The following is a 57,671-nucleotide window of genomic DNA, read 5'->3' on the forward strand; positions in this document are numbered from 1 at the left end:
GTTAGGTTTTCGTTGAAAGAAAGCCACCTCGTTGGATCCCCGACAGGATGCCAAGGAGGTGAAGGACTGGAAAACCCAAACGCTTCCTGATTTACAAGTGGAGGCTCGTACAGAAAATCGGACTATTTTCTATGCGGATGAGTCTAGTTTTTTGCTTAATCCTCATTTCCAAGGGACTTATTGGCCTAAGAATGAAAGTTTTCAGCTCCATAATTGGGATAAGCAGTTTCAGACCTATGGGGTCTGTGGTGCCATCAGTGAACAGGGAGATTGGATATACCAACACCAGGAAAAAAGTTTCAAGGGAGAAGATATGGTTCGTTTTTTAAAACAATTAACCGACAAAATTCCAGAGAAAATCACCTTGATTTGGGATGGAGCCAGCATCCATCATTGTAAGAAAGTCAAAGCATTTTTAGAGACTTTGCCCAAAGGAAGGCTCAAGGTAGTAAGGCAGCCAGCCTATTCCCCGGCTCTCAATGCGTCGGAACAAGTTTGGAATTACCTCAAAAATGTAAGTTTAAGGAACAGAGTATTCAAGAATATAGAAGCATTGAAGAAAGAACTGAGCAAGGCGTTAGAAAAGTTTGAGCAACAATCCAAACTCATTACTCAGTTCTTTAAACATCCAGAAGTAGCTTTTTATTAATCTTTAAAAGACTGCACTATGAGAGTTTGTCGCTTTTTTTTACCAATAGTCTGCAGTTATTTATATTGCTATACCTCTGGTCATTTCTCGTTTAAAATGAGGACCAGGCAACGACTCTAATTCAAAGCCTGCCGCTTTCAAATCTCGTTTAAATTGCCCTTTGGCACAGTAAGTTACCAGCATTGCACCTAAAGCAAGATGTTGTCTTATTCCCTGGAGCACTTCTAAAGTCCATATTTCGGGGTGTTTGGAAGGGGCAAAAGCATCGAAATAGACCAAGTCAAAAGTGGGGATATTTTCAAGGGTATGTTGGGTAAATAAAACCTCTATAGTAGTCTGTGCCTTATACAATTGAAAGTTGTCTGTTACTGTTTGCCACTCGTTCCAAGGGCATTCATGCAATCCTTTGTACAAGTCTGCTGCGCTGGGTTGGTCAATTAACTGTTGATAGTTGAGTTGCTCTACCACTGTAGCTGGCACAGGAAAAGGCTCCACCCCAAAGTAATTGATTTTGTGTGAGCTGTTGTGTACCTCCAGTGCAGTAAGTAAGGCATTTAGCCCAGTGCCAAAGCCCACTTCCAAAATAGTAAGTTCCGTTTTGTGATCCAATAAGTGCTTAAGCCCGGCATCAATAAACACATGGCGAGATTCTTCAATGGCTCCTCGGCGCGAATGATAGATTTCATTGAAAGTTTTGCTAAATAAGGTATGTGATCCGTCTTCAGTTTCTATGATTTCGATGTCCATGACAAATTCTATTTTAGGGGTAAAACTAAAAAGAATCAGCCATTGAGCATTACCCAATGGCTGATTCTTTTATAACATTGTGCCTGTGTTTATTTTCTTGTACCAAAGAAAATGGTCAGGTATACTGATGAAAAAAACTGTCGGTTAGAGATGGGGGCAACAGAAGATGGGTTTTGGAGTAACTCTATTTTTCTGGTAAAGGCCTCATAATGAAAACCCGCTTCAAATCCAGTCACACTATTTTTAAACGCGCCAAAATCAAAACTGAACCCCAATTTGGCGTTGATTCCGGGTACAATGCTTGCATTTTGGAAACCTTCTAAAAAATTGCCTGCCCCTACAATTTGACCAGGATCGTGTATGTCAGGATCGAAAGGAACAGAGGTAATGCTTTGGTCTTGAATATTTTGATACAACACATGGTAGGGTTTTTCGATGCCAATTGAAGCTCCTACTGCTACCACTGCTGACACCTGTACCCCTTCATCAGGGGCTTTGCGGAACAAAATGATATCGCGGCCATAAGTAGGGCGAATCACATACAGATAATTAACCTTATTGAAAATATACGAATTGCCTGTAAAGCTATTTAGGCGAGTTTCTTTGTTATGCTTTACGTTCACTATTTCTACACCAAATGTGGAGTATTGGCGCATTTTAACCGTATTACGCAAGGCAGAGAGTTTAAACATTATCCCTCCTATCAACCCTCCGTTGGTATTAAAGTTTACTCCATAGATAAACTCACGACTATAAATTTCATCTTGTGAAAGCAACTGCGCCCGAACCGCACTCAATGGCAATAAGGCCATACCTAGAATACATATAATTGTTTTTAATTGCATTAGAATTAAGAATGTTGTGGTAATGAAATGATGCGCAGTAGAGTATACACTCTTATTAAAACTACCATGTTTTACCGTTAAAAAAAAACTTTTGTGGTTTAGACTATCAAAATTATATAATTTGCCAGCAAAATAACAACTGTTGTAAGCAAAGCATCCGTTTACCTTGTTTGCTTCGCATACTATTTATTTACATTAACTCGAAAAAACGTCTTTTCGTTTCAAAACTATTTTATTAACAATGGCAACAGCAAGTACTATTTATACTGGAGAACTGAGAACTTCGTCTACTCATATAAAATCTGGCAATACGTTGGTAACCGATGCTCCTACTGACAATCACGGCAAGGGAGAAACCTTCTCTCCTACCGATTTGGTAGCCACTGCTTTAGGCGCTTGTATGCTCACGGTCATGGGCATTTGGGCAAGAACCGCCGATATTGACCTGACCGATACCCAAATAGAAACCACTAAAGTAATGGGTAATAACCCGCGCAGAGTGTCTGAAATACACATCAACTTTCAGTTTCCGACAAGTTTGCAATTGACCGAAGCGCAGCAAACCAAGCTCAAAGAAGTAGCCTTGAACTGCCCGGTAGCCAAAAGTTTGAGTGCTGACCTCAAGCAAGTGGTTACTTTCAGTTGGTAGATATAAAAAACACCTGTCACCACTATGGCAGGTGTTTTTTATTATTTTGTTGATGTTGAGCAAGGGATTTTTAGGCAAATCTTAAAGTAAACACGGTTTCGACCTGTGGGGTAGAGCTTACATTGATGGTGCCTCCATGCAAACGCATCACCTGCTTCGACAAGCTCAACCCAATACCTGAGCCATTTTTTTTGGTGGTAAATAAAGGGATGAATACTTTTTTTTGTGCTTCCTCGCCAATCCCAGTTCCGTTGTCATATACTTTGATGACCACCTTCCCTACCTTGTCAATGCTCGCAATAAGGCTAATTTGTTTATCTTCCTTGTCTTCTACAGCATGGGTAGCATTTTTGAGTAAGTTGATGAGTACCTGTTCCAACAAGTGAGGGTCAGCAATCAACTGTAAGTCTTCAGGGTAGGTTTGACAAGAGAACCGTATCCCTTCTTGTTTCATTTCTTCTTTGAGTAAGGTATTGATTGATTCAAAAAGCTCTTTTACCGACAAGGTTTGCAAATCGGGCAAGGGAATTTTGGTCAGGTTACGAAAATCACGCACAAAATGAATCAATCCCTCCGACCTGCGCTGAATGGTACGTACTGCCTGGTGCACATCTTCCAACGATTCAGTAAAATAATCGGCAGGTAGCCTGATTTTTTCTTCTTGTGTACCTTGTTGGTGGTCTGCGATTTCTTTTTTATAATACTCTAAGTCTTCGTGTACTGTGGCCGACAACGATGCAATAGGCGTAACCGAGTTGATAATTTCGTGGGTCAATACCCTGATCAGGTTTTGCCAGGCTTCCATTTCTTTTTCCTCTAGTTCACTCTGAATGTCCTGCAACGACACAATCTTAAACTGTTTGCTTCGCAATGTAATGTTAGTAGCGCGTACAATCAAGTGGGCAATTTCTTCATTCATTGTCAGCTTTACCACCTCACGGGTTTTATCCGAGATACTATTTTCTTGTGCGATTAACTGTACCAAAGGCTGGTGAGTGTCACGCAATTGTTTGATATGACTCAGGTGGTTGATGTTTAACAACTTTTGAGCAGCACTATTGATCAGTTGCACACTGCCTGTTTCATCCAGTACCAACAAGCCAATGTCTATGTGTTGTACAATGGTTTTGAGGTAATGGTATTGCGCTTCTTTTTCGGCGCGCACTTCCTGAAACTTTTGAATGACCCGATTAAATTGGGTATTGAGGTTGTCAAAAGACTGTCCTAAGCCCCGTGAAGTATAGGTTTGAGAAAAATCGTCATATTCTATCGAGTCTAAAAACTTGCTGTAGGCAACATTGGTGCGTTCAGCGTACTTGATGAGCATCCCTACCTGTATAAAAATAATACTACTGAGCGTAAACATAGAGATGTAATAGCTTGTCTGGAGTAGCAACCAAGCAAACCCAAAGATACTCAAAGCCAGTATCAATATTCTGAAAATGAGTCCAGTACGAAAGAGTTTAAATACCATATTTTTCTAATCTTCGGTACAAAGATGCCCTGGTAAGCCCCAACTCACGAGCAGCTTTAGATATATTGCCATTGTATTTTTGTAATGCTTTTTCAATGACTGTTTTTTCCATTTCATCCAGGTTGAGTGTATTCAGCTGATCGCCCTCAGTCGATTGTTTTTGACTCAAAAAGAAAAAATCATCGGGTTGAATCAAGGCTTCATCGCTCATAATAACGGTACGTTCTATGGCGTGTTGCAGCTCTCGTACATTGCCTGGCCAATGGTATTGTTGCAAACGGGTAAGGGCAGTAGCACTCAGTTTTTTTTCGGGACGTTTGTATTTTTTTGCATAAGATTGTAGAAAATGACGCGCCAACAACGGAATATCTTCGCCACGTTCGCGTAATGGGGGTAAGTAGACTTCTACTGTGTTTATTCTGTACAACAAGTCTTGTCTAAACTCCTTTTGGGCTATCATATCATCAATGGGCATGTTGGTAGCACATATCAAACGAATGTCTATAGGCACAGCCCGCGATGCCCCTAGCGGAATCACTTCCCGGTTTTGCAATACGGCGAGCAGTTTAGCCTGAAGGTTGAGCGGCAGATTGCCTATTTCATCTAAAAACAAAGAGCCCTTATTGGCAATTTCAAACCTGCCAATGCGATCTTCTTTAGCATCAGTAAAGGCGCCTTTTTTGTGCCCAAAAAGTTCGCTCTCGAACAGTGTTTCGGCTATAGCACCCATATCTACTCCAATAAAGTCTTTCGAAGCACGGCTCGACTGCTTATGCAAAGCCCTCGCCACCAACTCTTTACCAGTACCATTTTCGCCCAGAATCAATACATTGGCATCGGTTTTGGCTACTTTTTGAATAATCGCTTTGACATTTCTCATTCCAGCGCTTTCGCCCAACATATCGCCAAAAGGCTGCTCCAGGTCACGTACCAACGTTTGTTTGGCTTGCTTTAGAGTTGTCACTTCTTTGCGACTGCTATTGAGCTGGGCTGCCGCCGATATAGTAGCAATCAGTTTTTCGTTTTGCCAGGGCTTAAGCACAAAATCGGTAGCCCCTTCTTTCAAAGCTTCTACGGCAAGCTCTACCCCCCCATAGGCTGTAATCATAATCACCACCGCCTGAGGGTCGCGCTGAATAATTTCCTTCAACCAAAAAATACCTTCTTTGCCAGTAGTAGTGTCTTCTACAAAATTCATATCCAACAAAATCACATCATACGAGTCATGATTCAGTAGAAAAGGTATTTTCTTAGGATTTTTCTCAATAATTACTTTTTGCGCATGGCGCTTAAGCAGCATTTTAGCAGCAAGCAAAATGTCTTCATCATCGTCTACAATTAATATGTTTCCCAGCTTTTTATCCATCATGCTTATGTTTTTTATGGTTTGTTATTGTTCAAAGGTTCTAAATCAGTGCCAAGTCATCTAACAGCGTGTAAGGGAGGTTTTCGGATAAATCAAGTTAATAAATTGACCGTTAGCGAACAAAAATTGCATCGAAAACGAACAGTTGACAGGTGAATTTGAGGGGAAACTTTTTGCAAAAAAGGAAATGAAGTTTTTATGAAAAAAAAATCGTAACTTTAGACAAGTTCGTACGATAAAATTTATGAAAAAAGCCCTGATCATATTGATTTTGTGCAGCGTTGGCAAACTATGGTGGAACACTGCCGACGCAGATGTGCCCAGTGAACGGACTATGCTTACCCAAGGCATACCAGTAAATTTGCCCCAAAACAAAAGCCTTCAATATTTTTCTACTGATATTTACCACGAAATAAGCTACCCTACACAAGCGCTCAACCATTGCATTACAGGGTGTGTCAAAGTACGCTTTGGTGTATATGCCAATGGCGCCATGAGCAAAATAATTGTGAGCCAAGGGTTAGGCTATGGGATTGACGAAGAGGTTTTACGCGCATTTAAAAACTGTAAACGACCCACTTTGCCAGTGTTGCCAGGCGATCAAATCAATCATATATTTGAGGTAGCCATACATTTTACAATCAATGGAATGCCTTCATCTGACCATGTTGGGTTTTTAATCAACTCCAGAACCATACGGCCTTGTTTGGCAGAAGAAAATATATAAAAAGCAATACATCATACAAAAGCAACTTTCAAGTGATTAAACAATATCATTTACACAAAAACGATTATTCAAAACTGCATTTCGAAGTGCAGCCCATGCGCCCATACTTCGAGAAAAACCACACACATTGTATCAAGCCCCATCGCCATTCATTTTATCAGATTTTATGGTTTTATGAAGCAGGCAATCACTTTATTGATTTTGAGGTAAATCAGTTGCCAGCCCAATCTTTGACCTTCTTAGACAAGCACCAAGTGCATTATTTTTGCCCCGAAGCTGCCAACCAAGGAGTACTCATTCATTTTAATGATTATTTTTTGATGCACCAGCAAAGTAAGGTGCCCAAATCTTTACGCTATTTATTATTTAATGGGTTGGGCAACCCCTCCAACGCCCCAATCCCTGACGAATATTTGCCCAAAATGATGCAACTGCTTACTTTGATGCAAGACGAACTGAAACAAACACGTTTTCAACAAAAAGAGTTGTTATACCATTTGTTCAGTGGTTTTTTGGTGTTGGTAGAACGCCTAAACCGCCAACAACCCACTAGTCCCACCCCACCTACTTTGGGTGACGCTGAGCTCTTGTTTGCTTTTCGCAAAACTGTAGAACAACATTTGGCCACTCCGCTTAGCGTTGGTCAAATTAGCGAAAGCCTGCACATACACAGCAAAAAACTATCTGCACTTACTCAAACCTACTTGCACCAAACCCCTGCCCAGTTTATTGCTCAACGCAAAACCCTTGAAGCCAAGCGTTTATTGTCCAATACCACACTCTCTATCAAAGAAATTGGCTATGCCCTGGGCTTTGATCAAGCCACTTATTTTACCAAATTTTTTAAAAAACAAACTTCCCTTACCCCAAAAGACTTTAGAGCCAGCCTGCCCTAATTTACCATTCTTGTACCTGATATTACCATTTTGCGCCCTTTGCCTATCCTACTTTTGTGGTGTCAAATATCAAGAACGAACTCGTTCAGGGTATATTTATCAACAAAAAAAATCACGATGAACAAACAAGCCATTATTATTGGAGGCTCTAGTGGAATGGGCAAAGCAAGTGCTGCTTTATTATTAAAAGAAGGGGCAGAAGTAGTCATTGTAGGACGCAATAAACAAAAGCTGCAAAGTACACAAAAAGAACTAAGTGCCTGGGGCACAGTGCATATCATTTCGGCAGACTTGTACGATGCTGCTCAGGTAAAGGGCTTACAACAAACACTGACCAGACAATATACCAATATCAAGTATTTGGTAAATGCTGCCGGGTACTTTCACCCTAAGCCATTTCTAGAACACACCACTCAAGACTATGACATTTACCTGGAGCTCAACAAAGCCATATTTTTTATAACCCAAACCATTGCCCATCAAATGAAAACTGCGGGAGGAGGAGCCATTGTAAATATTGGCTCTATGTGGGCAAAGCAAGCCATCAAAGCTACCCCTTCTTCAGCTTACTCGATGGCCAAAGCCGGGTTGCATAGTTTTACCCAACATTTAGCAATGGAGCTTGCCGACTTCAACATCAGGGTAAACGCCGTATCGCCTGCGGTGGTGATTACCCCCATTTATGAAGCTTTTATTGAACCTGCTCAAGTAAAAGAAGCATTGCAGGGTTTCAACGACTTTCACCCTATGGGGCGTATTGGCACCCCCGAAGACGTGGCAAAAGCTGTACACTTTCTATTGACCGACCAAAGTGCCTGGGTAACGGGAGCTATCTGGGACGTAGACGGTGGAGTAATGGCAGGGAGAAATTAAGTACACAAAAAAAAACAGGAAGCTGCCTAAGTACATGCTTCCTGTTTTTTGTGTAAATACAATCAAAGTCCCACCCTAAAAGGCATTAAACGAGGGTACCTGCCCAAATGAGGATATTTCGTGAAAGTGAGGGGTGCTATGTACTATCTCAAAAAAGTGATGAATACTGACTACTTTGCCCTGATTGGTTTGAGGTACAATCAATGCCTTTACTTTTACATAGTTGCCCGATTGCGTAGTAAATGTCAATGGTAAATCTTCTACTTTTTGCCCAGCTTTCGCCTTCGTCATTGCCAACTGGTAGGGCAACTGTGATACTTTGTGTAAAATGTCTTGCATAAATACGCCTGACGGGTGGGTATTTTCCAGTTCTAGCACTTTTGCCAAAGTTGGATCAGTATATTCTATTTTGCCTTCCAATGACACCTCTTGCGATACCTTAATAGGTTCAAACGAATCCGTTTGTACTTCTACTACTGTCATAGGTTTTGCCGTTACCTCTTGCGTATTAGCATCGGGTACTTGAGGCAGGTTATTTACCTGAATTGGTTCTTCATTCACTGGTTTAGGGGTAGTTTTTTGTGCCAATATCACTTTGCTCTCAAGTTCAAAAGTAGCCAGGGTAAAACTACTGCTCTCTTCCTGGGTAGCCGCTGCATCCTCTTCGGTTTCTAGTTCAAAGGTAGCCAAAGTAAAGTTTTTACTTGTTTCTATGGTTTCATAGCGTGCCTTCTCCACTCCCTTTATGGTGAGGTTTTCAGTATATCCCGCTTTCGCTAAAACTGGAGTTTCTTTTACCTTGCCCAATCCGTCGGAAAGAGAAACAGTAGTGCCTATATGTTCTGCTTCCGCTAAAATCGGCGTCTCTTGCTCCTTATCCAATTCGTCGGAAATAGGGGCAGCAGTATCTACAGGCTTTTGTGCCGCTTCCGCTAAAATCGGCGTCTCTTGCTCCTTATCCAATTCGTCGGAAATAGGGGCAACAGTATCTACAGGCTTTTGTTCCACAGTATGCTTCAAACCTTGCTCCCTACTTTCAGCTTCAGTTAGTGCATCTTCCAATTGAGTTTCTACTTCACCTCTGGCATCGCCTTGGTGCAAGCTTTCAACTTTTACCGTAACCACCAACACATCATCTACCACTTCGGCACGGTGGGTTATTCTTTTGCCTTGGCGTGCTAACAATGGAAACTCTATATTTTCTTCGAGTGGTGTATGATACAGGAAGGTGCGTAAATAGTTTTGAAAAAAACTATGAAATGGATTAATATTGAGTAGCTCTATCAACCGCTGTCCAATCAAGTCTTTAAGACTCTTACCCATCATTGCTCCAGCAGCTTCATTTGCTTCTACAAAAATAAAGTCATCAGGACGGTTATAACGGTTATGGCAAGGAGCAAGTACAAATTGTATGCTTTCTGGTGCTTGTAGTAGCCACTGTACTACAGCCCTTTGTCTTGAAAATTTTTTCTGTTTTCCTGCACTTACCAGAGGCGAGTTTGTTAAAAAATAGTTCTTACCCATTGTTCATCATTCTTAGTGTTAAAGTATAAGCCAGCTTATTTGTTAATGAATAATAGGGCAGCAAAAACCATCCTTTTAGTACTATGAAATAATTAAAAAATCGATGATTAAATTAAAATAAGTAATTTTACCTATTGTTTATTAGTAACAAGCCTTAAATAATAAAAAAAGTGCTTCGAAAGTGAAACCTTTTTTAGCAGAAAAAGTGCCCATATTGGGTGTAAAACCATTAATTACTGTAAAAAGAAAACCAACAACTTCGCCAAGATAGTAAAACAGGTTACCTCACTGGGTAGACAATTTTATCTAAAGAAAATAAGGAAAAAGGGGATATTCTGTTTAGTACTATGCACTAGCTCTTAGGCAGGTAAAGTGAAAATGTGGTTAAATATTGTTCTTTAACGATCTTGAAAAACTGACATAGGCATAAGTGTTGATCAGGTTCTTTAATGTCAAAGAAGTCTTTAAATAAAGGTGACACATAAACAATCCAACAGATGATTAAAAGTTATTTTTGTTCAGTACTAAAATGCATTTTGACCTGATCTTACAGGGCTTTTTTGAAGAAAAAAATGGATACAGAATCGGTAAAAAAAGAGCTGGTAGAACTGCTCACCAAGCCTCCAGTACCCAATGCCTCCATTACTACTCTTTATGGTGTGGGCAAAGATAGGGTAGGTACATTATGTAATGAATTATTGCAAAAGAAAACCTTGTCGTTGATGCTTCCCACGGCGGTTTTACAAAGCTACTTACCCCGCGACAAGGCGGTCAAGCAAACATTAAGTTTAGGACACACCGTCAAAAAAGCCATAGACTACAAACGCTTTGGAGGACTCAATATTTACGCTTACATCGAGATACAAGCCATTCCTGATGCCTCTCCTGGCATTTCTATTATAGAATCACTGCCTCCAATACTTGAATACGCTGACGATGTCAACAAACACGAGTCGTGGCAAGTACTCGATAGCTTGCCTTTTATTTTCAAATCCATTGTAAACTACGCCCGGCTGTATCAAATACAAGGAGTTCGTTTTGTGGTCACCAATGCCAGGTATCACCCTATAGACTATCGCAATTATGCCTATTACATTTGTGTGGTCAAGTGCCTAAATGAGGTATTTGGGATAAACCCATAAACCTTCTCTATCAGTCTCATTTTTTTTACGAGGGTTGGTAGGGATACAAAAGCCTGTGTTGGTTGTGTGTAAGAGATGAATAAAAAATATTTGAACCTGCTGAAATATAAATTTTGGCAGGCTTCTTTCATCATTCTTCCAGCTAAGTGCCTTAGTATCAAAGATAAGAAAACTGTGCCAGATTTGACCAAAAAAAGCCCCCGGTTTTATCACAAAAAACTCCCCGATTTCTCCTGTTTTTTTTGTATATTAGACGTCCAATTTTGCAAAGAATAGTGACGCTGTCCAATAGCAAAAAACAAAAGTTTTGTACCTTTGCAAATTACCGTTTTATCACTTACTACAACCATATTCAGGTACATGTCAAATGCCACGCCCAACATACACGCCATCCTTAAACAATACTGGGGATACGATAGCTTTCGACCTTTACAGGAAGACATCATTATGTCGGTGCTGGAAGGACACGACACCCTTGCCCTGTTGCCCACTGGCGGAGGCAAATCTATCTGCTTTCAGGTGCCTGCCATGCAGCTGGAAGGAATATGTATTGTAGTATCGCCGCTCATTGCCCTCATGAAAGACCAAGTAGCGCAATTAGAAAAAAGAGGCATTACGGCAACGGCTATTTTTTCGGGCATGAGCCCCAAAGAAATAGATATGACCCTGGAAGATGCCGTAAACGGAAAATACAAGTTTATTTATGTGTCTCCAGAACGTTTGCGCACCGAAATTTTTCAGGAAAGGGCAAAACGCATGCAGGTGGGTTTGCTGGCGATTGATGAAGCCCACTGTATTTCGCAATGGGGGTACGACTTCCGTCCTCCTTATTTACAAATTGCCGAATTTAGAACGCTTATTCCTGGGGTAGCTACCATTGCCCTAACTGCCACTGCTACCCAAAAGGTAAAAGAAGACATTCAGGATAAGTTGGCGTTTGGAGAAGACAAACAGGTGTTTCAAAAAAGTTTTGCCAGAGCCAACCTTTCTTATTCAACGCTTTACGAAGAAGACAAAGACCGAAAACTCATCAATATACTCAATCGCATTGAGGGCTCAGCGGTGGTATATGTACGCAACCGTCGTCGTACTCGTGAAATTGCCGAATTAATTCGCAAAAATGGCATCCGGGCTGACTTTTATCACGCCGGACTCTCCAACGAACAACGCGACTACAAACAAGCTGCCTGGATTGACAATAAAATAAGGGTAATTGTGGCCACCAACGCTTTTGGTATGGGCATAGATAAACCCGATGTACGGGTGGTGGTGCACATGGACCTACCCGATAACCTGGAGGCGTATTATCAGGAAGCCGGACGTGCCGGGCGCGATACTGAAAAGGCTTATGCTGTAGCCCTGTTTGATCATAATGACATCATCAACCTGGAAAAAAAGGTCCTACAGTCCTACCCCGACATAGACGTGATCAAGGCTGTTTACCAAGGTTTGGCAAATTATTATAACCTGGCAGTCAACAGCGAAAGTTACGCCAGCCACGACTTTGACCTGACGCATTTTGTCAAACAATACAACTTTGACAGTATGCCTGCTTATTATGCCCTAAAAACACTGGCACAAGAAGGTTTGATTCAATTTAATGAATCGTATTATAATCCCTCCAAAATATTGTTTAAACTCAGGTATTCAGACTTGTACGAGTTTCAGATCAAAAATCCGTTTATGGAACCCTTGGTCAAGCTCTTGTTGCGGATGTGCGGAGGCGAGGTGTTCAATCATTTTGTCACCATCTCAGAAAATGCCCTGGCAAAATACCTGCGTACCAGTACCCAGCAGGTAATGAAACAGCTGACCCAGCTGCAGCAACAATACGAGGTAATAGAGTACCAAAGGCAAAAGACCAAACCACAAATCGTATTTTTGACCCATCGCTACGACGCCCACAAGCTACCACTGGACGTAGATGCACTTGAGGTTCGCAAACAACGCGACTTAGACAAGGTAAAAGCGGTGACGAATTATATCAAACATAAAGACCGTTGTCGAACTCAATTGTTGCTAGAGTACTTTGGCGAGGTGTCATACGAACCTTGCGAAGTATGCGACGTATGTGTAAAGAAAAAACGCCAGCAAGAAAAGCAAAAAGGCAACCTGGAGAACCCTTTTCCTACTCGAAGCAAGCAAATATTAACCCTTCTTAAAGAAGAGTCGCTGCCTGTACAAACCTTGGTAGACAAGGTAGATGCGGACAAAGACGAAGTACTTGAGGTAGTACAAAAAATGGTGGATGTACAACAAATCATTTACCTGGACAATGGTAAAATGGCCATTAATAAAGGGGCTTAGACACACTAAAACGCTCGTTAAGCATTTGCAGGTAAATGACCAGGTTTGCGGGTAGTCGATAGCTATATGCTTGCTTTACATCTCTTTTCCTCTCAAAAAATCCCCCTTACGTATAAAATCACCAACGGGGTTGTTTTTTTCATGGTACATTTGAGTAATGAACCTTGAACAAGTTCACTATGAAAAACACTTACACTATGAAAAAGACTGCATTTATTTTACTCTGGGCAATTGTTGCCTTGTCATTGCTGAATGCTTGTGGCAAAAAAAACGAAATAGTACCCACCAACAACCTCTCAAACAATACAGGAATTCGTTTTGATCTCAAAGAGTTTATTGGCATTTACGACGCTCAAATGGTGAATTATGCCGATGCCTATTCGTTGGTAGTTTCGCGTACCGAAGAGGGTTTTAATGGCAACAAAGTATGGATAAGTGCCAAGTGGAACCGGGTAAATGGTGCGAAGGTGGCGGTGGAACTTACCAACGAACAACCCAATGGCGATGTAACGGTGGTTATTCCTAAGCAAATCATACTTGACTCGCTAGAAATTGAGGGCAAAGGTACTTTCTATTATTACAATGACGACTTTTACCTTGATATAGACTACAGCCTCAGCAATGGCGCCGAATCCAATAGCTTTGGCATGATAGCTATCAAAAAAGTATACAGCCAAAATGTAATTGTCAATGTAAATGTAGATTGCTCGTGCGAATGCACCTGTGATGGCAACGATTGCGACTGTGTTTGTGATTGCGAAGAATAACAATAGGGTACGCTTATCTTGGCATATTTAGGCACTTGCAAGGGGTTGTGCTTACCTCTACTTCTTACTTGGGAGGCATCATCTTGTCCATATTTCAGACAAGGTGATGCTTTTTTTTTATTTTATGTCCATTTAAATCATTCAAAAAGCTATTTTTGTTGTTTACTCTTGCCAAACTATATACACAACATATTATTAAAAAAATCTAATCATCTCATCCATAATGCGTAAACAAAGATCTGATTTTGAAAATTTACCTATTGCCAGTAAATATTTCCTGCAAAAACTAGGAGCCAAGGTTACTGCACAAACTATAGAACGCCAACTCACTACTCACCCCGCGTACCCCTCTGTGCTATCGCTTTCTGAAACCTTGTCAGACCTGTCAATAGAAAACATGGCAGTGAGTATTACTGCTGATCGGCTCGAAGAAGTGCCATACCCAGCAATCGCCCACTTTAGCAGAGGACATTTTGTAGTACTTGATGGGCTCGAAAATGGTCAGCTTACCTACTTCGATCCAGCCAAGGGTCACGTTACCCAACCTGTGGAAGAGTTTGCAACAGAATGGTCGGGGGTATTGCTCATGGCAGAACTAGACGAAGAAACTCACTTGGGCGAAACCGATTTTATATTCAAAAAATACCGTATGCCACTCATTATTGGCACATCTATCATGCTTTTTGTGCTGGGATTGGTAGCAGGTTTTGTTAATTTTAAGATTGCTTGGACTACTTGGTTGCCTCTGTTGGGGCTCAAAGCAGTAGGACTGACTACTGCTGTATTGCTCATTCTCAAGGAAGAAGGCATAAGCAATGCTTTGGTGCATAAACTATGCGATACCAATGCCAAAACCAGCTGTGGACAAGTACTTGACTCGCCTGCTGCCAAACTATTTGGCTGGCTCAAAATGTCGCACCTTGGTTTTATCTATTTTGCGGGAGGTAGCCTTGCCTTACTTACCTCGCTTGCCTCAGGCAACTTGTTTTCTATTGCGGTTTGCCTGGGGGTGTTTACTATACTGGCGTTGCCTTATACCATTTTTTCGGTGTACTATCAGGCATTGGTGGTCAAAAAATGGTGCTTGCTCTGCTTGGCTGTACAGTTGATTTTCTGGCTGGAATTTGCCGCTGGTTTTTCTTTATGGAGCCATGACAGCCGCTTTTTCAATGCCACAAGCATTCTACACATTGCCGTTACCTTTGGCGTAGTGGTGGTGTTTTGGTTGCTGTTCAAACCTGGCTTTCGCCTCAAAAAAGAATTACTTGAACAAGAAGCCAAGCTCAATTTTTTCCTTAAAAACGAACAAATTATGCATGGTGTCCTTGAAAGTGCTCCTCATGCGTCACCTGTCACCTTCGAAGATCAGGTAATACTAGGCGACCCCGAAGCTCCCATAGAGGTAACCATGATCAGCAACGTGTTTTGTGGCCCTTGTGCTCAAAAGCATGAAACATTGGTAAAACTAATGAGAGAACTCCCTGGCATACTGCGGGTGCAAGTATTGTTTACTGCTAAAAAAGAACAAGAAGATGAACAAAACAAAGTTAGCCAGCACCTCATAGGTCTGCATTACCAATATGACCAGGCACAATGCCTCGAGGCTACTTCTTTTTGGTACAAGCATAAAGACTACGCAGCTTTGGTCAAAAATTACCCCCTGACAGAAGATAGTCTTGAGAAAGCCAAAAATCTACACATACAACATGCTTACTGGATTGACCAGGAACAAATCACTGGAACCCCTACCCTATTGGTACAAGGCAGACAGTTGCCAGTTGGATTTGACCTGGAAAACTTTAAATCTTATTGGCGTAATATGGCAATGGTAGAAGATGGATAAGATAATTACGAATTGGTCAATTACGAATTACGAATTAGGAGTGTACGAAATCTTGTAATCACCTGATAATAAGTGTTTTGTAAGGTTAAAGCGAACAAAAACAAGGTTGTTTTCATTTTTAAAAGGCGGCGTATACGCTCATGTTTGCTCTTTGCTAGGGCGACCATTCCGATAAATCGCGAACTTCCATTACATTACAGCAAGGGTAGCCCCTACAATGAACACCTTGATTTATATGTAAATACCTGTATATCAAGGATTTTAAAAACTTCGTACAGTCCTATTTTTTAATTACGAATGGTTTAATTACGAATTACGAATGAGGGAGTTCTGCGTAAGCTAATTACGAATTCACGCGAAGCGACTATGGTCTACTGACTCCCGACTCTGGACTAAATTACGAATGGGCGCGAAACGAAGCTAAAAAACTATGGTCTACTGACTCCCGACTCTGGACTAAATTACGAATGGGCGCAAAGCGAGGCTAAAAAACTATGGTCTACTGACTCCCGACTCTGGACTAAATTACGAATGGGCGCGAAGCGACACTTCCACTGCTCTGGTCTTAGTGAAGCGAGACCAAAGCACGCCAACACTCGAAGCATTGTACACAAGTTGTTAGCGGTGTTTCAGGTTGGCATTGCTCAGGTCACCCTGCGGTAAGACCTTCGCGGGAGGTATTTATTTGATTGCGAATATTTCCTGTATTTGGTCTTAGTGAAGCGAGACCAAGTGGCGTTTCCTGTCATTTCGAAGGTTTTCGAGCCTAAAAACCGCCACCCAAAGCCACAGCGCATGCCGTTGTAGGGGCAATCCTTTATGGTTGCCCTATCGAAGGCGGTTCAACTTAAAAAATAGCTAGCCAGTAGTTGATAGTCCGTAGTCAGGAGCTGTCACGAGGTGGCGTTTCCTATCATTTCGAAGGTTTTAGGCTTCTGGCAAGACCAATACTTGCCAACCCGAAAGTTTGCGTATAAGTTGTTTAATATTCTGAAAATCAGTAAATTAACTTGGACTTCCTCTTGCAAAAGGTGGGCTTTTTCACTATATTTGTTCATACTTTCAAGGTGAAAGTAAGCCCAAGAGGTGAAAGTTTGGAGACTCTCCTCAAGGGCTTTTATCAAAAATTAATTTGAATATCATGCAAGATATTAATTTAAACCCAGAGGTACAAAGCATTGCCATTCCTGAATCAATTGTAAATGTATTTGCCCAAAGCCTTCGTGCCAACTTAGAAGCGCTGATGCTTGACGCAGATCTGCCTTTAACACTGTTCGAAAACCAAGAGTACGAACAAGTAAAAATTTATTTACAGACAAGTATTCTTCAAATGCAGTATTTGCTCAACAATGTAGAGTTGTTGGATACACTACAAAAGAAATAAGCTTCATAAATGAAATATTAACCATGCCTGCCAGATTTCAAGAATCTGGCAGGTATAAAAATTCTTTTAAAAACTCATTTTTACCTGTGGCAATGCCTTCTGAATCCGGTCTTTTTCTGAGGCAGGCAAAGGGTTGCCATATAAGTAAAGTTCTTTGAGTTGCACAAGGTTGCCAATGTTGGCAGGCAGTGAACGTAGTTGATTACGACGCAAATCAAGCAAACGTAAATTAGTCAAGTACCCTATTTCATTGGGCAACATCACCAGCTTATTTTCACGTAGGTCGAGCGTGTCTAGTTCTTCCAGGTTGCCCAGTTCGGCAGGCACCTGCTTTAGCTGGTTGCCCCCCAAATGTAATTTGCGTAAGTTTTCAAGTTTACCAATTTCTTTAGGCAGGCGAGTCAATAGCCCTTGAGTAAGCCAAAGCTCTTCAAGTTGGCGCAAACGCCCTACTTCTTTAGGTAGTTGGGTCAGCGGATTTTTATGGAGGTTCAATTGTTTCAAATATCTCAAATTGCCTATTTCGCGAGGCAGTGTATGCAATTGATTACTGTTGAGGTTGAGCAACAACAAGTTTTTGAGGTAAGCTATTTCAGCTGGCAAGCGCTTTAGGTAAACATGGTTAATCCACAATTCACTAATATTTGCCACTACCTGCACAAAACCGTATGTAAGACAAAGCAGTATTTTTTCTTGTTTATTAATCAGGTATTTCTCCAACACCTGCGGAATTCTCTCTCCCGCTCCCTTTAGCAACTGAAAAGCCAGTTCTACTTGACTACTTTGACCGCTTTCCAACAGTTGTTTTATTTTACTAATAAAGTCAGGGCTAGTGGTAATGTAATTGTTGTTTGTTAACATACCTGAATTAATTTTGGTTATATATCAGTTTTTGTCATAGTGTTATGTTACAATACGTAAAGTGTAAAATTATATTCGGGTATTTCTCTTTATTTTTATTTATCTGGTGGTTATACTCTTGATGCAATTCAAGGTTGCCCTGGCTTATCTAAATCTCTACCAACTCATTTTTGAGCGCAAAAACCACCAGTCCAGCAGTATTTTTTGCTCCCGTTTTTTCTAATAAATTTTTTCGGTGCCCTTCTACCGTACGATTACTAATAAATAGTTTTTCTGCCATTTCGGGGGTGGTAAGCTCCTTGCAGATCAACTCTAACACTTCTTGTTCACGTTTGGTCAACTCTATGCTGTTTTCAAACTGAGGCTTACCTTTAGCTCTTTTTTTCTGGTTAAGCCCCTTAAGCATTACTGTAGATATGTGGTTGTTGAAATAAAAATCTTTTGCCATGACTGTTCCTATGGCATGTACTAACTCATCGGGATCGGTATTTTTGAGTAGGTAACCATTGGCGCCTAGTTCGAGACAATGAATGATAAACTTCTCTTCGTCGTACATAGATAAAATAAGCACCTTTACTTCAGGGTATTTGGCTTTAATTATTTTGGTAGCCTCCATACCGTCCATTACGGGCATTTTCAAGTCCATCAGTATCACATCAGGCGTTTGTGCGTCTACTTTGTCTATCAGTTCTTTGCCATTATCGGCACCATAAACCACCTCGATATTGTCATCAAGCTCTAAAATAGTGACCAAGCCTTTGCGAAAAAGCACATGATCGTCAGCAATTGCTACTTTAACTGGCATAATTTGTAATGTTTGTAGGTTTCTCAAGACAAGCCTCTGCTTTGATGGTTGATGCAAAATGTAGGTAGTATATCAAAAGGCAAAAGGCTCCAGATAAATCATCCGGTAGAGGTAAAAGGATGAAGTTGTTATACGAAAATATAGAACAGCAAGGTAATCATTTTTAAGCAGTATTACTCAATATATTTACTTGAGTTCCGCCTTCTGGAGGGTTGGTATAGTTGAGGCTTGCGCCTAATACCTGGGCACGACTTTCGAGGTTTTTTAAGCCCAATCCTTTGGTGCTGTCCTTACTTTGCATCAAAGCATTGGCATCAAAACCCACCCCATTATCTTTAAATATAATCTTTAGGCTTTTTGGGGTATAATGGATAAACAAGTTGACTTGGGTTGCCTGGGCGTGTTTAAGGGTATTATTGAATAGCTCCTGTATAATCCGGAACAAGGCAAGTTCCTGGGTTTGGGGCAGACGTTCTTCGGTTACCTGATGCTCAAGCTTTACCAATACCGCATCTGCCTGGTTAATTCGGTCGCAAAGCTCTTGGGCAGCCTCTACCAACCCAAATCGATCCAACGTAGCCGGTAGTAAGTCTTTAGAAATGGTACGTACACTGGCTATAGTAGTCGCAATCAAATCTTTGGTTTTACCTACCATTTTGCCTGCTTTTGATTCTGCTTCTACAAACTTCTCTATTTGTTTGGTAAATAAATTAATTGTAGACAGGTTGGCGCCTACTTCATCGTGCAAATCTTTGGCTATTCTGCGGCGTTCATTTTCCTGGGTTTGCAAACTAGCCTCTAACAATGCTTTTTGCTGTTCTATTTTTATTTGTTGTAGTTGTTCTTGTTGGGCAAGCAAACGACGTTGATACACCAAAAAAAACACGATTACTGCCATTGCCAACAGTAGCATACCTACCGTGCCAATGAGCAGCATGGTGCCTACTCCGAGTTCTCCCGACTGAGCCATAAACCTATTGTGTAAAATATATTATGAATGATATTCAAGAACGAATGTATATTCCACATCAATAATAATAAACCTTTGTCAGAAACAATATAATTGCTGAAAATAAATAAAAACAGGCTACCCGAAAAGTAAATTAAAATGCCAGTATTGATCCAAAACATGGGCGCCTTTTCCAAATACCTTACTTTTAATTCCCTCAACATTTTGTAAAAATAAGACAGCGCAAATACAATAAGCAAAAGGTTGCTAATAGGGCGGGAGTAAGTATTAAAAGTATAAATAGATTGGATAAATAAGCTATTAATAATAGAAAATATGGTAAAAGCTACAGTAATGACAGGAATCACATAGCGGGCATAAGTTTTATGCAGATACAATTGGTACATCCAGGCAAGTAGTGCAAACTCTACGACTACATACACGTGCAAGGCGGGCAAATTGGGTAGTTTATAAATTGCCAGGGCACGGGCTACTATTTCAACCAAGACCCCTACCCACAATAAAATACTCAAAATTTTTAGGGGAAGTGCCTGTTTTTTAAAGAGGATGATTGCCAGTATTGCTGGTATTAGAATAGAAGCTACTGCTACATTGGCCAGCACAAATGACCAATTAATTGTAAGAAATAATGAATACATAGTTTTTAAGTTGTTTTTAAAAGTATAGGTGAACTTTCGTTCACCTATATCACTTTTTACAAACTACCGCCGCCACCACCGCAAAATGGTGGACAAGGAGCTGCAAACTCTAGAGTTACTACTCCTCCTGTACCACTTTCTGTGGTTTCAAATTTTACTTGAGGAGGTATATTTAATGCGGTGCCAATCATAGGGTCTACCTTAGTCTTTTCATCTTTTTCGCTAAATACTGCCCGCAAAATAGGACGATATGCAAAAGGGTGCCCATATTCAGGATTAGGGTCGCCTGCCCCCATAAAGAAAAACAGGTTGCTGACCTCAAGGCCTGGGTTAGATTTCAGTATATCCTTCAAGTCCTGTACATCCTGAGACGAGTAGGTATAAAATGCCGCTCTCTCTATTTCAGTCGCCTTAGTAAGTGAGTCGGTAATGGGTGCATGAAAGCTATCGATAATCTCATTGGTTGCGCGGGTGTTCCAGCCATCAACATACAACTTTGCCAGCGAAAAAGGAATGGTGGTTGTTTGTGAGTGTACAGGCAAATTACTGTTATTTTCGTCGAGTTGTTTTTCTATGTTTTCGGCAAGGTAACAGCCAGCATAACTCGGATTCATATTGTTGTCCTTTTTACGCCCTTGTACAATAAAAGCAAACTTATTGGTTTTTTGATCAATGCCTTGGTATACCCTTAGTGTAGCATTGTTGTTCGCCGGATCTAACAAATCCATAGCTGCTTCTTTGTCTAATACAAAAGTTTGAAATCGTTTGATTTGCAACCTGCCATCTTTTCCTGGAGCAGGTGTAGTATGAAAACTATCCAATAAAGACTCAAAAGTGGCTTTTTGCCATCCTTCTATAGCCGCCTTTGCTACCCCTTCATCCAGGGTGGCAACAGTGATGTTTAGGTTTGCCATAAAATAACTTTTTAATAAAAAAATATAACCATGTGTGTATCCAAACTTACATCTATTTTACGGTTTTCACAATTGTATTATAATTAAAAAAAAGATGGAAAATTACTTTTAATTGTTTGTTTTACAGGTAGTTGTGAGTATTTTAAACAATTGACTTATTTTTGGCAAAAAACGCATATTCACTCATAAAAACACGTGTTTTTACTTGCACAAACTTTAGGGTTTTTTGGCAACCTACAGCCCTGTTATATTCGTTATATATTATACAATATCAGTTTTTCAAATTCACATAACCTTTTTCTAATAGCAAAAGCTTATGTAAAAAGCCCTCGCTGTAGCAGCGAGGGCTTTTATTGTGCCCAAAAATATCATAAACTTACACCAACTATCCCCCCCGTATTTCTACCTGTTTTCGCAAAAGCCGTAGATACACGCTTACCTAAAGCACTTTTATCAACTACTTTTGTAATATCAGTTTTTCAAACAAAATAGTTTCTCAAACGTCACATAAGCTTTACCCCAGGTCAAGTCATTATGTTTGCCCTTTGTGTAGGTAGCAAAGGGCTTTTTAGTGTAGGTGATATATATGAGTAGAGTAAAAAAATATTAAGAGGGAATATGGTGACAAAGGCTCTAAGCCTTGGTTGCTGTTTAGTATCTTCTGCCAGTATGTGTGTGTCAGCAAAAGGGTTGGGTGGTTTCACCCAACCCTTTCTTTTGAAAGATGTTTTATATTTTGGGCAAGTTTATTTCTTGACATTTTTCACATAGTATACCCGGTATTCTTTGTCCATGCGTACTTCTGCCTTGCGCGATACCGACTTTGTTTTACCCTGATCTTCGGGTTTTTTAGCTTTTTTGGGTTGATACTCATAAGTATAATCAAATATTGCGGTGTGGTTACCCTCTTCGTCTTCACTATACTGCATACTATCCCAGTCAATTTTGTGTCGCTCTTCGGTCACTATCTTATCCCACGAATACTTATAAGCGCTGCGTAAATCCCGTTCACGATCAATGTTTTTATTACCAAAATAATTGGCAATTGTTTTACGGTAAAATGGACGGATATTGTCAAAATTACGGCTTTCAGCAGCATCATAAAACTTACGCAATGTAATCTTTACTGTCTCCTTTTTATCTTGTTTTGTGCTAGCATTCCGCTTTTTGTACGCATGCGAAAACACCGCAATTTTTTGCAGAGGTTTGATATTTAAAGGGTTCCACAACACGAGGTAAGTCAATACTCCCAGCAAAACAACGACCGACAAAGGCAACCAAATATTATTGTCAGGAGCAGTCTTTTTGGGGGCAGGTTTGCGGTTTTGTGTACGGGGCTTGTTTGGTGGAGTTTGGCGTTGTGGGTTAACACCACCACCGGTAGGTACAGTAGTAGTCAAAGTAGCACCTGCCTGATGTTGTATCAAACTTTGCAAAGCTTGTTTAAACTCTAGTGCAGTCTGATAACGCTCTTGTGGTTCCTTGGCAGTAGCTTTGTCTATAATAGCTTGCATACGCTCCGATACACCTGGGTTAAACTTACGCAAACGAGGCAACGGTGAGTTTACTATTTTGGTATATACATCATACTCAGTAGATGTTTTTTCATCGTAAGGAGGGCGCCCGGTTAATATCTGAAAAAGTGTAACACCCAGCGAGTAAATATCGCTGCGTCGATCTGCCGATAAACCCTTGACTTGCTCAGGGCTCATATAAAGCACCGTACCCATCTTAGACCCAGTACGCGTAAGCCCTTTGTTGACATCATTTAGAATTTTGGCAATACCAAAATCCAGAATTTTAATCTGATTTTCGTTGCCAATCATCAAGTTAGAAGGTTTAATATCACGGTGTATAATACCTCGGTCATGAGCATAAGCAAAACCATCCAAGGCTTTGGTAAACAAAGCAATGGCGCGGTCTTCGGGTAATGGACCAGTCACTGTGCGCACATAGTCATCCAGAGGTTTACCCTCTATAAACTCCATAATCAAAAACAAGCCTTGGTTGGTCTCCAGAAAATCATACAAATCAATAATATTAGGGTGTTTAAGACTTGCCATTGCTTCTGCCTCATTACGAAACCGCTCCCTGATTTGAGTATTGTTTACCAGATTGGGGTGCAAAGCTTTGATAGCAGCCTTACGCCGCATTTGCAAATGAGAAGCAAGGTAAACACTGCCCATGCCTCCTTCGCCTATTTTTGAGTCTATTCGGTAATTAAGTACTTGTGCGCCAATCATTTTTGATAGTTATTTATGTAAGTCTACAGCACTCCATCTATTACTGATCCGGTTTTTAGCCCTGTTACACCACCTATAATTGTTAAAAACAAAGGTGACAATTAATTTTACGCAAATCAGCGTTATTTGCTGTGTTGGATTTATCAACGTAAGTTCAACTAAAAAATATAAGAATCCTTTTATTTTTACGATTAGGAATGCCTCGCTTATTTTGTCGATGTGGTGGGTCGTCTATTGACCATTATCTTTACAAAGTTAAAAATTAATTGTAAATGATAAATTTTTAGGCAGAATGATTTAATGAGTGCCTAAAAGTAGCAAATAGATACTTTGTTGTCTTCTAAAAAAACAAAGGCTTTTTTACAAAAAACCAAACACTTCGATATAACTTTATGTTGAGGAAGCATTAGGCAAATAAGGGGTGAGTTAGCAAGAAGGGTATACCAAAAAAAATGCCCTAACGTTGTTTTAATGATACCTTATGCTGTTTTACTTATCAAACTATGACCAATAAACCCAAGATAAAACGACCATCTGCTGAACGTGATTTGTTTAAGCGCCGTGAACCTTTTCATTTTATGCTTTGGACTGCCATTGCGGGCATTTCTATTATGTTTTTGGCGCTCACCATTATTTATAGTTTGCGCAAAGGGCAACACCAGTGGCAAGTCGTAAATTTACCCTTGGCTTTTTGGTTGAGCACCTTTAGTATTATCGCAAGCAGCCTTACACTTTGGCAAACCAATCGGGCGGTCAAAAAAGAACAGTTTCGCAGCGCCAAGATTTTGCTGGGCACTACACTTGGGTTAGGGTTGTTGTTTATTGGTTTGCAGGTAGTTGGCTGGCAACAGCTCATTGCCCAAAAAGTTTATCTGTCCAACAGTTTGGGCGGATCTTTTATATACATCATTTCAGGATTACACATTGCCCATATATTAGGGGGTATACTATTCCTTACGCTTATTTTCATAGATATTGTTCGTCATACCTCTTATGTAGACTCTTTTATTCATAGTGTAAACCCTCCCAATCAGCTCAGACTCAAGCTAGTGACTATTTACTGGCACTTTGTCGATGTGTTGTGGTTGTACCTGTTTTTGTTTTTTTTGTGGGCATAATAGCTTTGTCTAAAACTCATCAATAAAACCAAGTAAAGAGCAAGCCCAATACTTTTACTAAAAAAGCCTGCCATCTGCTTGTACATGTAACGAATATTTAACTAAATTTGCAATCCTTTTTGACGGTCGTCAAATAAATATTGCACCCGTAGTTCAACTGGATAGAATACCAGATTTCGGCTCTGGGGGTTGAGGGTTCGAATCCTTCCGGGTGCACTACTTAACCAAAAGCCTTTGATACTATCAATGTATTAGAGGCTTTTTTACTTACCAATGTTTCCCTCTTCTCGTGAAAATGTATTCATTATTTCCTTGCTTCAAATCTTCGTGAAGTGGCTTAAAAATAAATTTATTTACCTCTATGCTCAATCACCCGACCTAAATGTTATAAAAAATGCATTGAATAATGAAACCTTCACTTGACAAAAGTAGTATATAGAATTGCATAGCTGGTTGAAGGATCTTGGGGGTTAGGAACATTGTTCCTTCCCTCAAGTTTTTTTTTGCTCCTATCCCAACTCCCTTCTCATATTACTATTTCTCTTGATTATCCCATTCACAAAAAAACCGCCCCAAACCTATTGGTCTGAAAGCGGTTTTTGTATGGAAAAGATTAGTTAGGTATTACTATTATCCATCCATTATGTACACTGCGATTAAATATTCTATGTTTTTTTTCAGAAATTGACAGATATGCTATGAGCACACCTGTCAACAATACATAGATGGTACTGATACACACTACATTTTAATGCTTATCTAACAATATAAATGATTGTTAATCAATATTTTAAAACAGATGATCTGATAGAGTTGGAAAGGTAAACACTCGTTGTTGGGTATTTGTATATTGCTTGAAACCAAGACAAGGTAGAGGCACTAAAAAAGCAGGACATATACCACTATCCAATAGTGGAGTTGCCCCTATGTTAGACGTTGAAGTAAGCATAAGCATTTAAAATGGTTAGGTATAAGCTGATTCTGTATTTTAGTTGCAATATACAAACAATGTACAAACCTTCCAATGTTTATACTCCGGTTTACTCAAATTTACTCATAAACAATGCTTTACCGATGCACCGTAATTGGCACCTCATCAATCTTTAGGTGAGTGTGTAGCACCCCAAGGCTTGCCAAGTAACGCAATGAACTGATGAACTCCATGCGTGTAGGACGAAAGTGGTTGCTGTCGTTCATAATCGAAATAATCTTGCCATCACGGGCACGCAATACTCCTGCACCTATCAAGGCAATAGGCGAGTTGCCAGCAAGGTAATAGTGCCCACTACCAAACCTGACTTCTCCATCAGGCATAATGACATAGGATATTTTTTGAGGCAAACCCAACGATGTTTTAACTACCCCAGTATAAGGTGCTTGATGGTTGCCTTGTTGTTGGATTAACAAACTATCAGAAATGTGTATAGGCAACCGTTGATACTTTTCTCCTTGTTGTACTTTGGGGTTTTTGAGGGTAATCTTGTGGTAAGGCATTTCATTGTTCATCAGTTTTTCGTCAGCAACAGTAGTTTCCAAGGTTTGCAAGTCCTGGTACTGTAGCAACTGGTACAACAAAGCGATTTCTTGCTGAGACAACCTGGCCGATAGTTTGCCAAACCCTTGGGCTATTTTATCCAGCAAAATATTGATTACTTCGCCAGGAGTGCCAATGCTTAATTGTTTACCTGTTTGTAAGGTGTTGATCAGTTGTGGGGCATAGGTTTCGGCAAGTTGTTGAATGTTGATGTGCTTACTGTGTGTCATACGCAATATGATTTGTAGAGCCCGCAAGTTTATTGAAAAGACAGTGTGCTATTGAGGCACACTGCTTTATTTTTTTTCTAACCCAATGCCAGACTTACTTCATCAAATTTCATAATACGCTGGCTAGTCATCGTAAATAAGTTATGGTCTTTGAATGCTTGAGGTACTTCCATCTCATGCCTAAGCAAGGCATTGTGTACAATTGTATGAATCAATGCTTGGTATACCTCCTCTTGGCTGTAGTCTGGAAAACAAGTAAAACACTGCTTGTTCATCACGCTTTCAGGAAAATCAAGTGCAGGTAATCCGTTGGCATCAAAAATACGCAGTTGCCCTGTGTCATCCAAACGTCCATCTATTCGGCTGATGTCTTCAATATTGAGGGTTTCTACAACTTGGGGGATGTATAGCTGGAGTTGCTCAAGTATATGTTGATCGCTAATGTGGGGTTGTATCTTGTCGTTTTCACTCCATTCTTGTAATCGTTCTTTACGGCTCAAAATATTGAATTTACCTGCCACACTTTTGACTACATAAGCAGTAGGCAATAGCATTACTTGATTGCCCAAACGCAAAAAACCACAGGTAATATCATCACTTGGCAAAAAAGCTTCTGCAATTACCTCACTCAATGGAAAATCTGCCAGTATTTGTTTCACACCATCAATGGCTTCTTCCAGAGTAGCGGCCATTCTTACGCCTACACTGCCCGATTCGGCAGTAGGCTTGAGCACCATCGGAAAACCCACCATGCTTTGACTGAGTAGGGATGAAACCTCTTTCAGATTTGAGCGGGTAAGTATCAGGTGGGTAGGAATAGGTACATCGGCTTCTTTTAAAATACGTTGACAGTCGTTTTTTTGTAGTAAGTTGCGCAGTGTTTGGGCGTTTGAGCCAAGCAAAGGCAAGCCTCGCGCTTGTATATAATCATTGAGCCATACAGCTTTTTCATCTCCATTGTTTACATAATAGGCATTGCTCCAAATCATTGTTTGAGCAGGGGTGTTGTCCAGCGTTTGTTCCAGTTGGGCTACGTTTTCTACCTCAGTAGAGGTCACCTCAACTCCTGCCTGTTGTAATATGTTGGCGGCTCTTTTTACCTCTTCTGGCGCAGTGAGCCAGCCATTTCGCCAGTGCCCTTTGCTGCTGATTATTTTGATTTTCATTGTTTTGCTTGTTTTAGCTAAATTCCTTATTGAGCTGCATTTGGATTGTTGCAGGGCATAAGGCTTCTCAATTGATGGAAAATGTTGTGAATAAAACCCAATATAATGATGTTTTTCCAAAGGCAAAACAAGTGTTTTTAAATGCTCAAAACCGCCATCAGTAGTTGGTTCATCACTTCATGCTCTTTTGCCGAAAGTGTAGTCAACAAGTGGGCACATTCATCTACCAGCGCCTTGTGTTGAGTAAGCCCTATTTGATCAAACAAATTAGCCACTTGGGTCCATTGCTGAGCGATGTTGTCAAAGCTATGATAGGCCTCTTTAAGGTCATCACTAGCCAGTAGTTCATGGCTTTCTTTCAAAAAATCGCGGTAGATATTTCTAAACAAAGCCCCGCCAGTACCCCCACGCTCCATCAACATTGCCGTCGTTTGAAACTCGTGTTTGATGTTTTTACTTTGTTCAAACCATTGCTTTATTTCAGTGGCAGTCTTGAGTATGCCTTTGTATCCCAGGTTTTGGATAGGTGGGTTGAGGTACCTTTGGGCATTGTTGATCAAGGCATTTTGAACAGCTTTTTTGAGATCAAACGCTTGCCCACTATGCGTAATGGTATAGCTTAGGTTGCGCGATGCCATAGCACCTTTGGCACTTCGCGCAAGCGCCAGACTGGGCAACGAAGTGCTTACCTGGCTTCCCTGGGGTTGTGTATCTACCAAATATGCCTTGGTTTGGTCATAACCATACATGGCGGCGTAATGTGCGGCAAAATGGATTTTTTTTGTGAAATAGTCTAAATGATAACAGTCGAGCTTAAGCCCTACAGCTTTGCCCTGATCAATATAATCTGTTACATTTTTCCAGGCTTTTTTCACCGATGAAGTCTCTTTTATCGCAAGCGTGAGCCCTAGATTATTGCAAATATTCTGGGTAAGCTGATCTGGTTTGATTCTGCCCCCTATAAAAGGATAATCCATTGATTTTGTGCACCAGAAAATAAAGCCCAAGCCCTCGCCCAGCCCAAACAACATGGGCTCTGACAAATGTATGCCTAGTTGATTGAGTAAACTCCCGGTAGCAGTTGTTTCGCAATGTTGCCCGATAAATGGGTGAAAATCTTCAATAATCATAGGTTATTTTTTGGTTTGGTTAATAGCAATGGCTTGCTCAAGATAATATTTGAGTATGGCTTGATCGAAGCTGGTAAGAGAGAGCACCCTCAGGGTTTTACCTTTGCCGGTGAGCAACTTGGATTCATCATCCATTTTGCTCCCTTTCAGGAAACCAATATCTATCCCATGTGGCATCGTACGCAAGTGACATATCCCTCCATTGGCATTGGCGTAAGTAGTAATGCGTATCTTTTGGGTTTCAACGATGCCCTCATAAGACTGTAACAGTGCTCTCGCCTTAATAAATAAATTTTTGTGTTCACTGCATAAATCTTTGTCAAACTGTTTCATAACAAATTAAAAGGTGATGGGTAAAAATATTTTAGTGAGTAATTCTTCTTCGGGAGTATTGTCAGGAGTATTGAGGTATTGATCAAAAATGGGTGCTTCACGCAATGAATAATTACTGTTGAATAACCACTGCTTAAGCACCAGGTTGTATACTGTGTCTAGCTGAGCGTAACTTCCCTGGTAGGTAAACATGGCATATTTTCCGGCAGGCAGTGTTTTTACTACAAATTCGCCTTCCGATGCTACAGGTTTTGCCAAGGTGACACAAGCCTCGTATTGATACAATATATCGCCAGCTATTTCGGGGTGGTCGTGCGAGATACCAAACATCTCCATTGTAGGGTAAAATAATTGTTGGGCAAATACATACGCCATCAGTTTTTGCCAGGCTTTTTGAATGACACTGGTTTCATATTTACCTAAAATGCGGGTGCTTAATAGTTGTTGGGCAGGTAAATCGACAATTTTGGGAGCAAGGACAAAACCTGGTAAGGTAGTATTGGTAGTTTCTGGTTGGTTTTTAATAAACCGTTGTTGTTGTTCTCTAAAGGCTTGCGGGCTTTTGCCAAAATATTTGCGAAAAGCATGGCTAAACGAGGAAGGTAGTTCGTAGCCCATCTGATAACTCAGGTCGTGGATAGGGGTGTGACTGTAAGTAAGCAATTGTGCGGCAGTTTCCATGCGTACTCGTTTAATGTATGCGCCCAGTGGTTCGTTTAGATAAGCTTTGATGATGCGGTGAAAATGAAAAACCGAGAAGTTACCTATTTCGGCAAGTCGTGCTACATCTAAAGGTTCAGACAAATGCTGGCGAATGTATTCCAGGACTTTTTGAATACGGGTTTGGTAGTCGTTATGAAGATCGTGTTGATTTGTCATAATTGTGTTGGGAGTTCAATAACACAAATATCGGCAAATCAAATGACAGCCACTTGTTCATTTTTGCTTTCTTAAAAAATACAGGAAGGTAAAATTAGGACGGGGGAAGGGGCAGCGATAAGAGGACTGACTATGACTCAGTCCTCGTTATCTTTCAAATCTAAGCACTAATTAATTATCTTAAAAGTTATGTAGACAGTTTACACATAAGTAGCCCTTATTTTGTAAGAAACATCATTGCTACTGGGGGTAAAGTCAAAAGCATACCTGTCGAAATCAGGGTAAGGAATTTCTTCGTAATGGAGCCACTCCTTGTCGTTTACCTGATAATAATAGTGCCCTTCAAGACCAACACAAGCTACTTGACGATCGTTGCTTGTAAAATAAATCACTTCAAGCTCCTGAGGATAACCGTGGCTATCGTTTAGCTTCACTTTATTGCCATCAGGACTTATAGAGCCAAGAGGAGCCTCCTCTTGCCATTTTACATATACATCGTTTAAAACCATAGTATTATAGTAGTTATTGCTTGTGGGAGCAAAATATACACATTTTGCGCTCCCTGAAATAAGCATATAATTATAAAGGGAATTACCCCTTAAAATAATTGCACTAACACACAACGAAGATAATAGGCTAATGTGTTATTTTCCAATAGGAATATGATTTTTGTTAAGCCCAAATTACCTTATTTTTAAGTAAATGTTATGTGCATTTTTGTTTTGCTTATTTGGTGTATAATCAATCAATACGCTCTTTATGTAGGCATTGTCTCAAAGTGCCAAATTTTTTATTATAAATTATGGTTAAAAAGAGTTTTTGTGTAATACTAAGTTTGAGCTTTATGAAGTGGTGTGTTTTTTTTGGTTGAAATCCTTAAGTAGGCTTTAAGCATTGTTGTTGGTAACAATAGTCGGTAGCTTTCGGCCGATGGTCAATAGTCGATAGCAACACGCAGTTCAATAGTTTTTAAATGCATCATCGATGGATCAACTTTGACTAAAATCACGGCAGAGTATTGTGGTGAGTGAACATCAATCAATCGAAGCTTTGTCATTATTTTTTGCTCTCGTGTTGCTGTGGCAGCAGGGTATCACTTGAAAGCCAAATCAATACATTATTTATTTGACTTTGAGTAAGTTCCTGCTCAAAAAAATCTACAATCTCTTGGCTGGTATATCGAAAACTAAAGTGGGTAAGCACAAATTGACACTTTGGGTGTTGATTGATGTGTGGCTTAAGGTGTTTCCAGTGCGTGTGGCAACGTTCGTTGGCGTAAGCCTCATTGACTGGCTTCAGAAAAGTACACTCTGTAATAATGGTAGGGTAGTCAAATAACCACGCATTGTTATCAAAAACCGAGGCGTGGGTATCGCCCATAAACACAAACAATGGTTGATAATAAGTTTCTTCCACTGTTTCGCCTTTTTGCTTGGCTTCTTGTTTTTTTTGTGCCATCAATTGCCCAAACTCTTGCATTTTGCCTTCCGTCATTTTTTGCTGTTTTAGTGCCTCATATTCAGGTTTGAGCCTTTGTTTTTTCTCGGCAAAAGCATAGCCCACACATACGATACTGTGTTCACAATTGACCACTTTTACCTGGTATCGGTCATTTTTACCTATGTAAAATGTGTCTCCACCAGCTACCCCCGTAATATTGTAGCTACCACGTAAGTGAGGATTGTAGGGCGCCGAGTGGTTGAGGCAGCGTCGGGCAATAATGTATTCCTCTAGGTAACTCTGAGAAGCTTTGGGCAAATAAATTTGCACCCCATCGCGGCTTGCCAGATACTCTATATCGGCAATGTGGTCGTTGTGGGTGTGGGTTACCAACACATAGTCGCCCTGGCGTCCTTCGGCCAGTGCAGCATCGAGGCAAAGTTTGAGCTGTGGAATGTAAAAAAAAGTTTTGTCGCCCGAACGCGAATAGCCTTCTATAGTAAACGTGGTGTTAGGGATATTCCACTTTCGCCATTGACGAAAAGGGTGTCCTTCGACCATATTGGGAGTACTAAATGTTGTCATACTAAGGGTATCAAATTTGACTTGTAATCAATGCTTCATCTAAACTTATCCAGTCTTTTTTGGGATGCTTTCGCCCAAATGTTTCAGGGTATAAAATTTCGCTGATAATTTCTACCGAATCAGCCAAACGAGGACCAGGGCGGTTAAAGTACTGATTCCCATCGGTTAGGTACACTTGCCCATTTTGTACAGCAGGTAGTTCTTTCCAACCAGGCAAATCTATTAATAGGTTGATCTCTTGCAGGGTACGTGCGATACCAAATCCACAAGGCATAATCAAGATTACGTCAGGGTTTTGTTGCTCAATGTCAGCCCATTGGATATAGTGCGAGTGCTGAGCTTCTTTGCCAAATAAATTGACTCCCCCCGCTTTTTCTACCAAAGTAGGTACCCAGTTGGCAGCATTCATCAAAGGTGAGAGCCATTCTATACAAGCCACTCGTTTTTTATGGGCAATGGGCTGGGTTGTTTTTTCTACCGAGTCAATTCTTGCCAACAGGTTGGTTACTAATTGCTGGGCTTTTTGGGGCACCCCCAAAGCTTTGCCTACCGCCAATATATCATTGAATACGTCTTGAAAGCCTACTGGTTCGAGGTTGATAATCTGTGGGTTAGAACTGATTAACTGGCATACGGCAGCTTCTACATCTTTCATGCTTACTGCGCATACCTCACATTGCGACTGAGTAACTACAAAATCGGGCGCGAGCTTTTCCAGTACCTCATTGTATACTTCATATACCGACAAGCCTTTTTGTACCAAAGCTCCTACACTTTGATCTATTTCGGCGCTACTGCCTTGCGGAAATTTGGCTTCTGTACATACAGGCAAATCGGTGATGCCCGCCGGGTAATCGCATTCGTGTGACCTGCCTACCAATTGATCTTGAAAGCCCAAAGCACATACTATTTCGGTGGCACTGGGCAAAAGTGATATAATTTTGTTCATGGAATGGGTGTTTTTCTGAGAAAACAAAAATACAAGAGATTATACACAATGTTTACTTTATGTGTTTAAACCTTGATAATATAGGGCGTTTAAAGAGGGATTAATGCTGAAAACTTACAAAATATTACATTGAAATCTTTTTTTTTCAAAGAAAACAGACCTTTGTTGTAATTACTTTTTTGGTAAAAAACGCATAAAAGAATGTATACACCAACAAAAATGTCGCGCATGGATACCTCAAATGCTATTGGCATATTTGACAGCGGAATAGGAGGGCTGACCGTAGCACGTGCTGTGCGTCAATTGTTGCCCCAAGAAAGCATCATATATTTTGGCGATACAGCTCATTTACCTTACGGTGATAAGTCTACAGCGGCGCTTCAGGCGTACGCCATTAAAATATGCAACGTGTTGCTTCAGCAAAACTGTAAAGTAATATTGATGGCTTGTAATTCTGCATCAGTAGCCGCCTATGATCTGGTAAAAGAGTATGTAGGTAGTCGGGCTAAGGTAATGAATGTAATAGAGCCTATGATCAATTATATACACGATGTATATGCAGGCAAGAGTGTTGGGTTGATAGGTACCAAGCAAACTATTTTGTCGAATGTATACAAAAAAAAGGTAGACCAGCTGGGGGCAGGTATAGACCTTAGGTCATTGGCAACCCCATTGTTGGTGCCTATGATCGAGGAGAATTTTTTCAAGAACAGTATTCGCGCAGAAATCATTGATGCCTATTTGTCACGAGAAGAGTTAAAGGATATTGATGCCTTGATTTTGGGTTGTACACATTACCCTTTGATCAAAGCGTCTATTCAAAAATTTTATAATACAAGGGTAGAAGTGCTCGACTCGTCAGAGATCGTGGCAAGTTCGCTTAAGGGAATGTTAGAAATGCATAACCTGACCAATAAGAGTGGCAAAGTGTTGCAACAGTTTTACGTTTCAGACTTTACTCAATCTTTTGAAACTTCTACCCAGTTGTTTTTTGGCAAGCATGTGCAATTGACGCATTATCCTTTATGGGAGTAAAAAGGCTTACTTTGGTACATGAGACTGCCGTAATCTTGTAAAAAACGTATAATAACTTGACACCTTTATATATGTAATGCTCTAAACTGTGTAAGATTATTTGATTTTGACGAGTTGCTTTGTGCAACCGTTGCAGGTAAACTACTTTCTATTATACTAGGATTAAAGTGATTTTAGGATTTACAGGATTAGCTGAAGCAGAGCTTAGCACAGCAAAGCTGTAGCTTCGGTTGATTAATGTTGGTATTCAGACAATTAGTCAAAATCGATCCTCAAAACCATTTTTGTTTAAGTATAACTGTCAGGTTTAGTGTATAAAACGAACTATAGATAAAAAATAACCAAACGCCAACGGCTATACTATTACAAAGATGACCTCAGGGCTTGTTTAAACTTCATCTAATAGATGCTTTACGTGATTTTTGCACTCATCTGAGCACAAAACTCATCGAAAATCACGCTAAACACGAATGCTTTAAACAAGCTCTCAAATACAAATTTACGGTAGTTATGAGAAAACGAATATTCAACTTAAGTTATAAAACCCTTCTTGTCGTACTGCTATCAGCTTTTTTTGCGCATTCAACCAAGGCCCAAAAAATTTATAAAATGGCTGAGCCCAACGCCTACAAAATATATAGGTCGCTGGAACAAGCCCTGCAGGAACCTAATAAAGTAAAACACCTTGACTTGAGCGAACAACAGCTCTTGGCAGTGCCTGGTGACATCCAAAAGTTTAAAAACCTGGTAATACTGGACTTGTTCAATACCAAAATCACCCATTTGCCTCAGACCATTACTGCTTTGACCAACCTGGAAGAGCTGAACCTGAGCCAAAACCCTGACTTGAACTTAGCCGAAGTTTTTGGGCAATTGACTAAGTTACCTTATTTGCGTAAGCTACACCTGGCCTATAGCAAACTTACCAAACTACCACCTGAAATAGGGCTTTTGTCACAGCTTGAGGTGCTTAACTTATACAAAAACAACTTGCGTACGTTGCCTGTCACGGTGAGTAAACTTACCAAACTCAAAGAGATTTATTTACAGTCTAACCAGTTGGGTCAAATTCCAGCTTGTATTACTACGCTTGCCAACTTACAAGTATTAGATTTATACCACAATCATGTGCAGTTTGTACCAGCCAACATTGGCAAATTAGGGAATTTGCGCATATTGAATTTGCATCAAAATGCTTTGCATAAGTTTGACAAAAACGCCTGGCAGCTACAAAACCTCGAGGAACTTTACCTGGGTTCTAACCCCCATCTCGACTACGAAGAAGTGTTGGCAGTATTGGCAAAGCTACCCCACCTACGTGTGCTTAACCTTACCAACAATAATATAAAAGAGCTACCAATGGAGGTAGGAATGATGCTTAACTTACAGGAACTTTACCTGCAAAACAATTACTTGAGTAAATTACCCGAAGAGTTAAGTTTGTTAAAAAACTTACATGTACTATCGTTGGCTAAAAACCGTTTTACTCAGCTACCCAAACGGTTTGTCAAACTTACCAACCTGAAAGTATTAAGCCTAAGCCAAAACCCGCAACTTGATTATGCACAAGTGTTTGACGTATTGGGTAACCTGGAGGGCTTGCAGAAACTTGACTTGTCTGGCAATAACTTACAAAAGCTTTCGGGGCAGATTGTGTTTTTACAAGGGTTAAGAGATTTAGACTTGCGCAACAATCATTTGAAATCGCTTAGCCCCAAGATAGCCTTGCTCACCAACTTGCGTAAACTGGATTTGTACCAAAATCAACTATCAAGTTTGCCCAAACGTATTCATTCGTTGAACAACCTGATAGAACTATACCTGGGCAAAAACAGATTGCCCAAAACTGAGCAACTCAAAATTAAGGCTTGGTTTCCAAATGCCTTGGTAAGCTTTCATTAAACCTAATTTCGCTCTTTTGACAAAGGCTTTGTTCTATCTGTGGGATAGGGCAAAGCCTTTGGTGTTTTTAATGCCTGCCTACATCAATTTTATTTTGGTGTACTCTCCCAAAACACTATCTTGTAACACTGTTCGCCTTACCTAAAATTATAATCTTATGAAAAGAGTATTTGCCTGGTTGGTATTCGTTTTTGTTAGTCACTGTACCTCGGCCCAAGGTGTAGATAATAATGAACTTTTGCAGCGGATCGACAAAAACATTCGGGAAAACATGCAAAGATGGCAAATTCCTGGGCTTGCTATAGCCATTGTCAAAGACGGAAAAACAGTTTTTATGAAAGGTTATGGGGTAACCAAGGTGGGAGGCAAGCAAAAAGTAGATAAGCATACCTTGTTTATGATCGGGTCTAACACTAAAGCTTTTACTGGTGCGGCTATAGCCTTGTTACATGCCCGTCGTAAGCTCAACCTAAACGATCGGGTGCAAAAGTGGTTGCCAGGGTTTAGGCTCAAAGACCCACTGGCTGCCAAAGAAGCCAATATTACCGACTTATTATCACATAGGTTGGGGTTCAAAACATTTCAAGGAGACTTTGTCTATTGGGGCTCTCAACTTTCGCGGGCAGAGGTAGTGCAAAAAATGGGATTGATTGACGCGCCTTATAGTTTACGTACCCGCTGGGGATATTGCAATGCGGCTTTTGTGGCAGCCGGAGAGCTTACCGCCAAGGTAACAGGGCAAAGCTGGGAAAAATACATACGGTCGCAGATACTGAAGCCCTTGGGGATGAATGAAACATTGATGTTGTCAGAAGAGTTTGCCAAAGCCTCTAACATTGCTCAGCCTCATTCGTTGGTAGCAGGTAAACTGACCAGTGTACCCATCATCAACATTGATAATCTTGCCCCGGCAGGTAGTATGGCATCTAATGTCCAAGACATGGCCACTTGGCTCAATGCCCAGGTATATGATGGCAAACTTAACGGTAAACAACTTATTCCGGGGCGGGTATTTCGCATTACGCGTATCCCTCAGTCTATTTTAGGCACCAACCAACGGCACCAAAAAGCGACTCATTTTTACTTGTATGGTTTAGGGCTGAGCATCAACGATCGCAAGGGTAAATTAGTTTATTCGCACACAGGAGGCGTCAATGGCTTTTTATCGTCAGTGGTGTTTGTGCCAGAAGATAAGTTGGGCATAGTGGTGTTGACAAACAGTGACCAAAACAATTTTTTCGAACATTTGACCGATAAGTTGAGAGATTTGTTTTTGAAAGTGCCCGTAAAAAACAATGATGCTCAATTATACCAAAAATTTGTAGCAAAAAAACAGGCAGAACAAAAGTTAATTGATTCTTTAAAAAAGGTGGTGGCTCAAAAGAATGTGCCTACCATCGCATTAAAAAAGTTTGTAGGAAAGTACCATAATGAAGTTTATGGAGAGGTTGAGGTAAAAAAGCATAGAGGAAAACTGACCTTGCATTTTGCTCACCATCCCCAATTGAGAGGCCAACTTGAGTACCTAAAAGATAACCATTTTTTGTGTACTTATTCTGACTATATGCTAGGGGTAAAGGCATTCCCTTTTGAGGTAAGTAATGGCAAAGTAAAAAGCTTTGTATTGAGTGTAAACGGTTTTGTGGAGTATACCACCTATAAATTTTTGAAAAAAACACATCGATAAACTTGACTTTACTTTGGATAAATGCTGAAAAAATCCGCAAAAATGAGTATATTAAAACAACCCTTAAACCTGCAGTGCAATTTCTAAACAAAATCAATCAAAAATTTATTGGTATTTAAACACCAAGCCACATAAGTCTGTAAAACTATGAAAACTGTGATTGTTACCGGAGCCAATTCGGGTTTGGGGTTGTATACTTCCAAACATTTGCTGTTGCAAGACTACGCAGTAGTGTTGGCTTGTCGTAACCTGAAAAAAGCAACAAAAGCCCAGAAGTGGTTGCATAGAAAAACCGGGAAAAAACATACACAAATCGCTCATCTCGACCTGGCTTCATTCAATCATATTCGTAAGTTTTGCCTGAATACGCCTCTTAATAATATTTATGGGGTAGTATGCAACGCAGGCATTGCTTATGCACACCCTACCCGATTTACTCAAGATGGCATAGAAGAAACCTTTGGGGTAAATCATCTGGGGCATTTTCTATTGGTAAATTTATTGCTTGGCAAAGCCCAAAACCTGCAGCGCATTGCCGTGGTATCGTCCGATGCCCACAACCCTGACATACAAGGGCATCATCCACCGCCTTATTATCAACGAGAATTAGAGCTTGCCTACCCCGACGATTCGCGGGTGAAAAACTGGGAAAAAGAAGGTGCGTTGCGTTACGCCAATTCCAAACTTTGTAATGTGTTATTTGTGTATCACTTGGCAGAAGAACTCAAAAAAACCCATCGTAAACATATTTTGGTCAATGCTTTTAACCCTGGGTTTATACCAGGTACTGGGTTGGGCAAAAACTCTTCGCCTGTGAGTAAGTTTTTGTGGTTCAATGTGTTGCCCTTGTTTAGTCGATTCTCTAAAGCCATTCGCACTGCCAATGAGTCGGGCAAGGCGCTTACTTCGCTTATTAGTGAAGCAAAGGCAAGCGGTAAATACTACGATGGGTTCAAGGAAAAGGCTTCGTCGAAGCAGAGCTACGATAAAAAACAAGCCCAAAAACTGTGGTGGCGCAGCGAAGAGCTTGCCCATTTGAAGATCAATGAAAAAATTGAATAATTTAACTCCTCACTGAACAACCTCATGTCAACACAAAAAAAGAAAGTAACGGGTATAGGAGGCATATTTTTTAAATGCCAAAACCCCGACCAGATGAAAACCTGGTACCATCAACACCTGGGCTTGCGTACCGATCAATACGGCGCTTTGTTTGAATTTAGGCAGGCAGACGCTCCCGAAAAACCTGGGTATTTGCAATGGAGCCCATTCTCGCAGGATACTACCTATTTTGCCCCTTCCAAAAAAGAGTTTATGGTAAACTATAGGGTAGAAAACCTGGAAGAACTGGTAGAAGAACTCAAGGCACAAGGAGTCACTGTTTTGGATGAAATAGAGACCTTTGATTACGGTAAGTTTGTGCACATATTGGATCCTGAAAACAATAAAATTGAGCTTTGGGAACCAGTAGATGAGGTGTTTACCAAAAGCCACGGAGATAAGACTACCAAGTAAAATATTAGCTGGGCTAAATCACAAAACGGGGATATTCACCATTATATCCCCGTTTTGTGTGGGTTATTTCATGCGTGGAATCACCACATACTCTTGTTTTACCCTAAAGGTAGTATCTCTTCCTTTGTGAAAAAAAGAAATTGTACCTTCCCAATATTTACGCCCCAATGGGTAGGTGGTCTTAAAGCGCACTTTGCCTATGCCATTTTCTACTTTAATGGGTTCGCCGTTTACTGTCATTTTTGCGTTTGCTTTGCTGGGTACAGCAGCTATCACCATATTGGCACGGTAGGTATCGCCCGACCATAAAATATTGCTTTCTGCGCTCACTCCAGTATATATCCTGTCAAATCTAATATCCTCGGTAGCAGGCTGTTGGACATGTAATTGGGTGAGTATATTTTGTTGATCGTTCAACACTTGGTGTTGCAGTTGAGTAAGCTTTGCCAAGGCTACTACCACAGGCTTTTGCCAAAAATTATCATATACAAAGTTGCCTTTGGGTGCTTCGGGGTTTTTGGTAAGCAAAGGAAATGGCTTTTTGAACAAATCTTTGTACTCATTGTTTAGCCAATGACTATAAGCATTGAGCTTTTCTTCAAGCGTATAGGCTGCTCCTTTGGGGCTACCCAACATGCCTACCATTAGCTTACTTACCCTAAGCTTGGCTTGGGGGCGTTTTACTGTATATGTTTTTTCATCCAGCCCACCCCCTGCTCTTTTTATCAACAGTTCTTTGCTTTTGGTGAGCTCGCTTATAATCTCTGTCGACTTTTTCTTGAGTACCTCTGCCCGTTTAATCAATTCCAGGCCTTTGAGAGCATTGCCCCCCTTCTTTACATCTCTTTTGAGCGATTGAAGTGATTGATCGCTTTCCCGCTTGTAATTGACCAGCGAATGCTCTAAAGTACTGTTGATAAGCACAAATTTTTGTATCAAAGGTTCGGGGACTCGGTAGTGGATATAATACCAAGCACCGAGCGATAAAATGAGCGCCAGGGTAACCACCGAAAACCGAATGATTCGTTTGCGCCTTGGAGCCTTCAAGTTGTTTTTTAGGGCTTCTTTTTGAGTGGGTTCGTTTTCTTCTGTGTTCATGGGTTAATAGTAAAAACTTGAAAAATCGTCCATTACCTACGATAGGTAATTTTACCTTGCTAATAAAACTTGCCAGGCTTTTGGGTTAGGTATATTTACTTTGCTGTATTCGTTGCCTAAAATTTTTGACATGAAAAAAATCAGTTATTTATTCTTGTTTGGAGTGCTTTTTTGCTTTGTTTATTACCTTTTGGCAATACCTCATAATACACTTTTTGCACTATAGTAGTGTCTTTTCCTCGAGACATAAACCGAAATCTTGCCTCCCAATATTGTTTGCCTATGCCTTGGGTTTTAAAAATCACTTCACTTTTTCCAGCATTTACAGGTAAAGGGGTTTTATAAATACTGAACTTGGGGATTAAACGGAATACCCCCCCTGATAATATCATATCAGCTTGATAACTATCACCTACTTGTATTTGATGCAGTTTGGGGATAATATCCAGACCTAAGCGAAAGTGCCCACAAATACTGGTAAGACTCCAGTTCGCTAGTTTCTTCAATATCATTGCTTGCAAATGCTGTATGTACAGTTGTTGCTCGGTAATAAGTGCCTTGGCAGCAATGGTGGTAGGCTTGCCTCCACCAAAATATTTTACCGATATATGCTTTGGGTCTATTGGGGCAAGGTCAAGGTGTCCATACTCATTGTTTAGCCAATCCTTGTATTTTTTCATCGCCTTTTTCAAGGCACCAAACCCTTGTTTACCATTGTGCCACTGATTGCTTATGCGCTCAAATAAGCCATTGATTTTCGTAGTTTTTTTGATGAGCAATTGCGCACGTTTTATTCTTTCGCGTCCTTCTCTCAAATTACCATTTTTGTGTACATCCTCCTTTAAGTCCTCCATGTCTTCCACTGCCTTCTTGTGCCCTTGCTGCCAGCTTATGTCCATAGCCGTTTGCAGCTCACTAAGTTGGGCATCATACGTAGGCGTGCCCCAAAGTATTTGCCCCAAGCACCCCAAGACAATGAGCAGGACAAATATTTCATAAATGCGAGTAATGGTGTGCTTCATCATCAAGTTATTTTACCTCATAATACACTTTTTGTACTATGGTAGTATCTTTTTTTCCATCTACTGTATAATACCTAAACTTAGCCTCCCAATATTGTTTGCCTTGTTGGGGCACTTCAAAACGTACAGCGCCGTCCCTTGTAATTTTGTTGTTATAATACATTCGGGTGGTTAATGAGCCATAACGCCGTATTTTGACCAAAAACATGTCAGCGGTGTATGTATCGCCCACCCTTACCCAACTGGTGGGGGCTGTCACAGTAACTGGTGAAGGCGCAAGATTAAAAGGAAAAGCCTCGCTAATGTCGACATTTGGGTAAAATGCCCCCAAGAAGTACAATACTTGGCTTTGGTAATGAAGCAATGACAAACGTTGTTGGGCAAGCCAAGCCTTGAGCGAAGCGGAAGTAGTTGTATCAAAAAAATGAGTAACCCATTGCCCCAAAGTAGGGGTCTTGAGTGGGAAATCGAACGGCAAAGTAAAGTGAGGTTTGTCCAGGTCTTCGTATTCTTTATTCAACCATTTTACATGGGCATTCATTACTTGATACACTTGTTGCTTTATTATTTGAGGTTGGTGGTTGTTTTTTTCTATCTGGTAAAGCGCCTGCATCACTTTTTGGGTAGTGCTTTGCACTAGTTTTGCCCGTTTTACCCTAGATAATCCATCACGTCCATTACTGAATTTAGCCACCTCTGCCTTTAAGTTTTTAATTGCTGTGATGAGGTACGCTTTGGAGTCTTTTATATCTTCGTTCAGGGTTGTTTGTAAGCTGTTAAATGTTGTTTGGTAGGCAAATGGTGGCGTAAAAGCCATTAGCCCCACACAAATCACCACTAAGCATATAGCAAGTACTTCATATATACGATAAATTGTGTTCCAGTTCATTTGCCTAAAACTTACGTGAAAAAAAAGGGGGCTGTTTTATACCTGATAATTTAGCCTCAATAGAACATTTTATTACTTGCCTTTTGGCAATACCTCATAATAAATTTTGCGTACTACAGTAGTATCATTTCCATTGTATGCATAATACCTAAACTTAGCCTCCCAATGTTGTTTGCCTCTGTTTTTGGGGGTAAAACTCACTACCCCTTTGCGGTATTGTAGGTGAGGGGAGGACGATAGCCTAATACTTTCGCCATCAATGGGCTGTCCATAATACAAACTTGCCGTGTACTTGTCGCCTACTTGTACCAGTTGGCTTTTGGGAGTTATATATACACGTTGGCACCCAAAACAACACTTGATCTCATGTGAGTATACAATCAGTAAAGCACGCAAAACCATTTTTTGCACCTGTTGTAGTTGTAATTGTTTCCTGGTGACCAATGCCTTGACAACAGCAGGGGTGACACCGCCCACCTCAGGGTATTTTGTCAATGAGTCAAGCAGTGGCAATTGAAGATTCTTAAATGTGCGTTGAAGCCACCGGTGATATTTGCTCACCGTTTGCTCCAAGGAGCTAAGCGCTTGCTGATTGTTTTGCCCGTGAGTCTTTATATACTCAAGGGCATCGTTTACTTGCTTGGTTTTGTGTACTAGTTGTTGCCCTTTTCTTACACTTTCCCAGTTTTGGGCTGTATTGTTTCTTATTATCACCGATTGTTTAAAATCATTGATCAACTCAAACGCTTGTTTTTGGCTTTGTTGCCAGTTGGTGTTCATTGCCATTTGCAGTTCACTAAGTTGAGCATCATACGTAGGTGCGCCCCAAAGTATTTGCCCCAAGCCTGCCAAGACAATGAGCAGGACAACTATTTCATAAATGCGAGTAATTATGTGCATTACTTTACCCAATAGGGTGTTTTTACTGTATTGGTATATTCTACACCTTCATGACAGTAACTAAACTTACTTGTCCAGTATTGTTTGCCCTTGCCGCTTACACGAAACTCTATAGCAGCACCTTTGCCCTTAAGGAAGGCTGGCTTGCCGTTGACTTCGGCATAATACCATTGTTTTTTATCCCAAAAAGGAAAAGCTTCCCCTACCACCATATCTGCCTTGAGCGTATCGCCCACCTCTATGTAGTTGACAGGTTGAGTTATTCCTGTTATTGTAGGTATAAAAAAGCAGCCATAAGGATATATACTATATTTTATTCGTACCCCTTTTACTATTGATTTCCAGTGCTTTAATATAAACAATTGGTAAGTGGTGAGCATTGCCAGTGTTTCGTAAGTAGTATTCGATTTGCCAATGTGGTTGGTAGCCAGATGTACAAACTGGGGAATATCCAGGTGTTTATATTGTTCATTCCTAAAAACCATATAGACATTTAGACTATCTTTCAATGCTTTTGCCTGGCTTGCATGAAGGTATTTAGGCATATTTTTTTTGTAGTAATCTATTTGCTGCAACTTTTTCAATGGCTTGTACCATAGCTGTTGTAGTTCTTGCCAAACCTGATAGCCATTGTCCCTTTTGCTCAATAACTTAGTAATATCCCCTTTCCAGTATTTTCTCTCAAACTTTTGGCTTTTGTCTAAAGCCTTGTAAAACTCCTCAAAGTGAGCGTTGTAGTGGTTAGGGAATATAATACACACCAGACCCAGGCATACTATTACCAACCAGGCAACTATTTCATAAATACGAGCAATTATGTGCATTACTTTACCCAATAGGGTGTTACTTTCGTATGGTTGATTGTTAAACTACCATACCAAATGAAGGGAAGGCAGTGGAGAAAGTAAATTTAATTGGCAACAAAAAAGCCTGCCATCAATGAATGAGGCAGGCTTTTGTGGGTTATGGGTTGAGTTGCTGTAGCGAATCGTACATTTCGAACTCGTTGAGCATACATTGCAACTCAAAAATGGTGGTTTGTAAGTAGTTTTTGAGCGGTTCGTTTTGTTGCTCCCGCAGGTAGTCTAGCGAGGCATCGGCATTGAACACAAACGCCTCAAGCCGGGCGCGTAAACTCAAAGCAAACAAATCGATTTGTTGGGTTGAAATGGCAATGCTTTGTGCCCCTGGATTTAAATTAATATCTTGCGTGATATTCAAATTAATTTTTGATAATAAGCCCTTGAGGGAAAGGTCTCAAACTTATAACCTCTTGGGCTATACTTTCACCCTGAAAGTATGAACAAATATAGTGAAAAAGCCCACCTTTTGCAAGAAGAATAAGCGTTAATTTACTGATATTGAGGTGCTTGTGTTTTATATGGAAGGGGTTCTGTTCAACAACCTGTTTAGTCTTTGGCAAGGGTTACCAAATCTAATTCTGAAGTGGTTTTAGTCTACCACTGTGTTTTTACTAAAATACGTGTGGTAAAAGATCGGTTAGACATAAAAAAATCGTATTAGAAGAGCAGCTGTTACCATTCTCCTAATACGATGTGATGTTCTAAAGCTCTCAAGGTCTTTTAAGCCGTTTGGTGGTGAAACTTGATCGTAGAATAAGCCACCCCAAAGTCCTTGGATAAAGTGACATGAGGAAAGCATTGCTTGATGGCAATTTTGATGATGGCCATGTGGTGAATGGCGTGCTCTACATTATAAGCAAGTTCACGGTCTAGCGAAGTAAGTGTACACGCTTCGTGTCCTTCTGGCGAAAGCAACGTAGTAAGATTGATAGGGTCATTAGACAACTCCATCGTAGACAAGTGCTGAATGCAATTGTTTATAAAGTTGATGGCAAACTCAGGATCATTCTCAATAGAAGGATTGCGTTCTCTGAGGTCGTAATTGATAGAAGCATCTGCTATACCTTTGAAGAGGCAATCATAAAATTCAACAATATGACGCAAATGTTTGCTGATAGAGTTATCCATTAGCAAAGGCAATGGACTGGTATATTCTTCTGGACTTAGTTGTTTAATGAGTCCAACAAGTTGATTTAAAATATTACTAGATGATGTAATTAAATTCATAATCAATGAGGAATGTTATAACTTAATCGGTATATATTTTTTTCTAAGAATAAGTACTATAAGGCAACATGTCCATAGTATAGCAGCCATGGCAAACAAAAAGCCGTGATCGTTATTGACTACAATGCCTAAGGTAGTTAAATGAAAAAATAAGGCACCACTCATAGTTCCGAGTCCCAATAGTGCACCTATCCAACTATATCGGGAGGTTAACAACAAAACCGAGGCAATGAGTTCCACTACACCAGACCCAATTCTTCCGTAAGGCTCCATCCCGATAGTTGAGAAAATATAAATTGAATCTTTATGCCCTGGAAATTTATACAAGAAAATGGTTTGTAGCATGAACAATGCAGAGATAAGTTGTGCAATCCAAACAATGTTTTTTTTCATAACAATTGGGTGCTATAGGGCAAATTGCCCTGCAAATGTATATAAAATAGATTAGAAAAGTAGGAGTTAAGGGGGTGGAATTGGTCAGAATCCTTACTTCAGTCAAAAAATCATTGCAATTGTTACGAAAGGAGAACGTATGCTGCAATGATTTGTTATAACAAGGATTATTTATAAATTTTTTGCCAGTTTTTGTCGGCTTTACTTTTCAAATTGCGTTCATCTTTGTTCCACATCTTAAGTGTGTTGGTGCCTAGTTTGTTATAAAACAAGTACAGCCTGCCCCCTATAATTTTAAATGTACGAGGGTTAATGTCTACCTTAGAGGGTTTGGCGAGCCCAAAAGCATACGCACACCAACCGCCATACATAGGCTCATACTTTGCTGGGTTTTGCCTGAAGATATTTCTGTTCTGATTATTTTTAAATCGGTACACAATGCCTCCATAATTGTGGGTGATTTGGGCATTGCCCTTTACTGCTTTCCCTTCGGTAAAATAACTTACCGGGTCGTAGCCCTTTATGGCAATATTGCCTCTTTTGGTATTAAAATGCTTAGTTTTGGTCGATTGGCTGTAGGCATTGCTTGTCCAACACAGCAATACCAGGACTAAAGTAAAAGCCGGGAATTGAAATTTGTGCATATTCATTAATTTGTGGTATAAAAAATAATAGTTGATTAGCGTCAAGCCGTTAGGTGTTGATGTCTTGTGTTTTACCTAAACTTGTGATATGACACTAATCTTGTTTTAATACAAAACATTTAACTTATCACAAATATAGGCAATGTCAAATCAAGCAAATGTCAGGCAGGTGACAAGAGGGGGGTTTTTTTTCAAAAAAAGCGGAATCATCAACTCCGCTTTTAATCATACGGGTATTTATAAAATACCCTCTAAAAACTAATGTGGTGTTTTTGAATAGTCACAAGCAGTGAGCAACAAGCTTCAAGTGTGTATGCCCAGTAGTACAAGTTATTGGGTGATTACTTTGGCAAAGTCTACTGCAGGCAAATCTACTTGATTGCGCATCAGGTCTTCGTAAGTATCTCGTTTACGAATCAGTTTGGCTACGCCATTGAGCACCAATACCTCGGCTGGGCGAAACCTTGAGTTATAGGTAGACGCCATACTGTAGCCATAAGCCCCGGCACTTTCCAGGGCAATAAGGTCACCTTCGCGTACCTCGGCGAGCATTCGATCTTTGCCCAGGTTATCTATCTCGCAGATATTGCCTACTATGGTATATTTTTTTTGTGTTCCTTGAGGGTTCGACACATTTACAATTTGGTGGTAAGCATCATACATCATTGGGCGAATCAAATGATTAAACCCTGAATCAACCCCCACAAAATCAGTCCCTCCGTTGCGTTTGCATACCTTACATTCGGTGAGCAAAGTACCCGAATTGCCCACCAAAAAACGCCCCGGTTCAAACCAAAGCTCCAGCGTACGCCCGTATTTCTGACAAAATTGTTGAAATACCGGGTCAAGTTTTTGCCCCAGTTCTACTACATCAATCACCTCTTGACCATCGCCTACGTCTACTTTAATGCCTCCACCAAAATCTATAAACTCCAGGTTTTTGAACCCCAACGCAATGTCAAATACTGTTTGTGCCCCTTGCAAAAATACTTCTGGAGTCATAATCACCGAACTACTATGGATATGAATGCCATTGATGGGTAAATTATACTTGGCTTCTATGGCTTTTACCTCGTCGAGCTGATTCATAGAAATCCCAAACTTTGATTGATTGTGCCACCAGTTTACCTTATCGGCATTTTTTTGGGTGGCAATGTGAGGGTTTAACCTGATACATACGGGTACTTGGCTACCATAACGTTGGGCAAATTTTTCCAGGTTTGAGAGGTTTTCTATATTTATTTTTACCCCTAGCTCTACCGCTTCTATCAACTCTTCAATGCCCACACAATTAGGGGTAAACACGATTTGTTGCGGTGCAAAACCTGCTGCCAATCCCATGCGTACCTCAGGCAACGACACTGTGTCGAGCCCCAAACCCTGGCTTAACATCAACTTCATAATGTTGATATTCGTCAATGCTTTACAGGCATACTTTATCTGAAGGTTTACTGTCGAAAACCCTTTCCGAAAACGAGCAATTTGCCCCAAAATATGGTCAGCATTATATACATATACAGGCGTACCAAACTGACGGGCAATGTCGGTTACCCGTAGGCGTTGGATATAGTATTCATTATCTGTTCGTTGCATTTTTCAAACGTTTGGCTATTTGAGTGATCAATTGATTGATTTGAGTTTCTTCTTGTCGCATTTGCTGTACCCGATGCATCAACTCTTGCACCCTTTGCCATTGACTTTGATGGTGTTTGTGCAGTAAGTTATTTCGCAAGTGCCAGGTAATCATACCGTGAGCCCCCCACTGAATATAGGCAAACAATAGTGTCCACTCTTCATGAGTAAGTGAGCGTTGGTGTTGGTAGGCAGTCAAAAACGCCTCAAGTAAGACAGCATCCAATTGATTGTCAGGAAAACAAAAACCGTTAATCGTCACTCCTACATCAAACAGCAGGTGATCATGGCACGCTTCCTCAAAGTCAATGACTGCCACCAGTTGATTGCCACCAAACAAGGTGTTGTCAGCAAAACAGTCGCCATGTACCACTCCCTTAGGCAAAGGTTGCCTCAGCAAGGGGCGCAAATAATTGGTTTGTTCTTTAAAATACTCCAGTAAAACAGGTATTGGATTTTTTGCCTGCTCAAATTCAGCAATCAAAGCATCACAAGTATCTAAGTGAATTGCATTTTTTTTGAGGTAGTGCTGGGCATTGGGCAACAAACTTAGTTTGCCTATAGCCTCAGCAATTGCACTACATGTGTATGCATTTAGTGCAGGTTCGTGCCCCTCATAAAATTCATATACCATGACATAATGCTCGTCCAATGAATGAATGAACCCACCATCTTTTTTGGCAATAGGGTATGCCGTTGGAAAGGCGATTTGCCGCAAGGCTTTCATCAAAGTTACCTCATACTCAATGAGGGATAAAGGCTGTTGGGTACACACCCGATACAAAAAACTTCCTTGGTCAGTATCTATGCGGTAGTTTTGATTGGCATAACCAAAACTAAGCTGAAAGTGGGTTTTAAAAACTCCCAAATCGTACAAAACCAATACTTGTTTGATCTGCTCAACAAGTTTATCTTTTTCTGTTTTGATATTGCTCATCAATAGTCCATAGTATTTAGTCGATAGTCCATAGCTGACTCGAGTAAATGTTCACCTTGTTAAATGCTGTAAACCAGTATTTTACATTAAGATTGCTTACTCACTTTATTTTTAAAAGTGTTTCGGTTTTACGCCTAAGCACCCAATTAAATAGTTTTTAAATTCATCAATAACTGATCACCAGCAAACAACTTTGACGAAAATCACTGCGGAGTATTGGCTCATGAAGTTGTTTTTTATTGCCTGATAGTTACAATTATTTTTTTATCGAAAAAAACTGTGAGCTTAATTTTATCAAATCACGATAATCATCCTCTTGTAATAATTATAGAGCGCGTGGGCGAATGAGTTTGAAAATTAGACGATTGTATAATAGTTAGCAAACTTACATCAATATTGTACTTGATACGGTAAGTATAGTACAAGTTGATAGGTTAAAGCTTGAAAAATGAGCGTGATAACACTTTTTTCAAGCTATTCATCAAAGTATTCTTCTCCCACCCGATCTACATAAAAACGACGTTTACCTTTACGCACCAACGCCAGCCCATTTTTGAAGGGCTTCACTGCATCGTATTGCAAGGGTAAAATAATTTTGCCTGAAGGCTGAATAATGCCCCAACGCCCATTTTTCTTAGCCAGCACCTGTTGATTAGGCACTATTTGTAAGTATTGATAATAAGTAGGTAGTTGTACCTGTCCTTGTGGGTCAATCAGATTCCAGCCTTTATTGGGCAAGGCTACTGCCGCCAGACCACCCACAAACCGAGGCATTCGGCGTTTGTGTTCCTGCCTAAACCACTCAGCATTGATCACATACTGACAAGCAACAACCAATGTCCCCTTTGGGTTAATAAACCCCACTTTGCCTTGGTTCATCACAGCCGCCAAACCTTCGGTAAATCCGTGTACTGCCCCATACTCTGATACATCAAGTACTTTGTTGCCTTGTTTATCTATGAAATACATCACTTGAGTCGAGTCATTGTTTTTGGCAATGATCAGGGCAAGCCCATTGGCGTAACTTTCTGCTCCTGCCCGACGAATAGTTGCCTGAACTTTACCTTGAGTATCTATAAAAGCAGCTTTAGAGAAAATGTGTATACCCAATGCAGGGTCATAGCGAGGAGGCTGGTTGGCTACCAGCGCCCTGCCTTCGCTAAAAGGGGTAGCATAAACATATTGGTGCTTAAGCAAGGTGTCGCCCCGCCAGTTGATGTAGCCGTGTTGGTGTCCATTCCAGACCATTGCCACGCTGTCGCGAAAAGTAGTGACTCCTAAATGTGCTACCGGAATAATTGCCTGACCAGTTTTGTCAATGTAGCCTGCCTTGAACTGCCCATCTGTCTTTTTGCCAAAAATAACTTCTACCTTTGCCCGTCCATTACTAAAAGACTGGGCTTTGTCATATTTAAGAGCAATCACGGTTTTTCCACTGCGGTCAATGTATCCATACTTACGGTTGAGTTCTACCAGGGCGAGCCCTTCAGAAAAAGGAGCTACATAGTGGTAGATGCAGGGAATAACAATGGTGCGCTCCTGGTTTACAAACCCCCAACGTTGGTTTTGAAGGTAGGGAATGAGCCTGGGCGTTTGGGCGTTTGCGCTCAATGAAAGACAGACCAAAAATGCCATCAGTTGTTTCATCATTTGAGGAGATTGTCATGGTTCAAAAAAATAAGGAAAAGCAATACAGCCGTTTATCAAAAGTAAAAGCCAATGCTACCCCAACTTACCCGCGACAAATCCAGTAGCCCAGGCAGCCTGAAAATTGAAGCCACCAGTAAGCCCGTCAATGTCGAGTACCTCTCCGGCAAAGTACAGTCCGGGGTATTTTTTACAACCCATTGTTTTTGCCTCAATTTCGTCGAGGCTCACCCCTCCACAAGTAACAAACTCCTCTTTAAAGGTAGTTTTTCCATGGGTTTGGTAAGTATCGTTTGACAAGCCATTGACCAGGCGGTTTCGTTCTTTTTTCGACAGCTCACTCCATTTTTTTTGGGCGGGCACTTGCCAGCGGTTGAGCAAAAACTCCCATAAACGGTGGGGTAGCCCAAAAGGGTTTTTGTTTTGTACTTGACGGGCTTTGTAGGTTTGTTGGTAGGCAACAATTTGGTTGCGTAATGCCTCTTCGTTTATTTCGGGCAACCAATTGACAATGACTGGACATTGGTATTGTAAATCGTGTAAAATACGTGCCCCCCACGCCGATAAACGTAGTACAGCAAAAGCACTGATTCCCCAGTGAGTCACCAAAAGTGAGCCTTCTTCTTGCAACTTGGTACCTGGTATTTTTACCTGTACTTTGGGCACGGCAATGCCAGGCAGTTGTGTAATTTCTTCTTTGGGCAGGTTAAATGTAAACAGTGAAGGAACGGGTGGCACCAAGTCAAGGTTGAGCGAGCCCAACCAGTTGAGCCCCGTCAGTTTAGGGCTACCTCCAGTAGTTACAATCACCCGGTCAGCTTTTTCGGGCACTTTGTTTTTTATATGTAGCAAAAAAGTGCCGTCATTGTTTGCCTTGAGTTCGGTTACTTCGGCCTGTGTGTGTATCTCTACTTTGAGTTTTTGGGCAACAAGCATGAGACAATCAATGATACTTTGTGAATCGTCAGACGTTGGAAACATTCGCCCATCGGTTTCGGTTTTGAGCGGGACTCCTTTGTTTTCAAACCACTCTACAGTGTTTTGTGGCATCCATTGTGCCAATGCTTGCCGCAAAACCTTTTGACCACGTGGGTAGTTTTTGAGCAAAGCTTTTCGATCAAAACAAGCATGGGTCACGTTGCAACGTCCTCCACCCGATACTTTAACCTTAGCGAGTAGTTTAGTGCTTTTTTCCAGTAGGGTTACCTTACTTTCGGGGTGGTGTTGGGCGGCAGAAATAGCAGCAAAAAAGCCTGCAGCTCCTCCACCAATCACAAATATGTTCAATGTAGTAGTATGGTTATCTCATGACAATGTTAATCAGGCGCTCCTGAATATTAGGAGGTAATGTGGCCGCCAGCACCAACTGTATTTTCTCTAATTTTGGTATTTCATCTTCAAACGAGAAAAACGCCAGCGTTTCACCTTCGGTCATTAATGTGATTTGTTTCATTCCGGTGAGCGACTGGTAAAACTCCCAGGCAATTTCCTGTGCGTCCAGTGTTTCGCAAAAGCTGTAAAGAGAAGTTTGTGGAGTAAAAACAATTTGTTGATGATCCTCTGCTTCCAGGTATACTTGAGCACCTTTATCCAGGTCGAAATTAATGAGTTGGAGCTCATCTTCATAAAAAACAAACTCCGTGTCTTTAAACACATGCGAAAACAAATCAGGTTGATTTAATGATCCGGCGTTGTCAAAAGTTTTTAGAATCCTAAGTACCTCTTTACGCGACATACCCACTGTGGTTCCATATATAAACCCGGTTTTCAGAAATTCGAAAATATTGGTCATGCTATTTATATTTTATAGCTTGTTTAATTTTTTCTGTTTGAGAAGTATTGTATGATGAACTATTCCATTAGGGGCGCTAAAATACTGGGGACTAAAGTCCTGTAAAAAAATAAAGGATAACTCCTGCTTACCCATTGCAATCTATAAATAATAAAAGTAGTTCGTTAAGTAAAACGTAAAAAATAAAGTAGTCCAGTAGAACAAAACAGTGAGTGGACGAGCGAACAAATCTTTGCAAAGTTGGAAATTCCAATTCATCGGAGCCAAAGCTATGGAAATATTAGCTTTACAGAGCCCCGAATCAAGTTCGGAGGATTTAGAAACTCGGCACAGCACAACTGTAGCCTCGGCTTTTTGAAGAAGCCTCCTTGCCTAAGGTGTCGTTCTATGAATGTAAGTTATTTTGAAAGTTTTACTAAAAAAAGTATATTGATGTTGATTAGCCAGAGAAGTTTTGCAAGGTTGTAGCAACAAGTTCCTCGTTAAAACTTTCATTCAATGGCATTGGTTGTTAGGCAAATAAGGCTGACATAAACGTTATGATTTGCTTTTTTTCAATTGTGTTGTCCTCAACCTACTTTTAAGACTTGCCGTAAGCGAAGCGTCCACCCTGCGCTGAATTTTTTCCATTTTACCTTCGGCACCAAACGAAAAAAACAACAATACTTCACCTTCAGTCATTATAGCAATTTGTTTTTGTATACAAAAAGGTTGGTAAAACTCCCAGATAATGCCTGCCTTGTTCAGCGCATCGGTAGCGTCATAAATAGAGGTATCATAACTGAACATGAGCTTTTTTCGTTCCCATTCCATCTGTACACTAGGCTTGTTTTCCATTTTAAAGTTGACTGTCTCCAGTACATTTTCATAGAAAATAAGCTCTATACCTTCATATAAATAAGCGTGATAGTTAGGCAAATCCATCAGAATTTCATCATCAATGTCAGAAATAGTATTGAACACAACATCTTTAGACATACCCACGATTACCTCCTGAATGACCCCCGTCTGTAAAAACTCTAGAATGTTTATCATATTTAGTTGGCTATAGTTTATTTGAAGTGATAAGTAGCAGCAAGTCCTTAGATACCGATGAATATCGGTGCAATTAGCTATAAGCTACAAGTAAAGATAACTATCTCATAATATGATAGTTATACTTTCATATTAGGTATATTTAATTTTGTCTTGGTACATAGTATAAACACATAATCCTGCCTGAATAAGAATACAAAAGTAATGAAGCTCCAGAAAGCTATTTGTTAAAAATATTGGTGATAAGGTGATTTTTGCAGGATTATATAAGTGCCTGGTAAAGCCAAAAACTATACACATCAACTACTTAAAGATGTTACTTTTTTTTAAAACTAACAATTTGATTTTATAAAAATGTGTCGAACCAGCTTCTTTTGTGGTTTTGGTTAAAATAGTAGGACTAAATAAAGAAGGTAGATAGGCAATGATTTGTGAGAAAGTTTACTATAAGAAAAACACCCAATCACTATACAAGTCATGGGGTGCTAAAAGAAAGAAATCACGGGCTAACAAAAAAGAAAAGAGTTGAAACACCATAGGTAATTGATGGTTTTTAGGTCAACTACTCGTTCCTCAACGATCTTACTGGATTATTTTGTGTAGCAGCAAGGGTTTGATAACCTATAGTAACTAATGTAATCAACAAAGCAATGCTTCCTGCCCATACAAATACCATGAGCCCTATCGAAGTGCGATAGGCAAAACCATCGAGCCAGTGGCGCATTACATAATACCCCACAGGAAATGCCACCACAAAAGACAGTAAAATTTGTTTGATGTAGCCTTTGACCAATAAGGCAAACAGTTGCACTGAAGAAGCCCCCAAAACCTTCCGTATGGCTATTTCTTTACTGCGCTTTTGTACTGTAAAAGTAGCAAGCCCAAACAAACCCATACTGGCAATGAGTATGGTAATAATGGCGGCAATGTTGAAAATTTGCCCGGTGAGTGCTTCCTTATGGTAAAAATGCTTCATTTGCTCATCCAAAAAATGGTATTCCAGTGGGGTGTCAGCATCAAACTTATCGTTTACTTTTTTGGCATAAGCCACTACCTGAGCCATATCCTGACTATGTACTTTGATCGAAAAATAGTCTAAACGTCTTACTGGATTATTCCAATGCGCTATGATCAAAGGAGACATTTTGTTATGCAATGATTGTAAGTGAAAATCCTGGACAATGCCTATGACTTTTGCCTTAAACCTGCGGCTGGTATCTGCCGATCTTACATAATCGCCCACCCCCAGTTTAAACTGTTTGGCGGCAAGTTGGTTAATCAACACCTTGCTTGAGTCGGCTTGGTCATTGCCCCCAAAATTGGCTCCCGCCACCAATTGAATATCAAAAGTAGACAGAAAATCTTGATCTGCACCCACCAAAAACGACTGTTGTGCTTCATTGGCTGTTTGCCCCTTGCCCAACACAGGCAGCAGCGTAATTTCTTTCCAGTCGCCCGGCACTCTAGAAGTAGCCGATACTTTTTGTATAGTGGGGTGCTTAAGCAACTCTTGCTTGATTGCCCTAAAGCTTTGGCGGGTTTTGCGGCTATTGATGTCTATTACCATCAATTGTTCCTTATTAAAGCCCATTTTTTTATTTTGGACATAGTCGAGTTGTTTATGTACAATCAAGGTGGCGATTACCATCAACATAGACAAGGCAAACTGCCCCACCACTAAAATCTTGCGCAGCAACAAACCCCTGGGAGATGTTTTTACCTGAGATTTAAGTACATATACTGGTTGATAGCCAGACAGCACCAGGGCAGGATAAATACCCGCCAGCAAACCCACAGCCAGGGTAATCAGAAACAGTTGCCCCAACGATGCAGCAGCACTGTGCCAGCCAATCTCAAAGTTTTTGTGGGCAAGTTCATTAAAATAAGGTAAGACAGCTTCGGTAACCCCTATAGACATAATAAAAGCCAACATAGCAATGATGCTCGATTCAATCAAAAACTGCACAATTAACTGTTGGCGGTATGCCCCCATTACTTTGCGTACACCTATTTCTTTAGCTCGATACACCGACTTAGCCGTGGTAAGATTGATATAGTTGATGCTGGCAATAATGAGTACAAACAGGGCAACAGCCGTAAAAGCATACACATAAAAAATGTTGCCTTTGTTGGTAGCAGCAAACCCTACCTCGATGTGGCTCGAGTGAAAATGTACATCAGTGAGTGGCTGCAGAAACAAAGAACGGGTTTTCCAGGAGTTGCCCCCTTTGGCAGTAGCCAAAGCCGAGAGCTTTTTCGACAATGTCTGGGCGTTGGTATGAGGCTTTAGCAACAGGTAAGTAATGGCTGCCCGGTTTCGCCATTGTTTCAAATACTTTCTCCAGCGAGGCTGATTTAAGGGCAGTGAAAACAACATAGAAAAGCGCACGTGGGTATTTTGAGGCAAGTCCTCGATCACGCCGCTTACAGTAACTTTTTTATCAAAGCGGTTAAACTCCATTGTTTTGCCTACAGCGTTAACGGTGCCAAACAAACGCAAGGCTGCTGACTTGGTCAATACTACCAAATGGGGTTTGGTGAGCGCAGTTTGAGCATTGCCCGCCAGCATTTTCAAGTCAAATACTTTTAATACATTGGGCGTGGCAATCTGAAACAAACGGTCATTGAAGGTTTGATTCCCAATTTTGATCACTGCCTGTCCACCCGCTACAAACTGTACAACTTCTTCTATTTCCGGGAAACTGCTTTGAGCTGGTTTTGCCAATGCGCTGCTGGTATACGCCAACCAACGAGCTGTTTGATCGGCTGTTTGGTTGCGTTCTACTACTCGGTAAATGCGTTGGGCTTCAGGAAAGGCAGTGTCATACCGCAGCTCGTCTTGGATATAAAGCCATAAAATAAAACTACAACTAATACCCAGTGTAAGCCCTAGCAGGTTGATGGCTGAGTGTAGTTTATTGCGCCAAAGGTTGCGCAGGGCAGTTTTCAAATAACTTATAAACATAGTTTCAATGGGGGTTATATGGTATAATGGTTCGTAAAGCTGGCAGGTGCAAGTTTTAAGCGATAAGTCGCAAGTTACGCCCTGTTCCACAGATGGCTAACAAATTTATAATATACTTATTTTCAGTGTATTATGAGTTTGTTAGTTAGAAACACTTACTATTCAATTGTTATATAGTTAAACTTATATTGAACTAAACAACTGAAAAGCATTGGGATATTGATAATAATAGTTGTTTTTGAAGTTGCGCTTTCAAGTTCTGTGCCGTAGCGCTAATATACTGAAAGGCAGCGACTTGAAGCTGTTTTCTTAACTCATGTGATTTTTAAACTGCCCACTAGTGGACATTTTTTGTCTTAAAGATGGGCACTTATGAAAGTGAAAGGTTTTTGTGTATTTTTGACAAGTGTTTGACACTGAACCAATTGCAATAAATGGTTTAGGTCTTGTAATAACAGTCTATAGCAACCAGTCTGCTGTTTATAGTTCTTATACTATTTTGAAAAAGCCTAAAATATAGTGATGAGTGATGGTTGCATCATAAAAAAACAGAAACCACCATGGTTAAAAAAACAGGGAAAATACTTGTAGTAGACGATGACCAATATGTAACATTGTCGTTGAGAATGTTGTTGGAGCAATACTTCAAAAAAGTAGAAGTACTCAATTCGCCCAAACTTATTCCAGAGGCATTTGCCCAACAAGTGTTTGATGTGGTGTTGTTGGATATGAACTTTAGCCCTGGCGAAACGTCGGGTAAAATGGGGATTAGATGGCTGGAGAAAATCATAGAATTAGACCCTAACACCAGCCTAGTATTGATGACTGCCTATGGAGCGGTAGACATTGCTGTGCAAGCGATTAAAGATGGAGCTGTAGACTTTGTGGTCAAACCGTTTCAAAATGAAAAACTGGTGTCTACAGTCACCGCAGGCTGGCAACTAAGTCAATCTAAAAAAGCGGTGAAACATTTGCGCTCGCAAAAAGATATTTTGAGTTCGGCAATGGATCATCAGTACGCCAATATGATAGGGCGATCGGCGGTAATGCAAGAGGTTTTTCAAACGGTAGAAAAAGTAGCCCAAACCGATGCCAATGTCTTGATCTTAGGTGAAAACGGTACAGGTAAAGAGCTCATTGCCAGAGCAGTACATCGTAGCTCGGCAAGGGCTAATGAGGTGTTTATTAGTGTAGACCTGGGGGCAGTGTCTGAGGCTTTGTTTGAGAGCGAACTTTTTGGGCACAAGAAAGGAGCCTTTACCGATGCCAAAGAAGATCGGGTAGGGCGCTTTGAAGCAGCATCAGGAGGGACCTTGTTTTTAGACGAAATTGGCAACCTTTCGCTGCCTTTGCAGGCAAAACTGTTGGCGGTGTTACAAAACCGCCAAGTGATAAGGGTAGGGAGCAACCAACCGATTGCCATAGACATACGCCTGGTATGCGCGACTAATATGAACCTGACCAAAATGGTAAAAGAGGGCACTTTCAGGCAAGACTTGT

General features: G+C 40.5%; 51 protein-coding genes, 1 tRNA gene and 1 pseudogene (1 of these 53 running past the window's edge). 18 read left to right on the forward strand and 35 right to left on the reverse strand.

From position 1 onward, the window contains the following. Positions 1 to 28: 28 nt before the first annotated feature. Positions 29 to 649: pseudogene (locus Q0954_RS10415) on the forward strand (IS630 family transposase); the annotation flags it as partial. A 60-nt stretch (positions 650 to 709) separates the two neighbouring features. Here Q0954_RS10415 and mnmD read toward each other — a convergent pair. Then, positions 710 to 1,396 carry a tRNA (5-methylaminomethyl-2-thiouridine)(34)-methyltransferase MnmD gene (mnmD, locus tag Q0954_RS10420; protein ID WP_299456534.1) on the reverse strand — a complete coding sequence of 229 codons (687 nt, stop codon included), beginning with the start codon at positions 1,394 to 1,396 and terminating at the stop codon, positions 710 to 712. An 89-nt stretch (positions 1,397 to 1,485) separates the two neighbouring features. Then, positions 1,486 to 2,241: a hypothetical protein gene (locus Q0954_RS10425; RefSeq protein WP_299456535.1), complete on the reverse strand. Its 756-nt coding sequence runs from the start codon at positions 2,239 to 2,241 to the stop codon at positions 1,486 to 1,488. A gap of 241 nt (positions 2,242 to 2,482) precedes the next feature. Between Q0954_RS10425 and Q0954_RS10430 the strand changes: the two genes are divergently transcribed. Next, positions 2,483 to 2,890: an OsmC family protein gene (locus Q0954_RS10430; RefSeq protein WP_299456536.1), complete on the forward strand. Its 408-nt coding sequence runs from the start codon at positions 2,483 to 2,485 to the stop codon at positions 2,888 to 2,890. Between the two features lie 70 nt (positions 2,891 to 2,960). On the opposite strand, the gene Q0954_RS10435 is transcribed toward Q0954_RS10430, so the two are convergent. Together Q0954_RS10435 and Q0954_RS10440 are read right to left on the reverse strand one after the other, a co-directional pair. Continuing rightward, positions 2,961 to 4,364: an ATP-binding protein gene (locus tag Q0954_RS10435; protein ID WP_299456538.1), complete on the reverse strand. Its 1,404-nt coding sequence runs from the start codon at positions 4,362 to 4,364 to the stop codon at positions 2,961 to 2,963. Continuing rightward, positions 4,354 to 5,733, reverse strand: coding sequence for a sigma-54 dependent transcriptional regulator (locus Q0954_RS10440; RefSeq protein ID WP_299456540.1), 1,380 nt, complete (start codon positions 5,731 to 5,733; stop codon positions 4,354 to 4,356). The genes Q0954_RS10435 and Q0954_RS10440 overlap by 11 nt, the downstream gene beginning before the upstream one ends. A gap of 241 nt (positions 5,734 to 5,974) precedes the next feature. Here Q0954_RS10440 and Q0954_RS10445 point away from each other — a divergent pair, with 241 nt between their 5' ends. The 3 genes from Q0954_RS10445 to Q0954_RS10455 all read left to right on the forward strand — a co-directional run bounded on the left by Q0954_RS10445 (position 5,975) and on the right by Q0954_RS10455 (position 8,226). Then, on the forward strand, positions 5,975 to 6,457 hold the full coding sequence (locus Q0954_RS10445) for a TonB family protein (protein ID WP_299456542.1): 483 nt from the start codon (positions 5,975 to 5,977) through the stop codon (positions 6,455 to 6,457). 95 nt (positions 6,458 to 6,552) lie between these two features. Continuing rightward, positions 6,553 to 7,353, forward strand: coding sequence for a helix-turn-helix transcriptional regulator (locus Q0954_RS10450; RefSeq protein WP_299456544.1), 801 nt, complete (start codon positions 6,553 to 6,555; stop codon positions 7,351 to 7,353). A gap of 117 nt (positions 7,354 to 7,470) precedes the next feature. Then, entirely contained in the window at positions 7,471 to 8,226 is a 756-nt protein-coding gene (locus tag Q0954_RS10455; RefSeq protein ID WP_299456546.1) for an SDR family NAD(P)-dependent oxidoreductase, read from the forward strand. A 75-nt stretch (positions 8,227 to 8,301) separates the two neighbouring features. On the opposite strand, the gene Q0954_RS10460 is transcribed toward Q0954_RS10455, so the two are convergent. Then, positions 8,302 to 9,750: a PAS domain-containing protein gene (locus Q0954_RS10460; RefSeq protein ID WP_299456548.1), complete on the reverse strand. Its 1,449-nt coding sequence runs from the start codon at positions 9,748 to 9,750 to the stop codon at positions 8,302 to 8,304. Positions 9,751 to 10,322: 572 nt separating this feature from the next. Between Q0954_RS10460 and Q0954_RS10465 the strand changes: the two genes are divergently transcribed. From Q0954_RS10465 to Q0954_RS10485, 5 genes are all read left to right on the forward strand, one after another. Beyond that, on the forward strand, positions 10,323 to 10,892 hold the full coding sequence (locus Q0954_RS10465; protein WP_299456550.1) for a hypothetical protein: 570 nt from the start codon (positions 10,323 to 10,325) through the stop codon (positions 10,890 to 10,892). A 360-nt stretch (positions 10,893 to 11,252) separates the two neighbouring features. Then, positions 11,253 to 13,199 carry an ATP-dependent DNA helicase RecQ gene (locus Q0954_RS10470; RefSeq protein ID WP_299456552.1) on the forward strand — a complete coding sequence of 649 codons (1,947 nt, stop codon included), beginning with the start codon at positions 11,253 to 11,255 and terminating at the stop codon, positions 13,197 to 13,199. A 197-nt stretch (positions 13,200 to 13,396) separates the two neighbouring features. After that, positions 13,397 to 13,966 carry a hypothetical protein gene (locus tag Q0954_RS10475; protein WP_299456554.1) on the forward strand — a complete coding sequence of 190 codons (570 nt, stop codon included), beginning with the start codon at positions 13,397 to 13,399 and terminating at the stop codon, positions 13,964 to 13,966. Between the two features lie 223 nt (positions 13,967 to 14,189). Further along, positions 14,190 to 15,809 carry a cysteine peptidase family C39 domain-containing protein gene (locus tag Q0954_RS10480; protein WP_299456557.1) on the forward strand — a complete coding sequence of 540 codons (1,620 nt, stop codon included), beginning with the start codon at positions 14,190 to 14,192 and terminating at the stop codon, positions 15,807 to 15,809. A gap of 1,141 nt (positions 15,810 to 16,950) precedes the next feature. Then, complete coding sequence (locus tag Q0954_RS10485; protein WP_299456559.1) at positions 16,951 to 17,193, forward strand: hypothetical protein; 243 nt, start codon at positions 16,951 to 16,953, stop codon at positions 17,191 to 17,193. 66 nt (positions 17,194 to 17,259) lie between these two features. Here the strand turns inward: Q0954_RS10485 and Q0954_RS10490 are convergent, their stop codons facing one another. From Q0954_RS10490 to Q0954_RS10515, 6 genes are all read right to left on the reverse strand, one after another. Beyond that, positions 17,260 to 18,054, reverse strand: coding sequence for a leucine-rich repeat domain-containing protein (locus Q0954_RS10490; protein ID WP_299456561.1), 795 nt, complete (start codon positions 18,052 to 18,054; stop codon positions 17,260 to 17,262). 148 nt (positions 18,055 to 18,202) lie between these two features. Continuing rightward, a complete protein-coding gene (locus tag Q0954_RS10495) occupies positions 18,203 to 18,859 on the reverse strand; it encodes a response regulator transcription factor (RefSeq protein ID WP_299456563.1) in 657 nt (218 codons plus the stop codon). A 163-nt stretch (positions 18,860 to 19,022) separates the two neighbouring features. Then, a complete protein-coding gene (locus Q0954_RS10500; RefSeq protein WP_299456566.1) occupies positions 19,023 to 19,829 on the reverse strand; it encodes a sensor histidine kinase in 807 nt (268 codons plus the stop codon). Beyond that, positions 19,802 to 20,467 (reverse strand): hypothetical protein, encoded by a 666-nt coding sequence (locus Q0954_RS10505; RefSeq protein ID WP_299456568.1) that lies wholly within the window; start codon positions 20,465 to 20,467, stop codon positions 19,802 to 19,804. The genes Q0954_RS10500 and Q0954_RS10505 overlap by 28 nt, the downstream gene beginning before the upstream one ends. Before the next feature lie 56 nt (positions 20,468 to 20,523). Then, positions 20,524 to 21,381, reverse strand: a complete 858-nt coding sequence (locus Q0954_RS10510; RefSeq protein WP_299456570.1) for a hypothetical protein — start codon at positions 21,379 to 21,381, stop codon at positions 20,524 to 20,526. Positions 21,382 to 22,127: 746 nt separating this feature from the next. Continuing rightward, on the reverse strand, positions 22,128 to 23,624 hold the full coding sequence (locus tag Q0954_RS10515) for a serine/threonine-protein kinase (RefSeq protein WP_299456571.1): 1,497 nt from the start codon (positions 23,622 to 23,624) through the stop codon (positions 22,128 to 22,130). 503 nt (positions 23,625 to 24,127) lie between these two features. Between Q0954_RS10515 and Q0954_RS10520 the strand changes: the two genes are divergently transcribed. Further along, positions 24,128 to 24,742 (forward strand): cytochrome c oxidase subunit 3, encoded by a 615-nt coding sequence (locus Q0954_RS10520; RefSeq protein WP_299456572.1) that lies wholly within the window; start codon positions 24,128 to 24,130, stop codon positions 24,740 to 24,742. A 142-nt stretch (positions 24,743 to 24,884) separates the two neighbouring features. Beyond that, positions 24,885 to 24,958, forward strand: a tRNA-Arg gene (locus Q0954_RS10525). A gap of 852 nt (positions 24,959 to 25,810) precedes the next feature. On the opposite strand, the gene Q0954_RS10530 is transcribed toward Q0954_RS10525, so the two are convergent. The 8 genes from Q0954_RS10530 to Q0954_RS10565 form a co-directional block, all read right to left on the reverse strand. Next, positions 25,811 to 26,506, reverse strand: a complete 696-nt coding sequence (locus Q0954_RS10530; RefSeq protein ID WP_299456574.1) for a hypothetical protein — start codon at positions 26,504 to 26,506, stop codon at positions 25,811 to 25,813. A gap of 77 nt (positions 26,507 to 26,583) precedes the next feature. Continuing rightward, the gene (locus Q0954_RS10535; protein WP_299456576.1) at positions 26,584 to 27,672 is read right to left on the reverse strand and encodes a hypothetical protein; all 1,089 of its coding nucleotides are present in this window, start codon (positions 27,670 to 27,672) and stop codon (positions 26,584 to 26,586) included. Between the two features lie 137 nt (positions 27,673 to 27,809). Further along, on the reverse strand, positions 27,810 to 28,802 hold the full coding sequence (locus Q0954_RS10540; RefSeq protein ID WP_299456578.1) for a BtrH N-terminal domain-containing protein: 993 nt from the start codon (positions 28,800 to 28,802) through the stop codon (positions 27,810 to 27,812). 3 nt (positions 28,803 to 28,805) lie between these two features. Continuing rightward, positions 28,806 to 29,135 (reverse strand): DUF1801 domain-containing protein, encoded by a 330-nt coding sequence (locus Q0954_RS10545; protein WP_299456580.1) that lies wholly within the window; start codon positions 29,133 to 29,135, stop codon positions 28,806 to 28,808. 6 nt (positions 29,136 to 29,141) lie between these two features. Next, positions 29,142 to 30,014, reverse strand: a complete 873-nt coding sequence (locus Q0954_RS10550; RefSeq protein ID WP_299456583.1) for a GyrI-like domain-containing protein — start codon at positions 30,012 to 30,014, stop codon at positions 29,142 to 29,144. A gap of 200 nt (positions 30,015 to 30,214) precedes the next feature. After that, the gene (locus Q0954_RS10555; RefSeq protein WP_299456586.1) at positions 30,215 to 30,523 is read right to left on the reverse strand and encodes a hypothetical protein; all 309 of its coding nucleotides are present in this window, start codon (positions 30,521 to 30,523) and stop codon (positions 30,215 to 30,217) included. 547 nt (positions 30,524 to 31,070) lie between these two features. Beyond that, positions 31,071 to 32,039, reverse strand: a complete 969-nt coding sequence (locus Q0954_RS10560; protein ID WP_299456589.1) for an MBL fold metallo-hydrolase — start codon at positions 32,037 to 32,039, stop codon at positions 31,071 to 31,073. 10 nt (positions 32,040 to 32,049) lie between these two features. Next, complete coding sequence (locus Q0954_RS10565) at positions 32,050 to 32,988, reverse strand: cobalamin-binding protein (protein ID WP_299456592.1); 939 nt, start codon at positions 32,986 to 32,988, stop codon at positions 32,050 to 32,052. 228 nt (positions 32,989 to 33,216) lie between these two features. Between Q0954_RS10565 and murI the strand changes: the two genes are divergently transcribed. From murI to Q0954_RS10590, 5 genes are all read left to right on the forward strand, one after another. Beyond that, positions 33,217 to 34,023, forward strand: coding sequence for a glutamate racemase (gene murI / locus Q0954_RS10570; RefSeq protein ID WP_299456658.1), 807 nt, complete (start codon positions 33,217 to 33,219; stop codon positions 34,021 to 34,023). Between the two features lie 609 nt (positions 34,024 to 34,632). After that, the gene (locus tag Q0954_RS10575; protein ID WP_299456595.1) at positions 34,633 to 35,925 is read left to right on the forward strand and encodes a leucine-rich repeat domain-containing protein; all 1,293 of its coding nucleotides are present in this window, start codon (positions 34,633 to 34,635) and stop codon (positions 35,923 to 35,925) included. 157 nt (positions 35,926 to 36,082) lie between these two features. Next, positions 36,083 to 37,612, forward strand: coding sequence for a serine hydrolase (locus Q0954_RS10580; RefSeq protein WP_299456598.1), 1,530 nt, complete (start codon positions 36,083 to 36,085; stop codon positions 37,610 to 37,612). Between the two features lie 147 nt (positions 37,613 to 37,759). Further along, positions 37,760 to 38,674, forward strand: a complete 915-nt coding sequence (locus Q0954_RS10585) for an SDR family NAD(P)-dependent oxidoreductase (RefSeq protein WP_299456601.1) — start codon at positions 37,760 to 37,762, stop codon at positions 38,672 to 38,674. Between the two features lie 24 nt (positions 38,675 to 38,698). Then, the gene (locus Q0954_RS10590; RefSeq protein ID WP_002697356.1) at positions 38,699 to 39,127 is read left to right on the forward strand and encodes a VOC family protein; all 429 of its coding nucleotides are present in this window, start codon (positions 38,699 to 38,701) and stop codon (positions 39,125 to 39,127) included. 63 nt (positions 39,128 to 39,190) lie between these two features. Here Q0954_RS10590 and Q0954_RS10595 read toward each other — a convergent pair whose 3' ends face one another. The 16 genes from Q0954_RS10595 to Q0954_RS10670 all read right to left on the reverse strand — a co-directional run bounded on the left by Q0954_RS10595 (position 39,191) and on the right by Q0954_RS10670 (position 56,171). Beyond that, entirely contained in the window at positions 39,191 to 40,225 is a 1,035-nt protein-coding gene (locus tag Q0954_RS10595) for a hypothetical protein (protein WP_299456614.1), read from the reverse strand. Positions 40,226 to 40,365: 140 nt separating this feature from the next. After that, a complete protein-coding gene (locus Q0954_RS10600; protein WP_299456616.1) occupies positions 40,366 to 41,250 on the reverse strand; it encodes a hypothetical protein in 885 nt (294 codons plus the stop codon). A gap of 4 nt (positions 41,251 to 41,254) precedes the next feature. Continuing rightward, positions 41,255 to 42,136: a hypothetical protein gene (locus tag Q0954_RS10605; RefSeq protein WP_299456618.1), complete on the reverse strand. Its 882-nt coding sequence runs from the start codon at positions 42,134 to 42,136 to the stop codon at positions 41,255 to 41,257. A 72-nt stretch (positions 42,137 to 42,208) separates the two neighbouring features. Further along, on the reverse strand, positions 42,209 to 43,036 hold the full coding sequence (locus tag Q0954_RS10610; RefSeq protein WP_299456620.1) for a hypothetical protein: 828 nt from the start codon (positions 43,034 to 43,036) through the stop codon (positions 42,209 to 42,211). Then, entirely contained in the window at positions 43,036 to 43,860 is an 825-nt protein-coding gene (locus Q0954_RS10615; RefSeq protein ID WP_299456622.1) for a hypothetical protein, read from the reverse strand. The genes Q0954_RS10610 and Q0954_RS10615 overlap by 1 nt, the downstream gene beginning before the upstream one ends. Before the next feature lie 139 nt (positions 43,861 to 43,999). After that, the gene (locus tag Q0954_RS10620) at positions 44,000 to 44,257 is read right to left on the reverse strand and encodes a hypothetical protein (RefSeq protein ID WP_299456624.1); all 258 of its coding nucleotides are present in this window, start codon (positions 44,255 to 44,257) and stop codon (positions 44,000 to 44,002) included. Between the two features lie 362 nt (positions 44,258 to 44,619). Beyond that, positions 44,620 to 45,126, reverse strand: coding sequence for a hypothetical protein (locus Q0954_RS10625; protein ID WP_299456626.1), 507 nt, complete (start codon positions 45,124 to 45,126; stop codon positions 44,620 to 44,622). Positions 45,127 to 45,141: 15 nt separating this feature from the next. Beyond that, positions 45,142 to 45,519 (reverse strand): DoxX family protein, encoded by a 378-nt coding sequence (locus tag Q0954_RS10630; RefSeq protein WP_299456627.1) that lies wholly within the window; start codon positions 45,517 to 45,519, stop codon positions 45,142 to 45,144. A gap of 167 nt (positions 45,520 to 45,686) precedes the next feature. After that, the gene (locus Q0954_RS10635; protein ID WP_299456629.1) at positions 45,687 to 46,163 is read right to left on the reverse strand and encodes a YHS domain-containing (seleno)protein; all 477 of its coding nucleotides are present in this window, start codon (positions 46,161 to 46,163) and stop codon (positions 45,687 to 45,689) included. Between the two features lie 330 nt (positions 46,164 to 46,493). Beyond that, entirely contained in the window at positions 46,494 to 47,756 is a 1,263-nt protein-coding gene (gene lysA / locus Q0954_RS10640; protein WP_299456631.1) for a diaminopimelate decarboxylase, read from the reverse strand. Continuing rightward, on the reverse strand, positions 47,740 to 48,732 hold the full coding sequence (locus Q0954_RS10645; RefSeq protein ID WP_299456633.1) for a homoserine kinase: 993 nt from the start codon (positions 48,730 to 48,732) through the stop codon (positions 47,740 to 47,742). Before Q0954_RS10645 ends, lysA begins: the two co-directional genes overlap by 17 nt. 474 nt (positions 48,733 to 49,206) lie before the next feature. After that, the gene (locus Q0954_RS10650) at positions 49,207 to 50,382 is read right to left on the reverse strand and encodes a WG repeat-containing protein (protein ID WP_299456635.1); all 1,176 of its coding nucleotides are present in this window, start codon (positions 50,380 to 50,382) and stop codon (positions 49,207 to 49,209) included. Positions 50,383 to 50,454: 72 nt separating this feature from the next. Then, entirely contained in the window at positions 50,455 to 51,666 is a 1,212-nt protein-coding gene (locus Q0954_RS10655) for an NAD(P)/FAD-dependent oxidoreductase (RefSeq protein ID WP_299456637.1), read from the reverse strand. A gap of 13 nt (positions 51,667 to 51,679) precedes the next feature. After that, positions 51,680 to 52,171 (reverse strand): hypothetical protein, encoded by a 492-nt coding sequence (locus tag Q0954_RS10660; RefSeq protein WP_299456639.1) that lies wholly within the window; start codon positions 52,169 to 52,171, stop codon positions 51,680 to 51,682. Positions 52,172 to 52,708: 537 nt separating this feature from the next. Further along, on the reverse strand, positions 52,709 to 53,206 hold the full coding sequence (locus tag Q0954_RS10665) for a hypothetical protein (RefSeq protein ID WP_299456641.1): 498 nt from the start codon (positions 53,204 to 53,206) through the stop codon (positions 52,709 to 52,711). 562 nt (positions 53,207 to 53,768) lie between these two features. Further along, positions 53,769 to 56,171 carry an ABC transporter permease gene (locus Q0954_RS10670; RefSeq protein ID WP_299456643.1) on the reverse strand — a complete coding sequence of 801 codons (2,403 nt, stop codon included), beginning with the start codon at positions 56,169 to 56,171 and terminating at the stop codon, positions 53,769 to 53,771. A 560-nt stretch (positions 56,172 to 56,731) separates the two neighbouring features. Here Q0954_RS10670 and Q0954_RS10675 point away from each other — a divergent pair. Further along, on the forward strand, positions 56,732 to 57,671 hold the 5' portion of the coding sequence (locus Q0954_RS10675; protein WP_299456645.1) for a sigma-54 dependent transcriptional regulator. The gene runs 434 nt beyond the window's last position; 940 of the gene's 1,374 nt are visible here — the first part of the coding sequence; the start codon lies at positions 56,732 to 56,734; its stop codon lies off the right edge, out of view.

Source organism: uncultured Microscilla sp. (genome assembly GCF_947493425.1).
In the GTDB taxonomy this organism is placed as follows: domain Bacteria; phylum Bacteroidota; class Bacteroidia; order Cytophagales; family Microscillaceae; genus Microscilla.

Bases quoted from the DNA above. Each gene is read 5' to 3' on its own strand.
- mnmD (WP_299456534.1), bottom strand. From the start codon at position 1,396: ATGGACATCGAAATCATAGAAACTGAAGACGGATCACATACCTTATTT.
- Q0954_RS10425 (WP_299456535.1), bottom strand. From the start codon at position 2,241: ATGCAATTAAAAACAATTATATGTATTCTAGGTATGGCCTTATTGCCA.
- Q0954_RS10430 (WP_299456536.1), top strand. From the start codon at position 2,483: ATGGCAACAGCAAGTACTATTTATACTGGAGAACTGAGAACTTCGTCT.
- Q0954_RS10435 (WP_299456538.1), bottom strand. From the start codon at position 4,364: ATGGTATTTAAACTCTTTCGTACTGGACTCATTTTCAGAATATTGATA.
- Q0954_RS10440 (WP_299456540.1), bottom strand. From the start codon at position 5,733: ATGATGGATAAAAAGCTGGGAAACATATTAATTGTAGACGATGATGAA.
- Q0954_RS10445 (WP_299456542.1), top strand. From the start codon at position 5,975: ATGAAAAAAGCCCTGATCATATTGATTTTGTGCAGCGTTGGCAAACTA.
- Q0954_RS10450 (WP_299456544.1), top strand. From the start codon at position 6,553: ATGCGCCCATACTTCGAGAAAAACCACACACATTGTATCAAGCCCCAT.
- Q0954_RS10455 (WP_299456546.1), top strand. From the start codon at position 7,471: ATGAACAAACAAGCCATTATTATTGGAGGCTCTAGTGGAATGGGCAAA.
- Q0954_RS10460 (WP_299456548.1), bottom strand. From the start codon at position 9,750: ATGGGTAAGAACTATTTTTTAACAAACTCGCCTCTGGTAAGTGCAGGA.
- Q0954_RS10465 (WP_299456550.1), top strand. From the start codon at position 10,323: ATGGATACAGAATCGGTAAAAAAAGAGCTGGTAGAACTGCTCACCAAG.
- Q0954_RS10470 (WP_299456552.1), top strand. From the start codon at position 11,253: ATGTCAAATGCCACGCCCAACATACACGCCATCCTTAAACAATACTGG.
- Q0954_RS10475 (WP_299456554.1), top strand. From the start codon at position 13,397: ATGAAAAAGACTGCATTTATTTTACTCTGGGCAATTGTTGCCTTGTCA.
- Q0954_RS10480 (WP_299456557.1), top strand. From the start codon at position 14,190: ATGCGTAAACAAAGATCTGATTTTGAAAATTTACCTATTGCCAGTAAA.
- Q0954_RS10485 (WP_299456559.1), top strand. From the start codon at position 16,951: ATGCAAGATATTAATTTAAACCCAGAGGTACAAAGCATTGCCATTCCT.
- Q0954_RS10490 (WP_299456561.1), bottom strand. From the start codon at position 18,054: ATGTTAACAAACAACAATTACATTACCACTAGCCCTGACTTTATTAGT.
- Q0954_RS10495 (WP_299456563.1), bottom strand. From the start codon at position 18,859: ATGCCAGTTAAAGTAGCAATTGCTGACGATCATGTGCTTTTTCGCAAA.
- Q0954_RS10500 (WP_299456566.1), bottom strand. From the start codon at position 19,829: ATGGCTCAGTCGGGAGAACTCGGAGTAGGCACCATGCTGCTCATTGGC.
- Q0954_RS10505 (WP_299456568.1), bottom strand. From the start codon at position 20,467: ATGTATTCATTATTTCTTACAATTAATTGGTCATTTGTGCTGGCCAAT.
- Q0954_RS10510 (WP_299456570.1), bottom strand. From the start codon at position 21,381: ATGGCAAACCTAAACATCACTGTTGCCACCCTGGATGAAGGGGTAGCA.
- Q0954_RS10515 (WP_299456571.1), bottom strand. From the start codon at position 23,624: ATGATTGGCGCACAAGTACTTAATTACCGAATAGACTCAAAAATAGGC.
- Q0954_RS10520 (WP_299456572.1), top strand. From the start codon at position 24,128: ATGACCAATAAACCCAAGATAAAACGACCATCTGCTGAACGTGATTTG.
- Q0954_RS10530 (WP_299456574.1), bottom strand. From the start codon at position 26,506: ATGACACACAGTAAGCACATCAACATTCAACAACTTGCCGAAACCTAT.
- Q0954_RS10535 (WP_299456576.1), bottom strand. From the start codon at position 27,672: ATGAAAATCAAAATAATCAGCAGCAAAGGGCACTGGCGAAATGGCTGG.
- Q0954_RS10540 (WP_299456578.1), bottom strand. From the start codon at position 28,802: ATGATTATTGAAGATTTTCACCCATTTATCGGGCAACATTGCGAAACA.
- Q0954_RS10545 (WP_299456580.1), bottom strand. From the start codon at position 29,135: ATGAAACAGTTTGACAAAGATTTATGCAGTGAACACAAAAATTTATTT.
- Q0954_RS10550 (WP_299456583.1), bottom strand. From the start codon at position 30,014: ATGACAAATCAACACGATCTTCATAACGACTACCAAACCCGTATTCAA.
- Q0954_RS10555 (WP_299456586.1), bottom strand. From the start codon at position 30,523: ATGGTTTTAAACGATGTATATGTAAAATGGCAAGAGGAGGCTCCTCTT.
- Q0954_RS10560 (WP_299456589.1), bottom strand. From the start codon at position 32,039: ATGACAACATTTAGTACTCCCAATATGGTCGAAGGACACCCTTTTCGT.
- Q0954_RS10565 (WP_299456592.1), bottom strand. From the start codon at position 32,988: ATGAACAAAATTATATCACTTTTGCCCAGTGCCACCGAAATAGTATGT.
- murI (WP_299456658.1), top strand. From the start codon at position 33,217: ATGGATACCTCAAATGCTATTGGCATATTTGACAGCGGAATAGGAGGG.
- Q0954_RS10575 (WP_299456595.1), top strand. From the start codon at position 34,633: ATGGCTGAGCCCAACGCCTACAAAATATATAGGTCGCTGGAACAAGCC.
- Q0954_RS10580 (WP_299456598.1), top strand. From the start codon at position 36,083: ATGAAAAGAGTATTTGCCTGGTTGGTATTCGTTTTTGTTAGTCACTGT.
- Q0954_RS10585 (WP_299456601.1), top strand. From the start codon at position 37,760: ATGAAAACTGTGATTGTTACCGGAGCCAATTCGGGTTTGGGGTTGTAT.
- Q0954_RS10590 (WP_002697356.1), top strand. From the start codon at position 38,699: ATGTCAACACAAAAAAAGAAAGTAACGGGTATAGGAGGCATATTTTTT.
- Q0954_RS10595 (WP_299456614.1), bottom strand. From the start codon at position 40,225: ATGAACACAGAAGAAAACGAACCCACTCAAAAAGAAGCCCTAAAAAAC.
- Q0954_RS10600 (WP_299456616.1), bottom strand. From the start codon at position 41,250: ATGATGAAGCACACCATTACTCGCATTTATGAAATATTTGTCCTGCTC.
- Q0954_RS10605 (WP_299456618.1), bottom strand. From the start codon at position 42,136: ATGAACTGGAACACAATTTATCGTATATATGAAGTACTTGCTATATGC.
- Q0954_RS10610 (WP_299456620.1), bottom strand. From the start codon at position 43,036: ATGCACATAATTACTCGCATTTATGAAATAGTTGTCCTGCTCATTGTC.
- Q0954_RS10615 (WP_299456622.1), bottom strand. From the start codon at position 43,860: ATGCACATAATTGCTCGTATTTATGAAATAGTTGCCTGGTTGGTAATA.
- Q0954_RS10625 (WP_299456626.1), bottom strand. From the start codon at position 45,126: ATGAATTTAATTACATCATCTAGTAATATTTTAAATCAACTTGTTGGA.
- Q0954_RS10630 (WP_299456627.1), bottom strand. From the start codon at position 45,519: ATGAAAAAAAACATTGTTTGGATTGCACAACTTATCTCTGCATTGTTC.
- Q0954_RS10635 (WP_299456629.1), bottom strand. From the start codon at position 46,163: ATGCACAAATTTCAATTCCCGGCTTTTACTTTAGTCCTGGTATTGCTG.
- lysA (WP_299456631.1), bottom strand. From the start codon at position 47,756: ATGCAACGAACAGATAATGAATACTATATCCAACGCCTACGGGTAACC.
- Q0954_RS10645 (WP_299456633.1), bottom strand. From the start codon at position 48,732: ATGAGCAATATCAAAACAGAAAAAGATAAACTTGTTGAGCAGATCAAA.
- Q0954_RS10650 (WP_299456635.1), bottom strand. From the start codon at position 50,382: ATGATGAAACAACTGATGGCATTTTTGGTCTGTCTTTCATTGAGCGCA.
- Q0954_RS10660 (WP_299456639.1), bottom strand. From the start codon at position 52,171: ATGACCAATATTTTCGAATTTCTGAAAACCGGGTTTATATATGGAACC.
- Q0954_RS10665 (WP_299456641.1), bottom strand. From the start codon at position 53,206: ATGATAAACATTCTAGAGTTTTTACAGACGGGGGTCATTCAGGAGGTA.
- Q0954_RS10670 (WP_299456643.1), bottom strand. From the start codon at position 56,171: ATGTTTATAAGTTATTTGAAAACTGCCCTGCGCAACCTTTGGCGCAAT.